Raw genomic sequence first — 57671 nt, forward strand, 5'->3', positions numbered from 1 at the left:
CGGCAGCGAATTTGTCAGCTGGCCGCACCTTCAGGCCGAGATCGGAACGCAGACCTGGTTTTGTGACCCCTCCTCACCCTGGCAGAAGGGGACCGTCGAAAACACCAATCGACGTGCGCGAAGATGGCTGCCGAGAAAGCGCGACATCACGGCGGTCTCAGATCATGAATTGAAAATGATCTGCGACCGCCTCAACGCGACACCCAGAAAATGCCTCGGTTGGAAGACACCCGCCGAAGTGTTCCGCGAAAAGATGATGGAGGAAATGGGCCAACGTCCCTACCCTCAAAAGGAATAGGAGTCGCAGTTCAGGTATCGCTCACACCGGGCACATTCTAAACCGGGTCGCGACAAATCCCCTTCCCTCTTTCATTCACCCTGAGTATTCCTGCGCGTTCAACGAAGCAGAGGACGCCGGAATTGACACAGACCGCTGATCGTATCGCCCGCAGCATCGCCGCCGATATCAACGCCCGCCCCGATCAGGTGACCGCCGCCGTGGGCCTGTTGGATGGTGGCGCGACGGTGCCTTTTGTCGCCCGTTACCGCAAAGAGGCGACGGGTGGGCTGGACGATACGCAGTTGCGCACGCTGGCGGATCGGCTGACCTATCTGCGCGAGTTGGAGGCCAGGCGCGAGGTGATCCTTGGATCGATCAAAGAACAGGGCAAGCTGACCGATGCGCTGGCCCGCGCCATTGCCGAGGCCGAAACCAAGTCCGCGCTCGAAGACATCTACCTGCCATTCAAGCCCAAGCGGCGCACCAAGGCGATGATCGCCCGCGAGAATGGGCTTGAGCCCCTGTTGCGCGCCATTCTCGACAACCGCAATGCCGCCCCCGAAGAGCTGGCCAGCGGCTACATCACCGAGGCCGTTCCATCGACCAAAGAGGCGCTTGAGGGCGCGCGCGACATCCTGACCGAAGACCTGAGCGAAAACGCCGACCTGTTGGGCCACCTGCGCGACTTCATGCGTGCCGAGGCGATCATCTCGGCCCGTGTCCAGCCGGAGAAGGAACAGGAGGGCGTCAAGTTCTCGGACTATTTCGATCACCGCGAGGCATGGGTCAGCATCCCCTCGCACCGCGCGCTGGCGATCCTTCGTGCGGCTAGGGAACAGATCGTCACCGTCGACATCGCCCCCGATCCCGACACCGGCGCGCCCCGCGCGATCACCATGGTCGAGGCGGCCATCGGCATCCCCGGCAACGCGCCGGGGGATGCGTGGCTGCGCGAGGTGGCGGGCTGGACATGGCGCGTCAAGCTGAGCCTGACGATGTATGTCGATCTGATGGGCGAGTTGCGCAAACGCGCCCATGACGAGGCGATTGCCGTTTTTGGACGTAATCTCAAGGATTTGCTACTGGCCGCCCCCGCCGGGCCGCGCGCCACGCTGGGGCTTGATCCGGGCATTCGCACCGGCGTCAAGGCGGCGGTCGTGGATGCCACCGGCAAGCTGCTTGCAACGGCGACGCTTTATCCCTTCCAGCCCAAGAACGATCTGCGGGGCGCGGAGGCTGCCGTGCTCGAACTGATCCGCCAACATGGGATCGAACTGATCGCCATCGGCAATGGCACCGCCAGCCGCGAGACCGAACGGATGGTCGCCGATGCGCTGAAACGATGGCCACAAGGCACACCGCGCCCGTCCAGCGTGATCGTGTCCGAGGCGGGCGCATCCGTCTATTCCGCCTCCGAACTGGCCGCCGAGGAGTTTCCCGATCTCGACGTGTCATTGCGCGGTGCGGTGTCCATCGCGCGGCGGCTGCAAGACCCACTGGCCGAACTGGTGAAGATCACGCCGCAATCCATCGGTGTCGGCCAGTATCAGCATGACGTGGACCAGCGGCGGCTGGCGCAGACGCTTGAAGCGGTGGTCGAAGATGCGGTGAACGCCGTGGGCGTCGATTTGAACATGGCGTCGGCGCCTCTGCTGGCGCGTGTGGCCGGGCTTGGTCCGTCGCTGGCGCAGGCCATCGTCGCACATCGCGATGCAGAGGGCGTATTCCCGTCCCGCAAGGCGCTGCTCAAGGTGTCCGGGCTGGGGCCGAAAGCCTTTGAACAATGCGCCGGGTTCCTGCGCCTGCGCGACAGTGACGAGCCGCTCGATGCCACCTCGGTCCACCCCGAGGCGTATGATGTCGCGCGCCGCGTCGTGCAGGCCTGCGGGCGCGACATCCGCGCCATCATGGGCGCGCCCGAGGCCCTGAAGGGGCTGCGCGCCGAAGATTTCGTGGATGACAGGTTCGGCCTGCCCACGGTGCGCGATATCCTTGCCGAGCTGGAAAAGCCGGGCCGTGACCCACGCCCCGATTTCGTGACCGCCCGCCTTGCCGACGGGATCGACGACATCAAAGACCTGCGCCCTGGCATGTCGCTGGAAGGCACGGTCACCAATGTCGCCGCGTTTGGGGCGTTCGTGGATATCGGCGTGCATCAGGACGGGCTGGTGCATGTCAGCCAACTGGCCGACCGTTTCGTCAAGGACCCGCATGAGGTGGTCAGGACCGGCGATGTCGTCAAGGTCCGCGTGACCGAGGTGGACGTGGCACGCAAACGCATCGGCCTGAGCATGCGCAAGGACAACGGCGGATCGAAGCCCCCGGCGGACAAGAAACCCCCGCGCAATGCAAATCCGGGCCGTGGCCCGAAGGGGCAGAACCGGCAAAGGAGCGGGCAAGGGTCAAACGGCCAAAGTGCCCTTGGCGCGGCACTGCAGGATGCCATGCGCAACAGGAAATGAGCGCAGGGGCACGGCCCCATTCCGGCGGTCGCACCGTTGTACCTTTTCGGCGCTGATGTTCAGCGCATTTCCCAACCCTCGCCGGTCCAACGGAACTCCATATCGCCCGGTATTTCAAACTGCCGGGCGACCGACGAAAGCTGAGCATTGAAAGCATGCGGCATCATGTTGGTCGCGTCGTTTTTTGCGTCAAGCTTGCATACACGCTCGAACTCGCCGGTCTCCTGACATGGGCCAAAACTGTAGAGGACATACCGCATGCGCAGAGGGCCGTTGTAGATGAAGGTCTCATCCGAATGGTAGATCGAGGGAGGTAGCTTGCGCTGTCCGAAGATGGCCGGGATCAATATGTCCGAGTCCTGTTTCAGTCGGCGGTGAAGGGCCTTTCGCGCTGATGGACCTGTCCAGTTCCCTGAAGTTTGCCCGCATCAACGCTGCATTGGCTTTTTCAGCCACCCACCGTCCACATCCGGGGGCATGGGTCACTCGTAATGACGTTCCTGCCCGCCGCTGATATGGATCACGGTCCCTTGCCGGGAGGTCAGTTCGGATAGCCTGTCATCTGGCAGGCCCGTCAGCAGGCCGCGCATGACGATCAGCGCCACCTTGTGCGACACGATCACGGCCGGGCCGGTCAGGTCGGCCAGAAACGCAGCGATCCGCGCCTGAACCGCCGACAGCCCCTCGTTGCCCGGTGCATTGAAATATAGGTCGAGATCCGTTTCGCAGCGCGCCACGACTTCGGGATCACGAGCGGCGCGTTCGGCAGGGGTCAGCCCTTCCCACGCGCCGCATCCGATTTCGATCAGGCGGTCGTCGATGGTGCAATCCCGCCCCTCGAGCGCAAGTGCAGCGGTTTCACGGGTTCTGGTCAGGGGACTGCAAAACAGGCCGATATCGTCCAGCCCGATCTCCAGCCGTTTGAGGATACCGGCCTGTGTTTTTGCCTGCTCGCGGCCCAGATCGGTCAGGTCGGAATTCATCTGACCCTGAATGCGACCCGCCTTGTTCCAGACGGTTTCGCCATGCCGTAAGAGATAGACGTCGGGACTTGGGTTCATTTTGACTGCCTGTATTTGTTTCAGAGAATTACCGCGCTCGAGGTATTGGCGACCAGATGCACCTGCGCCCCCGGATCGAACCAGTCGCGCCCGGCGCTGTGGCTTTGATCGACGACAATCTCGGTGCCCGCGACCTTGACCAGATACCGGATCTGACTGCCGAGAAATTCGCGGTGCAGCACCTCGCCTTTCAGGGCGTCCGGTTCCGGGGCCTGTGTCATCGAGATGTTCTGCGGGCGCAAGACCACGTTGCTGCCGTCCAGATTGCCCGAGGCCGGGATCGTGAGCACCTCGCCGGTTTTCGTGTGGAACCGCGCGGCGTCGCCATCGATCTCGACCCGGCCCTCAAAGATATTGGCGGTGCCCAGAAAGTTCGCGACGAACAGATTGGCGGGCCGGTCGTACAGTTCCTGCGGGGTGCCGACCTGCTGAATCACACCGCCATCCAGAACCGCCATCCTGTCGGATGTGGTGTTCGCCTCTTCCTGATCGTGGGTCACGAAAATGGTCGTCAGGCCCAGCTTGCGCTGAAGGTGCAGCAGTTCGCGCCGCATCTGCACCCGCAACGACGCATCGAGATTGGACAGCGGTTCGTCCAGCAACAAAACCTCGGGCTCGACGACGACCGTGCGCGCCAGGGCGATGCGCTGTTGCTGTCCGCCCGATAGCTGGTTGGGCATCCGGTCGGCCAGATGCGCCAGACCCACCAGATCCAGCGCCGCATCCACGCGCCCCCTGATCTGGCTTGCGGGCACCCGGCGTTCCCTGAGACCGAACCCGACATTGTCGCGCACGCTCATATGCGGCCAGAGGGCGTAAGACTGAAACACCATGCCGACATTGCGCTTCCACGGGTCAAGCCCAACGACATCGCGATCCCCGATCAGGATACGCCCCTGTGGCGTCGGGCCGAACCCGGCAATCGCGCGCAGCAATGTGGATTTGCCCGATCCGGACGGACCGAGAAAGGCGAAAAACTCTCCGGGGCGAATATCGAGGTTCACGCCGCGCAAGACCTGTGTCTCGCCGAATGACAGGTGCAGGTCTTCGATCTTGATGCCGGTCTGGTCCATTCTTCCGTCTCCGCCTTTCAGTGCATATCGGCCGAAGCCTTGGCCTTTTTGTCGCGTTCGATAATGATCTGGGAGGCCAGCGTGCCAGCCGCCACCAGCAGCACCGCCACCACGCCAAGCGCGGCCCCTGCCCCGCGTCCCGATGGGGTCTGCATGAACAGGTAGATGCCATAGGCCAGCGGCGCATCCTGATTGGAACTGACCAGCATGATGGTGGCCGACAATTCGACAGCCGCGGTGGCGAAACTGGTCACGAACCCCGCCAGCAGTCCACCCTTCATCAGCGGCACGACGATCTTGTAGATGGTGCGCTTTTTCGTGGCCCCCAGGCTTTCGGCGGCTTCTTCCAGCGCAAGGCTGACCTGTTGCAGTGCCGCCATGCAGGCGCGCAGGGCATAGGGCAAGCGACGGATCATCAATGCAAGGGCGATGACCACCCACCAGCTCGCCAGCGGCTCGCCCACGAAAGGCACATCGACGCTGTGGAAGGTCCGCAGATACCCGATCCCCAGCACCACGCCGGGCACGGCCAGTGCCGCCGTCGCCAGGTAATCCAGCCCCTTGCGGCCAAAGATATTGGTGCGCAGCACGATATAGGCAATCGCCGTTCCAAGGATTACGTCTGCGGTGGCGGCGATCCCGGCATAGAGCAGGGTATTGAAGATGAAGGTTTTCGAGCCTTCCCACATCGTCACGTAGTTCTGCAGGGTGTAGCCGTCAGGCAGCGGCGCGAAAGACCATATCGTACCGAAGGACAAGAGCGTCAGGCCGATATGCGGTGTCAGGACCAGCAGCAGGATGAAGATCACGACGCCATAGGCCAGCATCTTTTCCGCCGGTTTCAGGTTGCGCTTGGCCATGCCGCCACCGCCCTTCTGGACGGTGGCGTAATCCTTGCCGCGCATGAACAGGAACGACGCCCAAAGTGACAGAACCGAGAAGACCACCAGAATGACGGAAATCACGTATCCCATGGGATCGCTGATCCCGATGGACGAAATCCGCAGATAGGCCTGCGGGGCCAGCATGTTGTTGACGTTCAGAAGCAGGGGCGTTCCCAGATCGTCGAACACCTTGATGAAAACCAGCGCCGCCCCGGCGATATAGCCAGGCATCGCCAGCGGAAAGACGATCCGCCGGAACAGCCGCATCCCGTGCGAACCGAGGTTCTGCGCGGCCTCTTCCATCGAGCGGTCGATATTACGCAGCGATGCCGACAGGTTGATCAGGATGAACGGGAAATAATGGATCGACTGCACGAGGATCACGCCGTTCAGGCCCTCCATGAACGGAATGTCGAACCCGAGGTAATCGCGCAGAAGCAGGTTTACCGTGCCGTTGCGCCCGAAGATCAACTGCATCGCGACCGCGCCGACAAAGGGCGGCATGATCAGCGGAATGAACCCCAGGCTCTGGATCAAAACGGAACCGGCAAAATGAAACCGTGTGGTGATGTAGGCCAGCGGCAGGGCAATCGCGGTGGCCACCACCACCGACATGGCCGACACATAGAACGAATTCCAGAAACTTTCACGGAACAGGGACGTGCGGAAAAAATCCAGAAAGTTCTGCAAGGTCGCCGCGCCGGTTGCCGGATCCTGAAAGGCGACGATCATCACCTGCGCGACCGGCACCAGAAGCAACCCGATCAGCAGCAGCGCGATAAACAGCGCCACCATATGCAGGCCCGACAGGTTCGGCACTAGCCATTTGGGCAAACGATCGGCAATTCCGGCGGTCGCGCCGGGTGTAGACCTGTTCATGCTTGGCATTTTTCCCACCTTCCCCGAAACCCCTCGCCGTGCTGAACGGCGAGGGTGAGACCGGCCCGAACCGGGCCGGCAGAGCGATTACATGGCTGCCGCCTGGTCGGCCAGTTCACGGGCGCGGCGGTAGTTTTCGACCACCATCGCGTCCCATTCCTGTTCGACCTCGGCCTGACGGCCCTCGACCGTGTCGGTCGCCTTGCGGCGCTTCTTGGTGAAGATCGCGGCAAAATCGGGATCGAGGCTGGTGGCTTCGTCAATCGGGTTGGCCTCGATCAGGCTGCGGGCTTCGGCGATCAGGGCCTTGGCCTCGGCATTGTCGCCGTCCGCGTGTTTCATCTCGGCCTGCTGAATCGCGTTCACGGCGCTGCGCAGGTCATCGAGACGATAGGTGATCATCACGTCGAACATCGAGTTGACCAGATTGTAGCGTGCGCCGGATTTCTCGACGTCGAATTTCACGCTGGCGCCGATGGTCGAATCCTCGAACGGGTTGGGGAACCCTTCGGGCGCGTTGGCATAGGTCGCCGGGTTGATCGGCAGCCGCATGATCGCGGGATCCAGAAGCACGGATTGCCCTTCGGGGGTCAGCAGGAACTCGACAAAGGCGATGGCCCCTTGTTGATTGGGCGCATTCTTCACCACGGCGATATTGGCCGGAACCAGGGCGGTGATCGTCGGATAGGCGAAATCGACGGGGAAGCCCGACGCCTTTGACGAGAACCCGAAGAAATCAATCACGATCCCCAAACCGAAACTGCCGGTGTTCACCCCGTCGGGCACCCCGAAGCTGCGTTCGGTCACTGTCGAGAAATTCCCGGCGATCCATTTCCATTTGGCCCAGCCGTCATCCCAACCATCGCCCTGCAAGACGGTTTCGACGGTCAGGTGCGTCGTGCCAGACCGCGATGGCGCGGACATGCCGACATGGCCGTGATACTTGGGATCGGCCAGTTGCTCCCACTCACGGGCGGGCTCCAGGTCGTGCGCCTTGAGATAGCGTTCGTTCCACATGATGCCATATCCCGCACCCGCGAAGCCGAAGTAATACCCATCGGGATCGTTCAGCGGATAGGCCCCGATCTTGTCGGGAATGCCTTCGGATGCGATCTGCACCTGATCCAGCATACCGTCGCTTTTCAGAACCTCGAACGCATCCGGCGCCGACGCCCAGAAGATATCGGCGGTGTTATCGCTTGCGATTTCCTGAATGTATTTCACCCCGGCCGAGGTTTTCTTGTTCAGAACCTCAAGGTCGTATTCGGGATGTGCCGCCTCGAAGGCCGCTTCGATCGGGCCTGTCATCGAGTCGGGGAACGAAGTGATGACCGTGATCGACCCTTCGGCCACAGCCGAGCCACCCGCCAGTGCAGTCGCGGCCAGTGACGAGAAGAACAAATGCTTCAATTTCATGGAACCCTCCCAGATATCCTTGCGCTCCTCCAGCGCCCGGAAACTGTGTTGGCAAGCGGACAAGCGATCAAATTTCTTGCAAGAATCGGGATTTGAGGGTGGTTTTAGGTCGATTTTGACCCGCCTCTTGGGTCAAAACTGACCTATTCGGACAGGCCTACCGCCTTGAGCCGCAGATAAAGCCGCTTGCGCGGGATCGACAGCATTGCAGCCGCATCGCCCTTGTGCCCGCCCGCTTCCACCAGTGTGCGCTCCAGCAGGCTGCGCTCGAAATCGCGCATGGCGTCGTCATAGGACATTGTCAGCCCCGCATCGCGGGCCGTGGCCTTGAGGTCGACCGAAAGACCGATCACCAAACGGTCGGCCACATTGCGCAGTTCACGGACATTGCCGGGCCAGTCATGCGCCCGGAAGCGCTCGATCAGCGCCGTATCGACATGCGGCAGGCTTTTCCCCAATCGCGCCGCCCCGGTGCGAAGGAAATTCTCGAGCAGGATGAAAATATCCCTGTCGCGGCTGCGAAGCGGCGGCAGGCAGATCGTCGCGACATTTATCAGATAGTAAAGTTCCCTGGTCAGGACACTGCTTGCCATATGCGCATCGGGATCGCCGATCATCGACACGATCACACGCGGGCGTTGGCCTTGGCGCAGAAACTCCGCCAGATGGCTTTGCAGAAAGGCATCCATCTGATGCAGAGACCGCATGAACAGCGTGTCTTGCGGATCGGTCTGGCGCTCCAGTTCGGCCCGCAGGCTGTCTATGGTGGCAGTCGCGCAGTTGATGGTGTGAAACTCGCCCGTCAGTTCGGAAAACTCGTGGATCGTGCGCGCGCCAAGTTCCTTGCCGGTGCCCGCCTCGCCGTGAAGCGTGACTGTCACGGGCAACGGCGTCACGTTCAGCAACTCATTGCGGCAGGCCTTCATGGCCTTCGACGTGCCAATCAGACGCGAGCGCATATCGCTGTAGCGCGCCACCCGGCGGCGCAGGCGATTGTTTTCCACGGCGAGCTTGCGAACCTTCAACCCCCGGCGCAGCAGGCTGAGCAGGTAATCGGGCTGCACCGGCTTTTCCAGAAAATCATACGCCCCCGCCTTGGTGGCGGCGATGGCCGTGCGCAGATCGCCATGACCCGTCAACATGACGAACGGAACCCCCGGCGCAGATTTGCGGGCCGCCTCGAGAACCGCGAGCCCGTCCATGTTCTGCATTCTGAAATCGCACAGAATGATGCCGTTCCATTCCGGGTCGAGCTGCGCCAGCATCGCATCGCCCTGTTCGAACGCGGCGGTCGGAAAGCCTTCGGCCTCCAGAAACTCGCATGTGGCTTCGCGGAAATCCTTGTCGTCGTCCACAAGATAAATCAGCTTTTCATCCGTCATGGCTCATGTCCCTTTCGGCAAGATGACCGTGGCGCGCGTGCCGCCCTGTGCCCGGTGCGCCAGGCGCAGGCCGCCGCCCATTCCGGTGATGATGTTATAGGAAATGGACAGCCCCAGACCCAGACCTTCGCCGGGGGGTTTGGTTGTCACGAACGGATCGAAGGCGCGTTCGGGCTCCAGATCGCCCAGACCCACTCCGGTATCCAGCACCGAGAAGGCCACATTGCCCGGCGCTGCGGGCTCGGCCCGAAAGACGATACAGGCGGGGCCTGACGTGGCCGCAATCGCGTCAATCGCATTCGAGACCAGATTGACCACAACCTGTTCGATCAGAATGAAATCGCCGGTGGCGGTCATGTCGTTCAGGGTATCGTCGATTTCGACCGTGATCCCGTGATCGTCCAGCCGTGAGCGCAGCAATTCGCAGGCCGCGTCGATCACCTGCGAGAGACGGATCGTGTCGCGCCTGTATTCCGAGGCACGCGCAAAACGCCGCAAATGGCTGATGATGCGCTCCATCCGGGCAACCAGATCGTCGATCTTTGCCGTCTGGTCCTGTGCCGTCGCCACATCCGCGCGCTCAAGTGCCTTCCCCGTCATGTGCAAACGCTGCCGAATTGCCCCAAGCGGCTGATTCAACTCATGCGACAACCCCGCCGACAGGTTGCCAAGCGCGGCCATCTTGCCCGTCTGAACAAGCTCGGACTGGGTTTGCTGAAGCTGTTCGATCGCACGGTCCCGCTCTTGCACAGAATCGCGAAAGGCCGCGACCGCACCGGCTAGCTGCGAGATTTCATCGTTGCGCGCCGGAAGATCCACAAGGCGGGGCTGCCGCCCTTCGGCGATTGCGCGCATCGCGGCGGTAAGGTGATCCAGCGGGCGAATGATAGCGGGACGGATATACGCGAAAAGGATGATCAGCGCGGCCAATGCCGCGAATATCGTCATCCCCACCAAAAGACGAACCGTGCGCGAAGCGCTGGTTTCGAACGCCTCGCTCGTACTGAGGATTTCGGCGCGGCGATCCGCAGACAGATCCTGAACAAGCGATTGAAGCGCGGACAGGCCCGAAAGGCTGGCCTCAAGCTGCTGACTGAGAATTCTGCGCTCCTCCAGCCAGTTGCGGCGGACCGAAACGATACTGCCCTGGCCGACGGTGATCTGGTTCAAGGCCTCGATCGACTGCCGCAAGGTGACATACTCCGCCTTGAGCGGCAGCCCCTGAAGCTGTCCGTTGAGGCGGCTCAGCGCATCCGACAAAAGACCGGCGAATTGTTCGAGTTGTTCGTTCTGCATGCTCGCCGAACCTTCCACCGCCAGAGTGCTTGCGATCGAAGCTTCGGTGCCGATATCCACGAACGTGCGGTAAAGCGCCTGTTCGGCCATCAGGACCTCGGCCTGCCTGCGGCGTTCCGCAGGGTCGTTTTCCTGCGTCAGACCACGGATCAATGCCGCGATGTTGAAAGAAAAGTCTGCGACCAGCGGTGTGGTTTCGTCCTGAATATCCACGTTGATCCAGCGCAGCCTATCGACCTGCCCGCGCAAGGTAGTCTCGAACCGGCGGGCGCGATCCAGTGACCGGATCACCCCGGCCAGTTGCCTTTGCAGGTCCAGCGATTGCGCCTGCATCTCGGGTGTGCTGAAGGAGTAGCGCAGCATCTGGTTCAACTGATCCACCGAGACCCGCAGATCGTTTTCGAACGTATTGGGCGTATCGGCGTTTGAATAGAGGATCCGATTGCTCAGCACCGCCAGGTCCGAAGCCTGCGCGGCCAGATCGGTGGTTTGCATCAATCGGGGCGTATGTTCGGTGCTGAAGGTGTGAACCAGAGCCTGGGCATTGCCCAGCCAATACAGTGCGATCCCGATCACCGCCCATGTCAACAGAACCGCCGTGACGATCATCAGGAAAAGCCGTGTCCAGATCTTCGGCAGCAGCCGGTCGAACAGGCGCTTCATGGAAGATACCTTTGCTGGAGGTCCAAAAGCGCACGTTCCGCATCCTCAAGCTGCGCAATGACCCGCGCCCGCCAATCCTCTGCCAGCGAGCGCATATGCGGGTCCATCCGGATCAGCGAGGTGTTGCGCAACCCCGCATCGGCCCCTGTCGCCAGCGTGGCCTCGTCTTCGGTGGCGACGACGGTGGTCAGCAGTTCGTGAACCCGATCAAGGGACGCCGTCGGTGCATATGGTTTCAGGTCATGGTGCATACGCCAGAGCGTACGGCGGCGATCCAGTTGTTCGGTGATCATCAGGTCGAAAAGAGTATTCACCGCCCAGTAGCGATCCGCCGAAGTTTCGGCATCGTATTCGAACCATGTCAGTTTCAACGCATCCACGATTTCCGTGGGCAGCCTGTCTTTCACATCGGCGCGGATATCCGGGTTATAGGGCACGCGCGAAATTCCGGGTGAAAGCAGGGTCAGTTGCCCTTCCCGCGACAGTACGGCGCTCAAAAAGGCACAGGCCGCATCCGGATCGCGGCCATTGCGCAAAATCCCGATCTGCGCAGGCGCGACCACTAGGGGCCGCCCATACTGAAACCTCAGAAAGGCGCTGTTGGCCTGCGACAGAAAGTCGATCGTCAGACCGATATCGAACCTGTCGTTCACAAGCCCGTCGGGCACCCCGAAACTGCGCGCCGTGAGTGTGGACAGGTTGGCCGACATGCCCAGAATGAAGGCCCAGCCGTCTTGCCAGCCCCTGACCTGCAAGAGCTGCTCGATCAGCATATGGGTCGATCCCGACCGCGCCGGGCGCGCCATCGCCAGACGATTGCGGTATAACGGGCGCGTCAGGTCATTCCATTCGGCCGGCATGAACAGGTCCGAATCCGTACGCCGCGCCCATCCGACCGAGGACAGCGCGAATGCGGCCACCGGCGGCGGCCCGTCCGGCCCGCACACATCGTCATCGGCAAAGGCATCGCTGCGCGACAGTATTTCAAACGCCTCTGGCGAAGACGCCCAGAACACATCGAAGCCGCGTTCGTTGCCGCGCAATATCTCGTCGATCCCGGCAATGGTGTTCTTGTTGAGCACCTGCGCGACGCCATTCTCTGTCCGGGATGTGAAAAGATCGACATAGGGCTCCGACACGCTGGGCGGCAGGGATGTCAGAACCCGCAAATCGGCCGCGCTGACCGTGCCGGACAGGCAGGCCCACAGGCTTATCAATATGACCGCCGGATACCGCATGGGTGCAGGATACCGGGCCAGCGCATTTTGAAAAGCACTGACATTCTCACCCGTCCTCATAGGTGAAACACCTCGCTTTGCGCCGGAGGGCAGACGGGCTATCATCCCGATGAGCCTGTATGCGTCAAAGGGCTGGCATTTGTGGGTCGGGCAATTTGCGACCGCACAAGACAAGGAGACGTATCTTGAAACCCATTTATCCGATGACAATTCTTGCCTGTCTGGCCGCACCCGTTCACGCCGAAACCTGGAACTGTACGGTCCCGTATGACGAAGTGAATGGCGGGGGAACCGTCACCATCGAAGACGGCCGCCTGATCTTTGTGTCCAATTGGCCGCACCGGGACCCCGAAACCGTTCAATGTGTCAGGAGCCGCGTGAAAAGCGAATGCATGAGCGCGAGTCTTGCGGTGATCGACAATGGCGGGGCTTCTGTTTTCGTGAAACTCTATTCGGTCTCATGGGCGGAGGACGGCACTCCGGCGGCGGTCGCCGTCAGGGAGCCGTCGGCCATCTTTGCGGCACAAGAGGACGGATATGAAACGCAAAGGGTGTTTCCCGCATTGGGGTATACGTTTCCGTTGACGGATTGTGCATCGAACTGACTGCCCGGTGAATTGCCGGATCAACCACCAGATATGCCAAATCCGGGTTACTTAGCATTTTCAGTACCCGCTCAGGTCCGCCAGCAATCCATTGGCAAGATCGGTCATCGCATAGGCGGCGGCGAAATCGAACTGGTTGATCGACACGAAAACCGCTGTGCCGTGTTCCGGCGCGAAGGCGATATACGACATCTGCCCTTGCAGAGCGCCAGCCTTTTGCAGGATGAACGGATGTTCGGCGGTGGCGTTCATCGCAACCCAGCCCAGGCCCATCGCATCCATCCGCCCGGATTCGTCCATCGACAGGACGGTTTCCATCCCGTCCCGCTGCACATAGACCGCATGATCGAGAAAACGTACTTCGGCACCTTCGGGAGCGCTGTCCAAATGCCACTGCATCCATTTCAGCAGATCATTGGCCGTACTGCGCAGCCCGCCCGATCCGGTGATGACCTTTCCGGTGGGCACATCGGGAAGCGGCTCACCAGTCGGCGCATGGCCCGACATCAGGCGGCCTTTCATCGCAGGGGTCACGTCGAACTCGGTATCATCCATTCCAACCTGTCCGGTGATCCTTTCGGCCAACAGATCGGCATAGGATGCCCCACCAGCATTCGACAGCGCTGCCGACAATAGATCGAAGCCGACATTGGAATAGGCGATGCTGGTGCCGGCCGCGAACTGCAACGGGTTGTCTTCCAGCCAATCGGCAAAGGCATCATAGGTGATCGTGGCAAAGGGATCCTCGGGCGGGCTGTCCTTGCGGGGCACTTCGCGGGGCAATCCCCCGGCATGGGTCACCAGGTCGATCAAACGGATGGGCGGATGCCCACCCGCCGCCTGCCCCAGCCGACCGGGCAGGAGCGGCGCGACGGGATCGGTAAACCCGACCTCACCCCGCGTCACGGCATGGGCCAGCATTTCCCCGGCGAACACCTTGGTGATCGAGCCAAGGCGCAGAACGGTGTCACCATCCGGCGCGATGCCGTTGCCGCGTTCGGTTTCCCCAAAGCCCGCAACAGCAACCTCTCCGCCGCGCACCGCCCCAAGGATCAGCCCCGGCACATCGGTTTGCAAATGCAGGATGGCGCCGTTGAAGGATACCGCCTCGTCCAGGAGCGCATCGGCCCGCGCCGGGGCCGCGAATGCCAGACATACAAGGCATCCCGCCACCATCTGTCTTGTCCGGTTGGTGAAACTTCCAAAATTCATTCCGCTATCCTTGCAAAACATGCCACCGACTTCCCGAGTTTATCGGGCGATGGTGACCAATAATTCCTGTAGATTGTCAATCCACCCATCACAAATCGGCCCGCCATCTGGAGCCTAGAACAATCGCGCCAAGTATCTGCAAATCAAGAAATTATTCAAACAGTCAAATTCGATCAATTTGACGAACAAGCCCGGATCGTTGACTGGCAAAGTTTCGGTGCTAGGCTTTCCCCCATGGTTTCGCATGAGAATCATTTTCGGTTTCTTCTTCTGAACCGCCCGTTGCCCCGGGCGGTCCGCGCGCTTTAGCGTACGGCGACCACTCGGGGATTTCTCAAGTTACTGACTGAGAATGTGGGGGACACCCCGGGGGAAACCATGACTGTATCAAAAGAATTCACATACCACGCAACCGACACCAACGCGTCGCAGTTTCTCGGACATTGCCGAAGCTCCGAATATTCGCTTACCGTTGCCGACCGCATCGGGATCGAGCGCTTTCTGCGTTTCGCGGCGAACAGTCACGTGGTGTACTCGCCGATCCTGATCGGACTACTGCAGCATAAGCTGCGCAATTCCCGCCCGGCACCTGACCCGGCGCCTGCCTCTCTGGCCACCAGCGGGCGGGAAGTCACCCACATGATCAGCGGAGCCGGAGCCGTCAAAGGTGTGCTGAGCTTCGGGCTGGTCTGTCGCGCCGGAGAGCTGCCGGTTCATACTCTTCTGGGCGCGACATTGCTTGGCATGAAGCCCCTTCAGAAAAGCGCCCTTCTGAACGAGGACGGTGACATCGGGACAGTGGTTGTTCTGAATGTCACAACGCCGCACGCGCCCGAGCATACATAGATCCGGCGAACAGCCGGTTCATACACCCGATACCCTTTACCCAATACGGCGTCCGCAAAATGCGGCGCTGTCCTGATGGAGAACCCTTCATGACCCCAGTTGTCGCACCCCGGAAAGTCACCAAACGGCGGCCACGCGTCGTCCTGTCCGAAAGTGGGCTTGAACATCTCGAAGCGCTTGTCGAAGCCGCCTATAGCCGCAATCCGGATCTCGCCGATCTGTTGGTTGACGAACTAGGACGCGCGCGCGTCGTCCCTGAGAGGAAACTTCCGTCGAACGTGATCGCGTTGGGAAGAACCGTCATCTACCGCGACGAAAGCACAGGACAGGAAAAAACGGTCGTTCCCGTGCTGCCCGAAGAGGCCGATATCGGGCGGGGTATGATCTCGGTCATGACACCGATCGGAATAGCGTTGATCGGCTTGTCGGAAGGGGCCTCTTTTCACTGGGAGACGCGCGACGGTGAACGCAGGCTTCTGACCGTCCTGAGAGTCATATTGCCCGGAACCGAAGGCGCTTTAGAATGACGAAAGGAAACCCGGATATCCGGCGGCTTATGCGTGATGGATAAGACAATTGGTCGAACTCGATGAAATCCTGGCCTCGATCCACGATCGTATCGTGGACGAGGCCGATTGGGGAATACCGGCGCAGTACATTCCCGAACTCGCCGCTATCCCGGCGGATCAGTTCGCAATCAGCGTTTGCCTGGCGGATGGCTCCACCCATTCCGCCGGTTCGGCCAATATCCCCTTTTCGATCCAGAGTATTTCAAAGGTGTTCGCATTGATCGCAACGCTTGGACGGATCGGCGAACAGCTCTGGACACGTGTGGGGCGGGAACCGACGGGAACGGCTTTCGACTCCATCGGCATTCTCGAATCCGACGCCGGGCGACCGCGCAATCCGTTCATCAACGCTGGCGCAATCGTAACCACGGACGCCCTTCTTTCCGGTCGTCAACCACGAGAGGCGCTGGCGGAAACGCTGGGGTTGATACGCGCCATGGCCGAGTCGGATGACATTTACATCAATGACCGCGTCGCCCGGTCCGAAGAACGAACCGGCGCAAGAAACAAGGCCCTCGCCCATTACCTGTCATCTCACGGAAATCTGGAGCACGAACCTGCAAAGCTTCTGGGAACGTATTTTCATCAATGCGCAATCGAGATGACGACCGAACAGCTTGCGAAAGCCGGGCGCGCGTTGGCACGGTTGCCCGACGCGCCGAGAACAGTTTCCAAGGAACACGCAAAACGGGTGAATGCCCTGATGATGAGTTGCGGTCATTACGACGCCTCCGGCGAATTCGCTTACCGGGTGGGACTGCCCGGCAAAAGCGGTGTCGGAGGCGGGATTCTGATCGTCGCCCCGCACAAGGCATCCATCGGGATCTGGTCGCCCGGATTGGACGGTTACGGCAATTCCAAAGCCGGTACGCGTGCCGCGGTGATGCTGAGCCGCGCGACGGAATGGTCGGTTTTCTGATCGCGTTCTGAGATGCGGAACGGCCCGGCACCCGTTGGGCCAGACGAGGGGTGCGACATCTTTCTCGGATCGAAACAGCAATTCGAAAGTGTATTTGCAAGCGTCTGGCACGGCTTTTGCGTGGCAAATATCGCCAAGGTACAGGAGAGTTGTTTTGACCAAAGTCCAGAAAACCAACCGCAGCGCCTTGCCGGTTGACGACCTACCGCGTGTCACTTCGGGAACCGGTTTCGGTTTCCTGTCTGGCGTGCGTGTCGTCGATCTGACAACATCTGTCGCCGGTCCCTACGCAACCATGTTGCTGGCCGAATTCGGTGCCGAAGTCATCAAGGTGGAACGTTCTTCGGGGGATGATGCCCGCCATTGGGGGCCGCCGTTCCTGGACGGTCAGGCACTTTGGTTCACGGCGGTCAACCGTAACAAGAAAAGTGTCGTTCTGGACCTGAAATCAGATGACGGGCGGAACGACCTGGAAAAACTGGTGGCCAGTGCCGATGTCTTTGTCACGAACCAGCCGCTCGACGTTCAGCGCAAGCTTGGGCTCGACTATGAATCGGTCAAGGCGATGCGCGATGACATCGTCTTTGTGTCGATCACCGGTTTCGGTCTCAACGGCGCGCGGTCGGGCATGACCTGTTACGACCTCATCGCCGAAGGGTATTCCGGCATCATGGACATCACCGGCACGGCTGATGCTCCACCACAAAAGATCGGGGCCCCGGCGGCGGATATGCTGGCCGGTCAGGATGCCGCCATGGCGACGCTGGCAGTCCTTTGCGACCGGATGCGCACCGGCAAGGGGCGGTTGATCGACATCAGCCTCGTCGAAAGCATGACGCGATTCCTGAGTTGCCGTATTTCGTCCTACCTTGGCTCTGGCGAAATTCCCGAACGGTCGGGCGGCACCGATAGCGTCATCGCGATCTATCAGGCGTTCGAAACAGCCGACCTGCCAATCACGCTGGGACTGGGGTCTGACGCCATCTGGCGCCGCTTCTGGGAAACCGTCGGCGATGTGGAATTCGGGCAGCGCGAAGAATTCGCTTCCAACGCTGCACGCCGGGACCACCGGGCCGAAATCGTCGCCCATATCCAAAGCTTCCTGAAAGCCGCGCGGCGCGAAACCTGGCTTGAGCGGTTTGCCCGCGCGCGCATCCCCGCCGGCCCCATCAACCGCGTTGATGAAGTTGCAAATGACGCGGATTTACAGGAACGCGGCATGTTCTATGCGCTTGAGGGCGAAAACGGTGCGGTTCAGCCGCAGATCGGACTGGGCATTCAGGTCGACGGTGCCTACAGCGTCGCGCGGTCGCTTCCGCCCCGCCTTGGCGAGCATACCGATGCCATCATGCGTGAATTGCACGGGCAGGAAAAACCAGCCGTAACAGAGATCGATTGATCAAGACATCGAGGAATTCGAACATGTCCGGATTGGATACATCAGCCACCATCGCTGTCGTCGGAGCAGGCACCATGGGCGCCGGGATCGCCCAACTCGCCGCATCGGCAGGTCATCGGGTTTTGCTTTTCGACGCCGGAGAGGGCGCCGCACAGAACGGCAAGGCGAAGATCGGTCAGACGTTGGAACGGCTGGTGAAAAAGGGCAAGATGACGGCCGAGGATACTGACGCGCTTATGGCGCGTATTGTTCCGGTCAAGGCGCTGGCCGATCTGTCCGGGGCGGCACTGGTGATCGAGGCCATCATCGAGGATCTCGATATCAAGCGCGGCCTGTTTGCCGATCTCGAAGCCATCGTCGGCACCGAAACGATCCTTGCCACGAACACCTCATCGCTTTCGGTGACGGCAATTGCCCGCGATCTGTTGCATCCCGAGCGTATGCTAGGGATGCATTTCTTCAACCCTGCCCCGGTCATGAAACTGGTCGAGGTCGTGTCGGGTGTCGCGACCTCGCGCAAGGTGGCCGAAACCACCTTTGCCACCGCCGAAACCTGGGGCAAGATCGCGGTTCATACGAAATCGACGCCCGGTTTCATCGTCAACCGCGTCGCGCGGGCCTATTACGCCGAACCGCTCCGGCTTCTGGAGGAACAGGTGGCCGATGTGGCAACGCTGGATGCGCTGCTGACCGAAGGCAGCGGTTTCCGCATGGGGCCTTTCGCGCTGATGGACCTGATCGGCAACGATGTGAACTATGCCGTCAGTGTAAGCGTCTTTAACGCCTATTTTCAGGAGCCGCGCTTTCGCCCGTCGATCCTGCAACTCGAACTGGTCAATTCGGGGCGGTTGGGACGCAAGAGCGGTCGTGGCTTCTATGAGTACGGCGAAGGCCAGGCGCCCGCCGCGCCGCCCGCAGCCGATATGACGGGGACGGATGCACCACTGATTGAGGCGCTGGACCTACAGGGCGAAACCGAAACACAAGGCGCAACCGTGGCGTTGACCGATGGCCGCACAGCAGGCGCACGGGCACAGGACTCTGGCCGCCCGGTTCTGGTTTTCGATCTCATGGCGTCTTCCGGCAGTGCGAAACGGGTCGCCTATGCCTGTTCCCCCGATCTGCCCGAGACAACAGCACGTTCATTCGAAGCGACGATGCGACAGCAGGGTATCGTTGCCACGAAAATTCCAGATTGGCCGGGCCTTGTCACGATGCGGACTGTAGCCATGCTGGCGAACGAAGCCTTCGAGGCGGTGATGCAAGGCGTCGCCACCGAAGCCGAGATAGATGCCGCGATGCGCTATGGCGTGAACTATCCCAAAGGTCCGATGGCATGGGCCCGCGAGATCGGATTGCCGCATGTGCTGAGTGTGCTCGACAATCTGAAACAGGTAACCGGCGATCCGCGCTACAGGGCCTCGTTCCTGTTGCGCCGCAGCGCGAACGCTGTCTAGCCCCTGCTCCGCGCCCTACGATCAACCGCATCGACGAACCATGAAATGTTCGGCACGATGATGAAAAGCCGCGTCAGGTGAAACGCGGTGATCATCGCGATATCCACGCCCATCACCTTGGCTGTCAGCGCCATTTCGGTTACGCCACCGGGCGCCATGGCAAGAAGCATGAGGTCAAGCGGCAAACCCAGCATATGCGACATCGCCACGCCCGTGACCGAACAGGTCGCGACGAAAAGTATGGAACAGGCCACGGCAGACGTGACATAGCGGCCCGCCGAAGTGAACAAAGAGCGACGGAACGTCGATCCGAGCCACGTCCCCAGCAGGATCTGCGCTATCATGAGAATGACGGGCGGGAAAGGCTCTAACGGGACACCGGCCACGTTCAGGACCGCGACCAGGGCCAGCGGACCCATGAAATAGGGATTGGCGATACGGAGAAACCTGAACAGAACGACACCGACCCACGCCACCAGCGCCAAAATCGCGATGGACACAGGATCGAACGCGCCTTGTGACACACCCTGCGCCCTGTCCGACACACCCTCGAGGAAATACAACGTCATCGGAATCGCGATCACGACGGTCGATATGCGAATGATCTGGGCAAGAATGATTGGGGCCGGATCGAACCCGTGCCGTTCAGCGGTCACCGACGCTTCGACCGGGCTGGTCGGCAGAACAGCGATCAGCGCATTGGCCAAAGGGATCGTGGCCAGACGTGAGAGGATCAGGGCGACAAACACCGCGATGCAGCAGATCAGCAAGGCCATACCAACCAGAAGCGGAACATTCAGGATCAGCGAGTGGAACGCCGCGGGGGTGAAGAACAGCGCCACCTGGCTGGCTACGGTCGCTTGCCCATAAGGGCGTGTCCCCACGGGAACCACCACATTCGACAGGCCGGTCAGCGTCAGGATGCCGGTCAGGACCATCGGGCCGATCATCCAGGGCAGGGGCAAGCCGATGGACTCGAACAGATACCCGGCTGCTGCACCGATTGCGTAGAGTGTAAACAGCAGCGTGAAGGACCGTATCCGTCTTATCATTCAGTATAATCTCCTTCTAAAACCGGCTTCGTGCCCAGACATGGCACCGCCCCCACGCAGCCAGGCTTGCGCACCCCGGCATTGTTCATCGCAATGATTTGACAGGCCTTCACGTACCCGCAAGTTTCAGGCCAAAACCAATTCTGGCGATGGCTTTTTCTACTCGTCGCTAATGGACTTGGCATGTGGTTTGCGCCGTAAGACCCCGAACGGCGTAACCCGCAAGGATGCGTCATGAAAGAATCCGATCCAAGCTGGAGGAACAACCATGTCTCTGAGAAATCGCGCCGTAGTCGTCGGGGTCGGCGAAAGCGATATTGGAAAGATGCCGCATATGTCCGGGCTGGGCCTGAATGCGCAGGCCGCAAGACGGGCCATTGCGGATGCGGGCCTTGACCATTCCCAGATCGACGGGCTGTTGACGGCCTATTCCTTTACCGAACCGTATTTCATGCTGGGGTCCGTTTTGGCCGAGTACCTGGGGATCAGGCCCACCTATTGCGCCTCGATCGCTGTGGGCGGCGGATCGCCGGCGGCGATGCTGCACCACGCGGCACAGGCTGTAGCGACAGGTGCGGCCAATTATGTGCTTGTCTGTGCAGGTGAAAACCGTGCCACCGGCCAAAACCGCGATGCGACCGTCAGCGCCCTGACCGCCGTTGGCCACCCTTATTTCGAAGCCCCCTATGGCATCGGGATTCCGTCGCTCTATGCCATCGTTGCCCAGGCCTACATGCACAAATACGGCACCACGCGCGAAGACATGGCCGCAGTGGCCGTGAACACCCGCAACCATGCACTTCTGCATCCGAACGCGCATATGAAAACGCCGATCACGGTCGATGACGTTCTGTCGTCCAAACCCATTTCGGACCCGCTTCACATGCTTGATTGCTGCCTGATCTCGGACGCGGGCGGCGCCTTTATCGTCACGACGCCGGAACGGGCCGCCGATTTGCCCGGCAAGCCGGCCTGGCTGGCCGGGATTGGTGAGTGTCATACTCACGAACACCTGACGTCGGCCCCCAGCCTCAGCGACTTCGGTGCCGAAGAATCCAGCCGCCGTGCCTACGACATGGCGGGCCTCGGCCCGACGGATATGGACCTTGCGATGCTTTACGATTGCTTCAGCATTGTCCCGATCATCGAAATCGAGGAAACCGGCCTGGTGCCGCGCGGCGAAGGCGGGGCGTTTTTCGCGGAAGGTCATGCCGCTGTGGGCGGGACGCTGCCCGTCAACACACATGGCGGGATGTTGAGCCATGCCCATGCCGGGGCAGTCGGCGGGCTGATGAGTATCGTCGAGGCCGTTCGGCAATTGCGTGGCGAGGCGGACGGTCGGCAGGTGGCAGGTGCCAATGCAGCCTTCGTTCATGGCGAAGGCGGCCTGCTTTCGTCTCATATCTCGATGGTCTTCACTTCCGAAGCCCGCTGACAAGACGCGCCCGGATTGGTGTGCCTGCTATGGTTCAAGGCCCCGGACTTCTGTTCCGGGGCCTATTTTTTGGTTGTCGCCGTCTTGCCGACAGCCATCCTTTCACCCTGGCACACGCTCTACAGGGGCCACGTAAAAAGGGCCGCCACGATGTGACGGCCCTTTTCAAACCACTGGCACCAGGCCTTTCAGCCCTCAAAGGTGCCCGGATAACTGGTTACTGAACAAACGATCCCTCGACAGCGGCCGGGTCGATCGGATTGTCCGTTTCGAAGGCGTTGGTGAATTCGACGACCCGCATGATCGCGTCACGGGTGATTGTCGCGCTTTCCGGCGTACCTGCCGCGAACTGTGACCAGATATCATCGAAAAGGTCTTTGTCCACGTCCGCATAATACTGCGCATACACACTGTCTCGTGCGTCGTTTGTCGTTTCCGGGTTACGGATCTGCGCCAGCCCGTTCTCGAACCCCTGCATGACTTTTTGCGCAAGCTCGGGGTTGTCGTCGATCCAGTCGCCACGCGCCGTGGCTACGATATAAAGAAAGCCGTCCAGCGCCTCGACCTCACCCGCCCCGGTGTTGAAGGCGAAAACCGCACCCCGTTCACGCACCGCGATCTGCGGGGTGGGCGCTGACAGGGAAATGCCGTCGATACGGCCTTCTTCGATAGCCGCCTGGTAAACGCCGATATCCTTGCCCAGATAAACGATGGTCAGATCCGAATCCGGGTCGAGACCGGCCTCTCCGGCGAAATAGCGAATGATATGGTCACCGCCACCGGGCCCGGAGGTCGCGATCCTTGCACCCCGCATGGCCTCCAGCATGTCTTCATAGCTACTGTCGGCATTGACACCCTTACTTTCCGCCCATTCCTTGGAATAGACGATGCTGGAACTGTATTGCGTGACCAGCCCGGACACCATACGCAGGTCGAGGCCTTCCTTGCGCGCGAACAGCACGCTCGCCGTCGACCCGACGGCGATATCCGCACTGCGACCGACAAGCGCGGCAACGGTCTTGGAGCCAGAGCCGGTGCGGATGATCTCGGGTGTCACGCCCGCATCCTCAAAAGCACCACTGGTCACCGCTGCAAACAACGGGAGGAAAGCGAAGCTCTCCGTAGAATGTGCGATCCGCACGGTTTCCTGTGCAGAGGCAAAGGATGCGCTCAGGGCGACTCCTGCAACCGCAATCATTTTGGCAATCTTGTGCAACATGTTTTCCTCCTCCGTTGCGTTGACAGGGCCGACCAATTCTGAGGTTGGTTGGTCCCCGGCTCGTACCCGGGACCGCGCAATTCATATGCCAAGTTCAGAATCCGACGCGAAAAACGCACGCCGAACGGTCTGAACCCTTGCCGGTTCCGGTTGTCGCTGCAACCGGAACCTCTCTCGAACAGTCATGGATCGCGGCCCGTTTCGACATCACAGTTTCTCGGTGAGTTCCGGGACGGCCTCGAAGAGGTCGGCGACGAGGCCGTAATCGGCGACCTGGAAGATGGGGGCCTCTTCGTCCTTGTTGATGGCGACGATGATCTTGGAGTCCTTCATCCCCGCGAGGTGCTGGATCGCGCCCGAGATGCCGATGGCGACATAGAGATCGGGGGCGACGACCTTGCCGGTCTGGCCCACCTGCCAGTCGTTCGGGGCAAAGCCCGAATCGACCGCCGCGCGCGACGCCCCGACGGCGGCACCCAGCTTGTCGGCCAGCTTCTCGATCAGCGCGAAGTCCTCCTGCGAGCCCACGCCGCGCCCGCCCGACACCACGACACCCGCCGAGGTCAGCTCGGGGCGGTCGCTTTCGGCGACCTTGTCGGCCACCCATTCCGACAGCGCCGGATCGGCGGCGGCGGCGATGTTTTCGACAGATGCCGAATTGCCGGTGCCTGCCGCCTCGAACGTCGATGTCCGGAAGCTGATAACCTTCTTTTCATCTTTCGACTTTACCGTCTGAATCGCGTTGCCGGCATAGATCGGGCGTTCGAACGTGTCGGCATCCACAACGGCGGTCACATCCGTGATCACCATCGCATCCAGAAGCGCGGCCACCCGCGGCAGGATGTTCTTGGCGTCCGTGGTCGCGGGCGCGACGATATGGCTGTAGTCGCCCGCAAGGCCGACGATCAGCGCGGAGACCGGCTCGGCCAGGCGGTGACCGTAAAGCGCATCCTCGGCGCACAGCACCTTGGCCACGCCGTCGATCGTGGCGGCCTCGGACGCGGCACCGGCGCAGGTCGCGCCCGCGCACAGAACCGTCACGTCGCCCAGTTTACCGGCGGCGGACACGGCCTTGGCGGTGGCATCCATCGCCAGCGCCCCATCGTTGATTTCGGCAATCAGGAGTACAGCCATCACACAGCCCCCGCTTCCTTGAGTTTCGACACCAGCTCGTCGACCGAGCCCACGATCTCGCCGGCCTTGCGCGCCTCGGGTTCCGAGGTGCTGACAATTTCCAGCCGCGGCGTCACGTCGACGCCGTAGTCGGCCGCGGTTTTCTCGTCCAGCGGCTTCTTCTTGGCCTTCATGATGTTGGGCAGCGACGCATAGCGCGGCTCGTTCAGGCGCAGATCGGTCGAGATGATCGTCGGCAGCTTGACCTTGATCGTCTGCAACCCGCCATCCACTTCGCGGGTGACGACGGCGGCATCGCCGTCAATGTCGATCTCGTTGGCATACATCGCTTGCGACCAGCCCAGCAGCGCCGACAGCATCTGCCCGGTGGCGTTCATGTCGTTGTCGATCGCCTGCTTGCCCGTAAGGACGAGGCCCGGCTGTTCCTCTTCGATGACCTTGGCCAGGATCTTGGCCACGGCCAGCGGCTCGATATCGGTGTGAACGTCATCCGCCGCCTCGACCAGGATCGCCCGGTCCGCGCCCATCGCCAGCGCCGTGCGAAGCGTTTCCTGCGCCTGTTTGACGCCGATCGAGACCGCCACGACCTCCTCGGCCTTCCCGGCCTCCTTCAGGCGGATCGCCTCTTCGACCGCGATCTCGTCGAACGGGTTCATCGACATCTTCACATTCGCAAGATCGACACCGCTCCCGTCCGCCTTCACGCGAACCTTCACGTTGTAGTCAATCACGCGCTTGACAGGCACTAACACCTTCATTGGCATGGTCTCTCTCGATTGTTTCATCCGAACCGAGCTCGGAAATGCAACGGCATATATCCGTCTGATCACCCCGAAACCGCGCAAATCCCGTGCCAGACAAAGTGGCTGTACCGGCCCTGCCGCCGAAGCGGCGCTTGCGTCAAAGCCGGTTTACCATCTCCATTCACCAAAAAGACGGCTATTCGCACAAAGCAAACGTCCTGTCCGAGACTGGCACCGACTTTGCGTGGAATAAGCAATGATACACCTTGGAGAATTAGAAAAGGACGGGCAGATGGGAGCACTTTCAAACGTCAGGGTCATCGAGCTTGCCGGCATGGGGCCAGTACCTTTCTGCGGCATGTTGCTGGGCGACATGGGCGCCGATGTGTTGCGCATCGACCGGCTTGCCCCGACCGGAGACGGGATTGTCATGGCTGCCTCTGCCGATCTGAGGGGGCGCAACAAACGGTCGGCCCGGATCGACCTCAAGCATCCGCAGGGCCGGGAGGCGCTGATGTCCCTCGTGAAATCCGCCGACATCCTGCTGGAAGGATACCGGCCCGGCGTCACCGAGCGAATGGGAATCGGTCCCGAGCCTTGCCTCGAGGCGAATCCGGCACTGGTCTATGGCCGAGCGACGGGCTGGGGCCGCGAGGGTCCGATGGCGATGACCGCAGGCCATGACATCAATTATCTGGCGCTGACCGGGGCATTGGCGATGATCGGGCCGCCGGGCGGTGCGCCGGTTCCGCCACTGAACCTGGTCGGGGATCTCGGCGGCGGTGCGCTCTATCTTGCCTTCGGAGTGCTTTGCGCCCTCAACTCGGCGCAGGCGACAGGCAAGGGACAGGTCGTCGATTCAGCCATGATCGACGGGATCGCCAGCCTTCTGACCGTGTCGCATGGCCGTCGCCAATTCGGGCAATACGTAGCCGGACGCGGGCAGAACATCCTTGATGGTGGTGCGCCGTTCTATACCACCTATGCGACGAAGGACGGCAAGTTCGTGGCCGTCGGAGCAATCGAGGCAAGATTTTACAAGGCCCTGATCGAGACATTGGGTTTCGATGCGGAAGACCTGCCACAACGGGACGACCGCCAGGACTGGCCCCGGCTGCGAGAGATTTTCGCCGACAGGTTTCGCGAAAAGACCCGCGCGGAGTGGGAAAGCATCTTTGACGGAATCGACGCCTGCGTGTCCCCCGTCTTGGAACTGGAAGAAGCCGGACATCATCCGCATAATGTCGAACGCGCGATGTTGGTGGCGCGTGAAGGGGTCGAGAACCCGGCCCCGGCCCCACGGCTGTCGGAGACGCCGGGCACCTTGTCGCGCCCGCCGGTCGAGGCCGGTCAGCACACCGCCGAGGCATTGGCCGATTGGGGCCTTGACGCCGATTTGATCTCGGAAGGGCTCGAGCAGGGTTTCTTGTCCGGGACATCCTGATCCTTTTCTGGACCAGTTGGATATTGCGGAACAGGCGCCATGGACCCCCTTGGCGCCTGTTTTACATGGCTTGCCGAACGGTTGGCCCAATATGCAGCAACATCAAGACGTTGCACTTCGATACCTATCGCAATTCTTGTGCTAAAGCGTCTAAGGGTAATTTTTACTAACCATTAAGACGATTTATATTACTTTACTTTACCGTCTCCGAAGTGCGATCCAATTCTCCAGGAAGGAAGTTCCGGCCAATTAACCAGAACGCATCGTCATTGATCCCAGGGGAAGCGACGCCCGGGAAACGATGCCCTGTTGCCGGACGTTGGGAGGACTTGCCAAATGTCGTCACACCAGACGGAACTACCGCTTGCCGGTGTCAAGGTTGTGGAATTGTCTCATCTCGTCGCCGCCCCGCATGCCGCGATGCTGATGGCCGATGAAGGCGCGGAGGTGATCAAGGTCGAGCCGCCGCAAGGGGAACTGTCGCGTTCTCGCGAACCCACGCGCAAGCTGGGACCGCATCGGGTGTCCGGCCATTTCGGGGCCTGCAACCGCGGCAAACGCAGCATTGCGCTGGACCTCAAGAACGGCTCCGGGCGCGAAGTGATGCGCAAATTGTTGGCTGAGGCCAACATTTTCATCACGAATGTACGTGCTGACGCCCTGGGGCGGCTGGGGCTTCACCCCGATAGCCTGCATGAGGAATTTCCACATCTGATCGTCGTGATCATCAGCGGCTTCGGATACAAAAATGCGGGCGAATACGAAGGCCGCGCCGGGCTTGCCATGGTCGGTGAAGCGCTTTCGGGGTCGACGGGCCTCGCGCGGGACCATCAGGGGCATCCGGTCTGGTGCGGCTTCGCACTGGGTGATGTGGCCGCTGGCATGACAGCACATTCTGCGGCACTTCTGGCGCTCAGGCTCCAGGACAAGACCGGCAAGGGCCGCGTCCTGGATATCACGCTGGCGGAAAGCATGCTGCCGATGGTCGGCTCGCCCATCGTCCGGACTCAGGTGGCCGACGAAAGCGTGAAGGAAGCGGCAGGTCCAAACAATTATAACGGCGTTCCCTACGGCACGTTCAAGGCCAAGGACGGTTTCGTCAATCTCGGCGTCAACAATGACAAATTGTGGCGGCAGTTCTGCGTCGCAATCGGCCAGCCGGAACTGGGCACCGATCCGCGCTATGCGCTTTACCTCGACCGTGCGGCGCGGACCGCCGAGGTGGTGGCACTGACCGAAGCTTTCACCTCGCAACACACAAGGGACGAACTCACCCGGATATTCGAAGAAGCAGACGTTCCCATCGCCAGCATTCTCAGCATCCCCGAGACCATGGCCAACGATTACTACGCCATTCGGGGCGCTTTCGAGATGGCCGATGACGGGCTGGGAGGCGAGTTGCAATTGCCGATCGACCCGACGCGTCTCACCGATCCAAACGCCCGGAAAGCCCTGCCGCGACTCGATCAACACCGGCAGGAAATTCTCGAACAATACGGCTTCAACGCGGCGGATCGCGCGCGTCTGGCCGATGCTGGTGCCTTTGGGCAGCAGCCGGCCGAAGTCGACTGACAATCCAAGCTCAAAACGGAGAATACCAAAATGATGGACGCACTTGATCCGCCCCTTGAAGGAACACTGAAAGACGTTCTCGAGGCCACCAAAAACGTAACCCGCCAGTTTCCCGAAGAATACTATCGTGAGCTGGACCGCACGGACGGTTACCCTCACGAGTTCATCAAGGTCGCCATGGAAGCCGGGCTCGGTGCCGTGATGGTCCCCGAAGAATACGGCGGCATGGGCCTGGGCGCCCGCGAAGCTTCGGTCGTCGTGGAGGAGATTCACCGCTCGGGTGGGACAGGCTCGATGATCCACGGGCAGCTTTTCATGATGGGTATTCTGGCTCGTCACGGGTCGGAAGACCAGAAGAAGGGCATCCTGCCCAAGGTCGCCGATGGCAGCGTGCGGTTGCAGTCGTTTTCGGTCACCGAACCCAATGCCGGTACCGACACCTCGAAAATCCAGACCCGTGCCCGTCGTGGCGGCAAGGGCTGGATCATCAAAGGTCAGAAGGTCTGGACCTCGCGGATGGACCACACCGACTATTTCATCGTGTTCGCCCGGACCAGCGAAGCTCCCGAAGGCAAGCCATTCCGCGGTCTGTCCTGCTTCCTCGTGGACAAGCGCGAAGTGGACCCCAAGCAGCTGACCACCCGAAAGATCCCGGCAATGTTCAACCACCACACCTATGAGGTCTGGTACGATAACATGGAAATCCCCGAGGACTCGCTGATCGGCGAGGAAGGCAAGGGATTCTACTACCTGCTGGACGGCCTGAACGCCGAGCGCGTCATGATTGCCGCCGAATGTGTCGGTGACGGCAAGTGGTTCATCGAAAAGGCCGTGAACTACTCCAAGGAGCGCGAAATCTTCGGGCGTCCGATTGGCCAGAACCAGGGCGTCCAGTTCCCGATTGCCCGTGGATATGCCAACCTGATGGCCGCCGACGCCCTGCGCTGGAAAGCTGCCGAACAGTTCGACACAGGCGCGGACGCCAGCGCCACCGGTGCCAACGCCAACATGGCTAAGATGCTGGCCTCCGAAGCGGCATGGGACCTTGGCTTCCATTGCCAGCAAACACATGGCGGCTTCGGTCTGGCGGTGGAATACGACATCGAGCGAAAGGTGCGGGAAAACCGCGTTTTCCAGATCGCACCGATCTCGACCAACATGGTTCTCAACTATATCGGTCAGCATGTTCTCGGCATGCCCCGGTCTTATTGAGGTCCGCCATGGAAACCGGACTCTATTACGAGGAATACACCGAGGACTGGTCCTACGAAAGCAAGGGACTGGAGATCACCGACGAGATGATCGGCGACTTCGTGGAGCTGTGCCGCTTTACCTCGCCGACCTTCACGGACCGATCCTATGCAGACAAGAACTATTCCGGGCGCATGTCGCCCGGACTCCTCGTCCTTTCGCTTGCCGAAGGGCTGGTACTAGATACCGGGCTGACCAGACGCCGTGGTATTTTCCTGATGGAACTTCAGCCGAAATTCCTGAAACCCGCCTTCGCGGGCGACACGATCATCAATCGCGTCACGCTCAAGCACAAGCGACTGACCAGCAAGCCGGATCGCGGGGTTGTCGTCACCAGCCATGACGTTGTGAACCAGAAGGGCGAAACTGTCATCACCTATCTCTCGACGCGCATGATCCGCACGCGAAATTTCGTCGAGGCGGGCTGAGACGATGTGCCGGAACGCGCCGATATCACGCAAAACCGCCGGGGTCGGGCAGGGTATCTCTGTCGGTCTGGAGCGGGTGTGACCCTGACAGGACACATATCACCGGCCCTGGCCAAACTGCGGACTTGTCCGCAGGGTATCCCGTCAGTTCTCCATCTTCTTGTAGAGGCGGGAGCGCGAGACGCCCAGAAACTCGGCCGCCTTCTTCTTGTTGCCCTTGAAACGCGACAGCGCATCTTCGACAAGACGCCGCTCCAGATCATCAAGCGCATCCTTCAGTTTCCCACCCGGCACGTTATCGGCAAAGGCGGAGTCCGTATCGGAGTCTTCCTGCCCCGGTTCCGCCGCATGCGCTTCGAAATCCGTGACGGTCAGGCGGCCCTCGTCCGCGAAGACAAAGGCCCGCTCCAGCACATGACGCAGCTGGCGGATATTTCCGGGCCAGGACCGTTCCATGAGGTATTCGTTGACGTTGTAATCGACCTCGGGCATCGGACGGTTGAGCTGCTCCGCCACTTCACGCAGGAAATGGTTGGCCAGCAGGGGAATATCCTCGAGCCGTTCTTCCAGCGACGGCAGCGTGAGCACGATCGGACTGATCCGGTAATACAGATCCATCCGAAACTTGCCCTGATCTATGAAGGACTGCAGATCGCGGTTGGTCGCGCTGCACAGCCGGAAATCCACATGGGTGGGCTTGTCGCCGCCGACGCGCTCGACCATGCGGTCCTGCAATACCCGCAACAGCTTGGACTGCACCTCCAAAGGCATGTCCCCGATCTCGTCGAGAAAGATCGTGCCCTTGTTGGCCAGTTCGAACTTGCCGGGCTTGCCCTTCTTGGCCGCACCGGTAAAGGAGCCGGATTCGTATCCGAAAAGCTCGCTTTCAACCAGCGACTCGGGCAGAGCCGCCGCGTTGACAGTCACCAGGCGCGCATCCGAGCGCGGGCTGAGCATGTGCAGAGCACGGGCGACCAGTTCCTTGCCGGTGCCGCTTTCACCCTGAATGAGAACCGGGATATCCAGCGGCGCGATCTTGCGGATTTGTTCGCGCAGGGACTGGATTGCCGGGCTTTTGCCGATGATCGCATCAAGGAATTCCTCTCCTTTCGAGGAGACCTGGGTTTCCTTCTTGAACGCTTCGACCTGCGCTTCGAGCGCGTTGATGCGGCGTGCCATGGCCTGAACCTGCTGCGGCCCCTTGAACATAACCCGTCCGATTGCGCCCACAACCTTGTCGTCGCGGCGGATCGGATGGCGCGAGACAACGCGCTCGCTGCTGCCCATACGCTGAATCTGGCCAACCTCGGCGACGCCGGTCTTGACCACGTGATGCAGCCTCGTGTTCTCGATCACTTCACGAACCCTCCGGCCAATCCCCTCGCCGGGGCGCAGCCCGAAGAATTTCTCATGAACAGGCGAGATATAGGTCAGATGCGCCTTGTCGTTGACGACCGCCATGGCGTCATAGGGATCGGTCAGGACATGGTCGATGATGTCATAGGCGAAATCGACACTCATCACGAAATTCAGAACGTTCTCGCCCGGCGGAACCGACAGCAGGATAAGATGACCGTCAGCCACGTCAGCGATGTGACCGACATAGCTTTCCTCTGCCAGAAGAACGGGAAACATCCGCTTTTCCCTGGCCTGTTCGATCCATTCGAGGTCGCTGACCATGGCCTTGATCCGCGGATCGCTGCCGATCCCGAGCGCCGCCAGAATGCGCCCGTCCTCACCGATCAAAATGGCACCGGTATGAGATTTGAAGGACGAAGATTGCGTCATGACGGTCTCTTTCATAAAGATTGTGTCTTTGTTTCCGACATTCGCCGGAATGTCCACCACTGTGTGAGCGCAATAAGGACGAAATCACAGCGCTCTGTCTCAAATTTCAGACACAGGCGCGGCAACGTCAACCGCACCATCAGCACCCGACCGACATCACCTGCATCCGGAACTTTTCAGCGTCTGGCCCCGATGAGGCCGGACTGCGGGGCTTTGCAGCCCTCGGAGAACGCCCGCAAGGCCCCACGAGCGACAAAAACAGGAGGGGAGGCCTGTTATGTTAATTCAACGAAATATCGGACTTCAGCAGCGGCAGAGCCAACAAATCTCGGCGCAAGCGATCCAGTCACTGAGCATCCTTCAGTACAGTCATTCGGAACTGGCGTCCTATCTCGAAGATCAGGCCGATCGAAATCCGTTGATCGAGGTCACTTTGCCAAGCCTGCCCACGGACACACCCAATGCTCCGGGCGACAATCCCTGCGAGATGCATCGCTCAAATGCAAAAATCGCGTCCACCACTCCCCAACTGCCGGTACAGCGGCAGGGCCGTCAGCATAGCCCGCGCCGCACCGAAGACTGGGTTGACCTTGTCGAGGCAACCTGCAGTGCAAGCGTCACCCTGCGCGAGCATCTACTTCAACAGGTTGCCCTGAGTTTCCGGGACCTGACGGAGCGTGCAATCGCGGCGGACGTGGTCGAACATATCGACGAAGACGGATACCTGCGAATGAACCTTGCGGTTCTGTCCGACATCATCGGAGCCGATGAAAGCCAGGTCGAAAACGTTCTCAATATCGTGCAAGGGTTCGATCCGGCGGGTGTAGGCGCTCGTGATCTGGCGGAATGCCTCCGCCTGCAACTCGATGAGCGGGGCATGATGACTTGGGCGATGGACAAGTTGCTCGACAATCTCGACATGCTGGCGCGGTTCGAGATTACCAAACTTTCAAGAACCATCGGCACCAGCCCGGAAGACGTGGTCGGCATGGCCAGGGACATCCGTTCGCTCGATCCGAAACCGGGCCGTCAGTTTGATACCGAGCCAACGCTTCCCGCCCTGCCGGACGTCGTCGTAGATCGCGATACCGATGGAAGCATACATGTCGAACTCAACACCGATCTGTTGCCCCGCGTGCTTGTCGATCGGCAATATTATGCAGAAATCTCGGGGAAGGCCCGCAATGCCGAAGACAAACGGTTTGTCGTGGACTGTATGAGCAACGCGAACTGGCTTGTCAGGAATCTCGACCAACGTGCTCAGACTGTCCTCAAAGTTGCGACCGAGATCGCGAAACGCCAGGAACAGTTTCTGCAACACGGCCCCGAACACCTGCGGCCGCTCGGGCTCAAGGATGTCGCAGACGCGGTTGGCGTCCATCAATCGACGGTCTGCCGCGCCATCGCACACAGGCATATGTTGACAGCGCATGGAATGTTCGAACTCAAATATTTCTTTTCGAACTCCATCAACGCTACGGCAGGCAGCGAAGAGCAATCTGCCGAAACCGTGCGTCAGAAAATTCGCCAGTTGATCGAGACAGAGACACCCAAGACGGTGATGTCAGACGACACCATCGTTTCGGCCCTGCGCGACGAGGGTATCGAGATTGCCCGGCGCACGGTCGCGAAATACCGCGACATGCTGCGCATCCCGTCTTCGGCACAGCGCCGCAGGGAAATGCGGGCCGGGCTGAAACTTTGTTGAGGCCAACGGCAAGCAATTGAACAATTGGCATGAGATTTGCGCCTTCGAGTACCGGATTACGCGCGCTTTCGCATGGCGCCGACTTTGCAGGAGAACCACAAATGAGCGATCAATTCCGCTACGCCAACGGCGACTCTCTTGAATACTGGCAAGCAGCAAAGGAAGGGCGGCTGGTGTTCCAGAAATGCCGTGACTGTGGCCATGTCCAGTTTCCGCCGCGCCACCATTGCGAAAGCTGCTGGAAGGCCGAGCTCGACTGGACGCAAAGCGCCGGTCGCGGCGAGGTCGAAAGTTTCACCATCGTTCGCCGGGCGCCCCTGCCGGATTTTCGCGACAAGGTGCCCTACGTCGTGGCCGCCATTGCCGTCGAAGAAGGCCCGCGGATGCTGACGAACCTTGTGGGCGACAACGCCCTCGATGTTGCGGTCGGCGACAAGGTGAAGGTCACCTTCCAACCCGACGAGGACGGCGAGATCCTGCCGCAGTTCGAACTGGTCTGATGCGCCATCGGTCACGGCCATGATCCACACGACCCGCGCCGCGACCGCCCCGAGACACAAAACAAACACGAGGAAACCGTTATGAACGCACCTGTCCGAGGCAAATACTGGGAAGATTTCGAAGTTGGTGAGGTGATCCATACGCCCAAGCGCACCGTCACCTCGACCGACATCGTGAATTTCGCCTGCCTGACCGGCGATTTCAATGAGGTTCACACCAACTGGGAATACTGCAAGGAAACCCAGTTCGGCGAGCCCATCGCCCACGGTCCGCTGGTCTATTCCATCGTCGGCGGGTTGCAATACGCTGCGGGGATTAATGACGGCACATTGATTGCGCTGCTGGAAATCAACGGCTGGCGGATGCTTAAACCCGTTTTCCACGGCGACACAATCCATGCGGAACTGACGGTGACGGCCAAGAACGAAACCAGCAAACCCGACAAGGGCGTGGTCGAAATGAAGCGGGAGTTCAAGAACCAGAAGGGCGAAACCGTACAGCAAATGGAAGTCAAAATGCTGTATAAACGCCGACAAGCCTGAGGAACCCCCATGAGCACCACCTTGCAACCGAAGACACCGGCCCCCGAAGCCCATCAGGACATCGCCGAGGATTTCGCGCGGGTCACTGTCGGCACGCGTTTCGACGATATCGACGAAGCGTCCCGCGACCGCGCCAAACAAAGCATCATGGATACGCTCGGCGTCATGATCGCGGCCAGTTCGCTGACACCCAAGGTCAGGGCCATTACCGATCTGACCCTCGAAATGGGCGGTCGGGAAGAGGCCTCGATCCTCGGGTTCGGCGGCAAGGTTCCGGCGCTCAACGCGGCCTTCGTGAATGGCGCCATGGCGCATTGTCTGGATTTCGACGATCACGCACCCGAGGGGCACCATCCCAGCAGTTCGATCGTACCGGCGACCTTTGCGCTGGCAGAGCGTCGCGGCACCCTGTCCGGCAAAGAGATGATCGCCGCCACCGCCATCGGCCACGACATGTTCCTGCGCATCCGCCGGAACGTGACATGGAAACAGGACTGGCACCTGACAACCATCGTAGGGGTCTTTTCCGCAGCAGCCGCTGCGGCGCGGGTGATGGGGCTGAACCATGCGCAGACGGTCAGCGCCCTTGGCATCGCCGGCAATCAGGCGTCAGGGACGATGGAACTGGCCTATGGCACCGGAAGCGAGCTGCGTGGCATGTATGCGGGGTTCGTATCCAAGCAGGCCACTCTTGCCGCGTTGATGGCCGAACGGGATATCGTCGGGCCAGGCAGCATGCTGGAAGGGCCCGCGGGATTTTTCCAGACCTATCTGGACGGGGTTTATGACCGCGACGGTATGCTTGCCGGGCTGGGGCAGGATTTCACCGGCCACGCCGTCCAGTTCAAGGCATGGCCCTCTTGCGGGCTGACCCATTCCTATATCCATGCGACGGCCCGGCTGATGGCCGAGCGGAACCTGACGCCGAATGATATCGAAAAGATCGTCGTGCATGTTGGCGATTTTCAGGAACGGCTGTGCACCCCTATCGAAGACCGGCGCGCACCCAAGGTGCCCGTCGACGCCAAGTTCAGCATTCCCTACTGCGTCGCGGTGGCGGCGGTTCGCGGCACGGTCGGGCTGGCCGATTTCACCGAAGAAGCCCTGACCAACCCCGAGGTGCTGGCCGTTGCGGAAAAGATCACCGCCGAGTCAGACCCCTCTGGCAACTGGGCGGCCCGCCTGCCCTTCGGGCGGATCACCGTCACCACGAATGACGGCCAAACCTTCGAGCAGATCGGGGATAACGTGCCCGGCGAATCCGAGGCACCGATGGACTGGACCTATATCGAGCAGAAGTTCCGCGAGGCGGTATCCTTCTCGATCAACCCGGTTCCGGCAGATCGCGTTGACCGCGCCGTCACCCTGATCCGCGATCTCGAAAACGCCGAAGACGCAACCGAAATCATGCGCCTGCTTACCTGAAATCCGCAAAGGATCGTCTTATGGATCAGACCACACGCGACCTTGCTGAACGTGTCGCAGCCATCCGTTTCGACACCCTGTCGGAAACCGTCATACACGAGACCAAGCGCCGCCTGCTCGACAGCGTCGCTTGTGCCGCCGGTGCCTTCGACTATCCGCTTTCCGCGAAGATGCGTGAATTCGCAGACCGGCAGCGTGCGACGGCCCCGGCGCGTGTTTGGTTCACCGGCGCACCCAGCACCACCGATCTGGCAGGTTTGGCGAATGGCACGATGGTGCGCTATCTCGACCTCAGCGATACGATCCTCAGCAAGGCAGCAGGTCATCCCAGCGATATGATCCCCGCCCTTGTCGCCCTGGCCGAGGCGACGGGAGCGAGCGGTAAAACACTGATTGCCGCCATTGTGGCCGCATATGAGGTCTTTGGCGGGCTCTGTGATGCGGTGGCCTTTCAGAAATCCGCCGTCGATCAGTCCACCGGTGCCGCCCTGGGCGCGGCGGCAGGGGCAAGCCGCATTCTGAACCTCGATGCCGAACCAACGGGCCATGCCCTGGCGCTGGCGTTGACTGCGAATGTCAGTCTTTACAATGTGCGACAGGGCGCGCTGTCGGATTGGAAGGCACTGGCAGGTCCGAACGGGGCGCGCAACGGTGCCTTTGCCGCGGAACTGGCCGCCACCGGCCTGACCGGGCCGAGCGGGGTTTTCGACGGACCGACCGGGTTCAAGGACATCGTCGGCGCTTTCGACTTCGCACAAGCAGGCGATGCGCCGCAGCGGTTGCTCAATACACATCTGAAGGCCTATCCGGTCTGCTATCATGGTCAGTCCGCTGTCGACGCGGCCATGTCACTGGCCGGCAAGGCAGCCCCCGAAGACATCCGGGCGGTCACGGTCGAAACCTATGACACGGCCTTTCGCATGATGGGAAACGATCCAAGCCGATGGGCGCCCCCCAACCGCGAAACCGCAGATCACAGCATTCCCTTCGTGGTCGGCACTGTCCTGAGCACCGGCAATCTTCGGGCCGACGATTATCGTGCCGAACGCCTTTCGGACAGTGGCCTGCTCGCCTTTCTCAAGAAGATCGAGGTAAAACCGTCCGAGGCATTCTCGGCGCAATATCCCAAGGAAGCCAGATCGAAGATCACGGTCGAGACAATGGACGGGGCGATGATCCATGCCGAAACCATCCAGCCCACCGGACATTCCGAGAACCCGATGAGCGACGACGCCCTGATGCGCAAGCTGAACACGCTCTGGCCTGCAAGCCTGGGCGACAATGCCGCACAGGTGGCCGACACGATCTGGCGGCTCGAGGACCTTCAGCACGTCGGAGAACTGGTCGACGCGCTCTGCGTCAATGCCTGAACGCAAAGCAGCCGGTCACGCCACCAACCGCCACGCATCGTCTTCATCAGTAACGACACGACCGTCGGACAGCAGCTTTTCCATATGCGCCATAAGGTTCTGTCCGGCGGCCCAGATGGATTTTTCGTGGGTCTGGTGCGGATAAATCCGCTGAACCAGCCCGACGAGATCCTTGGGGCCGCTTGCCAATGCCTCCAGAATGGCGTTTTCGCGCCGGATGCGCAGATCGAGCAATGCCGCGCAATAGGTCCTCGGGCCCTGCATGACCGGCCCATGCGCCGGAAGCAGAACCTGATCGTCCCGCGCTATCGTTTCCCGAAGGCTTTGCATGTAATCCGCCATATTGCCTTGGGTGGGTGACACGATGCTGCTGGACCATGTCATGATGTGATCCCCGCTGAAGAAAATCCCGTCGGACGGTCGCAGGAAACAGAAATGGTCCCGTGTATGGCCGGGCGAGGCCACAGCTACAAGATCGCCGATGCGGCCTCCATTCTCTAGCAAGATATCGGCATTGACGACAGACCCCACAGGCGGCAGGGGCGAGGCATGGATCGGCGCATCCGAGGCCGCCCGCAACGCATTGGCCGCCCCGACATGATCGCCATGCCCATGACTGACCAGAATCGCACTGATGCGCCCACCGGTTGCTGCCATGATGGCATCGACATGCGCTGGCAGGTCCGGGCCCGGATCAATGACAATCGTTCCACCTTCGGCTTCGACCAGATAGGTGTTCGTTCCGTGATAGGTCATGATGCCCGGATTATCGGCGACGATACGCTGCACGCCTTCGGCGCAGACCTGAGCCAGCCCGTATTCAGGAACGGGTTCGGCCATAAACGGGATCGTCCGGCTTGTTTTTCGCGCATGTCTCAAGATGAAGCCTGCTTCTGTTCCTGCCTCGTGATGTCAGCGATCCGCCGACAATTCCCTGACGGTGGCCACGAAGTTCTGCAAAAGCGGATCTTGCGATCCGCGTTGCCAGATCAGCCTGAACTGGCTGTGATAATTGATGTTTCTCAGCGGCATGACATGGATATCGTCGGGATAGATGAGGCTGGGCGAGACCACCACCAGCCCCACGCCCATCCCTACCGAAATCAGGTTGATCTGCGTGTTTATGTTGGAAACCTGCTGCACGATCCGCGGGCGAAACGGAAAATAGGCATTGGCCATCGAAGGCCCGACGACAATGAACCCCTCGCGCTCGAAATCCGCGAGATCAAGCCCGTCGTTTCTCGCCAAAGGGTGGTCTCGTGGCAGGGCGATACCGATCCCGCCTTCTTCGAGCACCATGGAATTGAGTTCCCCGATCGCATCCGAATGCGGGATCGGCATGGTGCTGTCCGGTGAATCCTGCGCCACATAAACGAAACCGGCGTCGATCTTGCCGGATCGCACCTCTTCCATCTGCGTGGTGCTGGGAGTTTCCGTCAACGTCAGGTCCGTATCGGGATAACGCACCCCCATCTGCTTGATCGCCTCACGGAAAAGCGGATGGCGCAGACCGAGCGACCCGTATCCGATGGTCAGCAGGCCCAGCTTGCCCTCGCCCACCCGCTTCGTCATCTGCACCGCCTTTGAGACATCCTCCATAATGGTCCGCCCATGTTTCAGAAAGGTCTCGCCCGCCGTGGTCAGCGCGACTTTCTGCGCTACGCGTTCAAACAGCTTGACGCCAAGCTCGGTTTCGAGATCGGCGATGGTCTGCGATACGGCGGGCCGCGTCACCGACAGCACGTCGGCCGCCCGACCGAAATGCAACTGCTCTGCGGCGGCCACGAAATACCTGATATGGCGCAGTTCCATGCGCGGCTCCTCTTATCCAGGAGGGACGCCACCATGCTGCGCCCGGACGAACCATTGTTGGGCCGATCCGCCCTGCACAGCCGCTTGTGACGCGACTCTGAGCACCATCTTGCCTTCTGCGCGCATCGCCCGCAATTCGATCATCGCATCGGCGAATGCGCCAGACGACGGAACCGCCGCGTGTGCGCCAGCACGCCAAATATGCGAGCTGGAAGGCAAGTTTGGCGTTACGCCGCGCCCTCGCGTTGTTTGGCCACATAAGCCCGCCGCGCCGGGTGATAAGCGATGTTCCCAGTCGCCGCCTGAATGGCCGCTGACACATCGTAATGCCGCGCGAGCCCGCCACGGGTCACGCGCTCGATCGGGCCGTCGGGATACCCCAGCCCCATGCAGCAGGTCTTGTCCATGTCCTCGGCGGTGGCAAGCCCTTCGTCAAGGAAGCGCAGCGCGTCATTGTATTTGGGACGAACCAGCCGATCCACGATCCGGCCCGGCTGATCGGCGCAGACGACCACGTCAAAGCCCGCCACTTCGAATACCGCTCGCGCTGCGGCCAGCGCCTCGGGCGTGGTATTGGGCTGTCGCACCAGTTCTATCAGGTTCGAGGGCGCATCGTTGCCGTTCCGATAGCGGGCGAAACCCATCGCGTTCGAGCCTTCACGGCCCATGTCCTCGCCCGTATGAACGCCAAGGCATTCGGTGTCGAGTTCAACCAGAACAGCCGTTTTCGAGGTGTCTTCGACATATCCGCCACCCAGATGGATCGTGACATCGCCATTCGCGATCCCTCCGTCCATACCTTCAGGGAATGAGCGGCTCTCGTTCGTGCTCACCACGGTGAAACCGGGCGCCTCGCTGGCCTTTTCCAAGGTCAGGCCGGTCAACAACCCCTGCCCCGATTTGTTGCCGAGCTTGCCCGCCGCAACCATACGGCGGCACAGCGGCGGAACGGAGGCGCGCTTGTCCAGCGTGATCGGATAGAACGCCTCGCCCAAACGCACCTGCGTATCGAGCCCGATCAGGTCAAGCAGCGTGCAGGGGCCCATTTTATAGCCCAGTCCCGACTTGATCGCGAGGTCGATATCCTCGGGCGTGCAAAGCCCGGCCTCGATCGCGCGGATCACATCGTTGTTGAACGGCACCAGAAGCGCGTTGAGGATAAAGCCCGGTTTGTCCTGAGTTTCCACAGGGATCTGTTTGCAAGCCTCTGTCCAGGCCCAGGCGGTCTGGAACGTCTCGTCCGAGGTGTTGATGCCACGCGACATCTCGATCAGCTTCATCACCTGCGCAGGCAGGCAGAAATGCATACCCACGACACGATCGTCCCGGCCCGAGCCGCCGGCAATCTCGGTGATCGACAGCGTCGAGGTGTTGGAGGCAAAAATCGTCTCGTCCTTGCAGATGCCGTTCAACTTGCCGAACAACTCCTTCTTGACGTCGAGATCCTCGAAAATCGCTTCGATGATCAGGTCGCACTCGGCCAGATCGTTCAGATCGGTGGTGTCGGTCATCCGGGCCAGCGTGGCATCGGCATCGTCCTGACTCATCCGGCCTTTCTCGACCGATTTGCCAAAGAACTTTTCAGCGCTCCCGCGCTGGCGCTTCAGCGCCTCGTCCGACATGTCGAAACACAAGGTCTCGTATCCGCCACGCGCCGCGACGATTGCTATGCCGGCACCCATTGTGCCCCCTGCCCCGCAGATGGCGACTTTTCTGATATGCGTCATTTTTGAATAAAACTCCGTCCGATAAGTTGGCGGTGAACCTGGTTGGTCCCTTCCCAGATCTGGGTGATCTTGGCATCGCGCATCAGCCGTTCCGCACGGTAGTCACGGCAATAGCCATAGCCACCGTGGAACTGCACGCATTCGGTGGTCATCTTCATCGCCAGATCAGAGGCGCGCAGCTTGGCGAGAGAGGCCTCCATGCCGAAATCGGACTCGCCGCTATCGACCAAATCGGCCACGTAATCGAGCCATTTCTCGACCATCAACAACTCGCCCGCGAGGTCGGCCAGCGTGAACTGGTTGCCCTGGAATTCAAGAACCTTCTTGCCGCCCTGCACGCGTTCGTTGCCATAGGCCACCATGTCCTTGAAGGCCGCGCGCGCAATCCCGAGCGCATGGGCGGCGACCGACGGGCGCGACCGGTTGAGCGACCCGAGCAGGATTTTCAGCCCATCGCCTGGTTCGCAAAGCAGATTGGCCCGCGGCACGCGCACATTGTCAAAGGCCAGCGCGCAGGTGGACGAACCGTTATGCCCCATCTTCTTTTCTTTCGAGATGACGCTGAACCCTTCTGCACCCTTTTCGAGGATCAGGGCTGAAATCGCTTTCTTCGGGTCTTCGATCTCCGACCACTTGCCGAACACCAGATAACGGTCGGCCACGTCGCCGTTGGAAATGAAAATCTTGTTGCCCTTCAGAACGATATCGTCCCCGTCCGGCGTGAAGGATGTTTTCATGCCGGTGGCATCCGATCCGGCGGTGGGTTCGGTGATTGCAAGCGCACCCAGCCCGCCCTCGGCAATACATGGAAGCAGCCGCGCACGCTGTTCGTCGTTGCCGTATTCGATCAGCGGCTTCATGCCGTGGTAATTCGTGGCATAGATGATCCCGGTCGAGGCGCAGGCCTCGGAGATGATCGACACGATCTCGAGATAAAGCCGGAAGCGCATCGGCATCCCGCCATATTCTTCGGGAACGAAAACCGCGTTCAGACCGAGCGAATTGATCGCCTCGACATTCTTCCAGGGGAATTCGCCAGTGGCGTCGATATGTTCGGCATTCGGCGCAATGACTTCGTCGGTCATCCGCTGCACCTGATCGAGGATCGCTTGTTCGTCGTCGTCCCATTTGCGCGACTGGAGGACGCGTTCATACATATTCATCAGTGATTCATCCCTTGTCCACCGTCGATGTAGATGGTTTCGCCGGTCAGAAAGCCGATCTGTTCGCTGAATATGGCGGCTACCAGCCGGGCAACGTCTTCGGGCTGACCCGGCGCACCGGTCGGAATGCGCTGCGCCATCCATGCCTTGACCTTCTCGCGGGCGAGGAAATCACGATTGAGGTCGGTTTCGATATAGCCCGGTGCCACGTTCATGACGCGAATGCCATCGCCCGCCCATTCCACCGCCATGCAGCGCGTCATCGCGGCAACCGCCGCCTTGGAGGCGCAATAGGCAAGATTGTCGGGCACGCCCAGCTTGTCGAAGAACGAGCCGATATTGACGATGGTCCCGCCCCCATTTGTGCACAGATGCGGATAAATCTCGCGGGCCGCCACCATGACGGCAGTGGTATTGAGCGCGATGGTCTTGTCGAAACTCTCAACCGTCAGCCCGGAAATCGGGCCACCGATATGCACACCCGCATTGTTCACCAGCCCGGTGACTGGCCCGCGCGCGGCGATCTCGGCGAAGGCCGCTTTGACCGCGCCTTCATCGGTCATGTCACAAGCGATCTGATGGCCCACCGGGCCGCTGCCCGAGCGCGACAAACACACGACAGAGTAGCCACGATTTTCCAACTCGGCGGCGATGGACGCGCCGATCCCCTTGGACGCGCCGGTTACGACGATTTGCGCTTTAGCCATCCTTGAACTCCGGTTTGCGTTTCCCTTCGAAGGCGGCCATGCCCTCTTCGGCATCCTCGGTGCGATAGGCGAGCGTCGAAAGATCGGCCTCGACACGCAACCCCTCTGCCAGCGGCAGGTCGGTGGCCCTCTGCACGGCGCTGCGGGCGAAGCCCAAGGCCGGAAGGCTGTACCGCGTGAAACGTCCGGCAAAGTCCAGCCCGGCCTCCATCAGATCGCCCTCGACCACCGCGTTGACCAGACCGATGCGCTCGGCTTCGTCGGCCTTGACGTTGCGCCCGGTCATGATGATCTCAAGCGCCCTGCCCTCACCGACGAGACGCGGCAGGCGTTGCGTACCGCCATAGCCGGGGATCAGCCCCAGTTTGATTTCCGGCAAACCAAAAATCGCATTGGCCGAGGCCAGCCGGAAGGTACAGGCCATCGCCAGTTCGGCACCGCCGCCAAAGGCATAGCCGTTCACAAGCGCCACGGACGGCACCGGCAGCGTATCCAGTTTGGCAAAGACCGACTGACCCAGTTCGGCACCGCGCAACTGGTCCATCAGCGGGCGGTTGCGCAATTCCTTGATATCGGCCCCGGCACAGAACGATTTCTCGCCCGCGCCGGTGATCAGCAGGGCGCGCACGCCCTGCATGGCCGCCACCTCGTCAAAGGCGGCCCCGATGTCGCGGATAATGTCGAAACTCAGCGCATTCAGCGCCTCGGGACGGTTCAGGCGCAACACGGCGCAATCGCCGGTCCGTTCCAGTTCTACGGTCATCACGTCTTCTCCTTGTAGCGAATGGCCTCGGGGCACAGCTCCTCGCGCTGCACCATCTGGGTCAGCTCCCGCTTGAGCACCTTGCCACTGGCGGTCAGGGGCAAATCCTCGACCGCAATGAACCATTCGGGCATGTCGAATTTGGACAACCCCTCTCGCGCCAGATGCGCCAGGGTTTCTTCGGCGGTCAGATCACCAATCACCGCAAGGCACACTTTCTCGCCCAGCCGGTCATCGGCAATGCCGAAGGCCGCCGCCTTTTCGACGCGCGGATGCGTCAGCACACAGGCTTCGATCTGCGAGGGATAGATATTATGACCACCGCGAATGATCAGATCCTTGATCCGGCCCTCGACCCGCAGATTGCCGTGCCGGTCGAACGACCCCAGATCGCCGGACAAGAGATAACCGTGCTGATTGAACGTTCTCTCGGTCGCCATCTGATTGGCGTAATAGCCCAGCATCATTGCGGCGCCACGCCCGCCGATTTCACCGGACTGCCCGCGCGGCAATTCCCGGTCAGGGTTTTCGGGGTCCCATATCCGGGTATCGTACGCCGGACCGCCCCGGCCGCATGTCTGCATCAACACTTCGATGGAATCGCCCGGATGGGTGTACTGGTGCGACGAACATTCGGTCATTCCATAGACATTCTGCGGGGCAATCCCTTGATCCAGGAAACCACGCGCTACGACCTCGGGTATCGGTGCCCCGGCCATATAGAAAGTCTGAACCTGCCCGATGCGCCCTGCCCCCGTCTTTTTCTGCGCGGCAAGGATATCCATGGCATGTGTCGGAACGCCCAGCACATAGGTTGCCCCACTCTCGACGATCCACTCGAAACGATCCATGCCTGCGGGCGCATCACCGGTAACGAACTGCCCGCCGCAGACCAGCCACTGCGCCGCCGCCACCCAGGCGATATGATGCGACAGCGGGCTGAGCGTCAGGATCACGGCCTGTTCGTCCAGCGCCCAGTCATTGACAAGATCGCGGGCATTCGCCAGCAGCGTGTTGCAGGAATGCATGACGCATTTGGGCTTGCCCGTGGTGCCCGAGGTAAAGGCCAGATAGGCCACGCTGTCGGGGTTCGAATGCGAGGCGTAGTCAACCCGTGTGATGTGCTTGGGCAGATCGTCGGCCTTGTAGACCTTTTTCAGAAACGGCAACTCCGCCAGCATCGCGTCGAAATCCTGACTGTCGCGATCCGCGCCCCAGCCCGGTTCGGTCAACAACGCCTTGCTTTGCAATTCGGTCAGCAGATCCACGATCTCGGCGCAGGTATAGGTGCGGTGCAGCGACGGGTTGCAGGCAATGCCTTCACGCGAACAGGCCAGAAAGGCGATGATCGCTTCGGCCTTGTCCGACAACCAGATTGACATGCGGTCACCGGCCACAAGTCCGCGATCGGCCATGTTGTCGGCCAGCGCGTCGACCCGCGCCTTGAGGCTGCGCCAGTCAAGCATCTGCCTGCCATCCCGCAGCGCTGGCGCATCGGGGCGCTGTGCGGCGTGATCTGCCACCAGACTATAAAACGTATCCGTCTGCCAGTGACCCGCCTGATAATAGGCTTGGGCCGAAGCGGGATCGTGCAACGTCAGAATCGGTCTCATCGCATTCCCCTCAGCCACCGATCTTCGACGGGTCCGGCTTGCGGCGTTCGCCGAAGCTCGCGTTCAGTTCCTTCTGCTCCTCAGTACCAAGGTACTGGCTGAGCAAAAGATCGTGGGTAACGCGCGACAGCCCGCCCACGCCACCGTGACGGGCATTGAATGCCCCCTTGACCGAGGCCAGCGCGAACGCGCCGCGCTCGGCGATCTCCAGAGCGTATTCCTTTGTCTTTTCTTTCAGCTGGTCATCAGGCACGACACGATTGATCAGCCCGATGCGCTGTGCTTCGTCCGCCTTGATCTTGGGATTGGTAAACCAGATGTCCTTGGCCCGCTTCTTGCCCACGAGATCCTCGAGATACCATGTGCCATACCCGGCATCGAACGACCCCATCATCGGGCCGACCTGACGGAACACCGCGCTTTCCTTGGCAATCGTGACATCGCAAACCATCTGCAAGACGTTACCGCCGCCCACGGCGAAACCGTTCACGCTGGCGATCACCGGCTTCTGGAGCTTGTCGATGGCTTCATACATTTCCAGCGTCGGCAAAACCCCGGCATAAAGCTTGGAGTCTTCCATCCCGTCCTTGCGGCCACCGATGCAGAAAAACCGATCACCCGCACCTGTCAGAACAACAACGCGCGTCCGGGTTTCACGCCGGATACCCTCGATGCAATCGCGGATCTCGTGGCACATGGTCTCGGTGAACATGTTGCCGTCATCAGGGCGGTTCAGCGTGATGATCCCGATCGGACCGTCTTCTTCGTAGGTGATTTCCTTGAAACTCATTTGCGTCTCCTCCGCCGGATCAGGTCCGAAACCGTCCGGTCCTGTTGATATCTGGTGCCACAACATGGGATCGCGCGCCCTTGGCGCCCCTCCTGGATGCGGCATCATGCGGAGGGCGGATCCCGTTCTCGTCTGGAAAGCTACGCAATTTGCGTGCCAATTTACATCTCAGCGCCAACACTATGGGGCATGTCGCGACATCACGCGACATGCCCCACAAGCGCAACCGGGATAACCGGCCTAGATCGAGATCTCGCGCCCCTCCTGGGCTTTTTCCCACGGCATCGCCACCCGCGCCAGAAAACTGACCGCCATGTTCAACAGGACCGACATGGTGATGATCGCGACCAGCGCCGCAAAGACACCCGCCGTGTTGAACTGGCTCGATGCGTGGGACAACAGGTAACCAAGGCCGCGATTGGCCGCGATCATCTCGCCGACGATTGCGCCGATCATCGCGTAAGGCACCGACAGGCGCAAACCGGTAAAGACCCAGACGATGGCGGAGGGCAACACCACCTTGCGCATCACGTCTCGCTCGTTCGCGCCCATGAGGCGCATGATGTTGACCAACTCGGGGCTTACGCTACGCACCCCTGTGTAAGTGTTCAGGAACACAAGGAAAAACACGATGGTCGCAGTCAACAGGATCTTCATCTCGATCCCGATCCCGAACCAGATGATGAACAACGGCGCCAGGGCGATCTTGGGAATACTGTAGAACGCCATGATGAAGGGGTTCAGCAGTTCGGCCAGCTTTTCCGCCCTCCCCAGCACCAGGCCGATCGACATGCCCACGAACGCGCCCAGCAGAAAGCCCGCGACCGCTTCAAACGCGGTAATTCCCGCATGGAACAGAATCCGGCCATCGAGCAGCCAGTTCCAGAACGTGACCGCGATGTCCGACGGAGAACTGACGAGGTATTTTTGAATCAACCGTCCCGAGGCAAACTCCCAAAACAGCAGGAAAACGGCCAGAATACCCAGCCTTGCAAGTATCATCTTCATAACTCAGTTCTCCCCTTCTTCGTTCGCCGGCGCCATTTCATCCCAAAGACGGGCAGTCAGTTCGGCGTATTTCTGGTTGTGTCTGATGCTGAACAGGTCGCGTTCCGCCGGCAGCGGGATATCCAGAACCTCGCTAATCGTGCCGGGACGGCCCGAAAAGACGACACAACGGTCCGCCAGCGCGACAGCCTCATCCAGATCGTGTGTCACGAACAGGACAGTCTTGTTCAGTTGAGCGACAATCCGGCGGATTTCCATCTGCATTCGCAGACGCAACTGCGCATCCAGCGCCGCGAACGGTTCGTCGAACAGCAAAGTCTCGGGATCGTAGGCCAGCAACCGCGCCAGGGCACAGCGCTTGCGCATACCGCCCGACAACTGGTTGGGATAGTTTTCTCCAAAGCCCGCCAACCCGACAAGCTCCAGAAGCTCATCGACCCTGTCCTTGATTTCACCACGCGACATCTTGGCGATTTCCAGTGGAACGGCGATGTTCTTGGCCACCGTCCGCCAGTGCAGCAGGTGATCGCTTTGGGTCATGTAGCCGACCCTGTGATTGTACGGCTCTACCGGCGTACCGCGATAGGTTACCGACCCTTCCGTCGGGGGAAACAGGCCCGCGGTCATGTTCAGCAACGTAGACTTCCCGCATCCCGAGGGACCGACGAGCGTCAGGAATTCGCCCTCATGGACCGACAGTGAAATGTCACGGACGGCCTGCAACTTGCCAAAGGACTTGGAAACGCCCTCGAATACGACCAATGGCTCGTCAGGCACCGCCCTCGGGCTTTGCCGTTGATCGACAGTTTGACCAACTGTTTCTTGTTGCATCTTCTAAATCTCCTCCAATGTCGACCTCTCTGACGAGAAGTAACGGTTCATCTCAGGACGAAACCGCAATTGCTGTGCCAAGATCGGAACCCGAGGATCTTCGCCGCCGGTGTCATCTGAACAAGTCCTTTGATTGTCGCATCTAAAATCCTTGGGCTTCTGTCCCCTGCACGACCAGCAAAAACAAAGCTCGGACACCGGACTCAAGAAGTATGGAGAATAGCGTGTTCAAACGGGATCGTGCCGCTGAACGTCCCTGTTTTCAAATTCAGTATCACTCAATACAGGATCATTCGCCCCAAAAAGAAAACCCGCCGCGCGGGAGGGGCGCGGCGGGCCATGATGAGCCGAAATACCGTTCTTGTCAGTCTTCGATCCGCTCCACGACTTCCATTGCGTAAGCATTGGTCAGGGCTTCATAGAAATCACCCTGCGAGGGCGGAATGACGATCCAGTTCTCGGGAACATCGACTTCACCCGAGGTTGCGCTGACCTTGAGCGCATAACTGCCCGTGGCCGACGAGGAATCGCCCGTTTCGGTATTGGCCGCGCCTTTGGCGGGGAACGTGGTGATGGTGCCCTCGAGCTGGTTGAACTCACCCGTATCCGGCAGGGTGGTTTCACCATTGATCGCGACCTTGTTGATCGCGACCACGATGCGCGGCTCCCCGGACTGGTCGTCAATCGTAAGTTCCGAGGCAATCGCCTCGCCGATATCTTCCGACAGGGTCGGCCAGAACTCGAGCGCATTGCTGTTCTCAAAGGCGCTCAGGTCCGTTTTGACCTCGACATCGGACAGGGTTTTTTCTTCGGCGGCGAGCGGGGCAGCGACGGCGGTAAGGGCCAAACCTGCGCAAAATGTGGTGCTCAAAAGACGTTTCATGACGGTCTCCTTTTTTGTACTTCACGGAAGCGCCGATTGGGCATAGTGCCCGGCCCTTCCGCCTGTGAGGCACCAACGCCCGCTGCCGCCTTTGGTTCCCGAAAGGCACAGACAAAACAGGTGAGAAGGCAGATTATTTGTTTTTTATCAATATAATAGAATGTACTCGGCCCAGCCGCTTAGCGGGTATTCCTGCATCAGCAGATGGTGATATGGCCGTTTGTCCAACACGCGTTCGGGAACCGGAGGACGATAACGGGGTTGGTCTGACATGGAGATCGAAACAAAGACGAAGACCCCTCCGCAAAGCGGGACAAGAGCGGTCGTCGACAAGATCGAAACCACCCTGAGTGCGGACCGGACGCGCCTTGGCGATGTGGTGGATGCAATCGGGCATGCGGGGTACACACCGCTCCTGATGCTTCCGGCGCTGGCGTTGGTGTCACCCCTGAGCGGCGTCCCCGGATTCACGTCGGTGTGCGGGATACTGATTGCCGCAGTGTCGGCACAGATGATGCTGCGCCGCCCGACACTATGGCTGCCGGGCTGGATGCGGCGCACAAGCCTGAGCAGCACACGGGTGCAAAGGATCATACACTGGTTTCGCCTGCCTGCCCGCTGGCTTGACTGTATCACGCGGCAACGTCTGACCGGGCTGGTCACACCCCCCTTTTCAATCCTGCCGCAAGGATTGTGTTTCACGCTCGGGCTGATCATTCCGCTGCTGGAACTTGTGCCTTTCACGTCATCCATACTGGGAGCGGTGATCGTGATCCTGGCTGCCGGCATGTTTGCGGGTGACGGTCTGCTGGCTCTCGCCGGTATGCTTGTCGCGGCGGCTGCAGTGGGCGGGATCGTCGCCTTGGCCTGATGTCAGCCGGCCCCGGCAAGCGGGGCCAGCATGGCGTGTTGTTATTCCTCGGCGTCTTCCGCCGCTTCGCTGACGGCCTCACCTGCGTTCTCGATGTCCTGCCCTGCACCCTTGACGGTTTCACACGCGGTTACTGCGGCCAAGGCGATCAGCGACAGAAGGGAAATGCGTTTGCGTATCATCTGAACCTCTCCAATGTTGGTTATGTTCTGTTAACGCAGCGCCCCTGCCAAGGTTCCCCCTTCCCACCCCGAAAATGCGGTCAGGTCGTAACCTCGTCAGAAATCGTTTCTTCCTCGTCGTCCCGATCATGCCAGACACGGGGAAAGGTGACATGAAGTTCATAGCGGTCGGGCAAATCGTTCACCTCGAGCGTGCCGTTCAATTGCATGACGAAGGATTCGATCAATCGCGAACCAAGCCCGGAACCGTCAAGCAAACCATCCTGCACATCGCCAGTGGTGCCGCTTTCGACAGGCGCGCGCGAATTCACCACACTCAGGCACACCGCGTCGCCTTCGATCTTTTTCAGCGCAATGTTGATCCAGGCCTCGCCACCCTTGATGACACCGCTGTATTTCACCGCGTTCATGCCCGCCTCGGCCGCCAGAAGCGACAGCGGCACAGACTGATCGGGGTCGATCTCGATCGCGTCGAACTCGGTCGCCACCTTGATCTGATGGCCGCTTTCGTCCAGCGTCCCGACAATCACCAATTGCTGGATGATCTCGCTCAACAATTTGTCGGCGCGCAGCATCGACAATTTACGCGCCAGATAAAGATAGCGGTGGATCGTCGAAAGCGCCATCACCCTGTCCTGCACACGGCGCAGCAGGCGCTTGGCCTCGTTGCTTCCGGTAGCGCGGATCTGCATGTTCATGATGCTGGCAATCAGTTGCAGGTTGTTCTTTACGCGGTGATGAACCTCGCGCAGGAGTACGGTTTTTTCCTGCAGGTCCTCTTCGCGGCGGCGGTCCTGTTCGGTGAGATTGCGAGTCATGGCGCGGAACGCCTCGGCCACGACTTCCAGTTCCTCGGGCGCGTTATCGAGCCGGGCCTGATCCAGATCGGCCCGCCCTGCCGAATACAGCCGCATCCACGACCGCAGGCGGCGCACATGACGGATCACCAGGCGGTGAACCCCGACATAGGCCACACCAATGGCGATCACCCACATGATGATCGGAAAATACAGCGCAAAGGCCTCTTCATAGCCGGGCAGGACAAGGCTGCGGCTGCGCGGGGCCCAGCTTCCGAGGGCGAAGACCCGGCCATCGACGATGGGCACCACGGCAAAATCGCGCTCCAGCCCTTCGCGGTTGCTGTCGCGAAATGTGTGACGTGCGCGCAGGGCCAGTGTTTCAAGGCCGACATTACGAGGCAGAACCGAACGGCGATCATCCGTGAAATCCTGGGTGGCGATGATTTCGCCTCGCGACTGGAACAGCACCAGATCCACGTCCGGGGCACGGCCCGACAACGATGTATTGAGCGCGCTGATCGGTACGGCGATCAGAACCTTTCCCAAAAAAGTGCCATTGTCGAAAACCGGCACCATGACATTGACCGAGGCCGCCCCACCCAGAAAAGCAAGCGGTTGCATCTGGATTTCGGTCTGGGCGCTGTCCAGTTCGGCGCGGATCACGTCCAGATCGCCCAGATCGCGCTGTTCCCCGCGCGACGAGCAGACCAGTTGCAGGTCACGATTCACAAACCCCGCAAACATATAAAGAGGCGACTCTTCGACAATACGCCCCATCACCGCCTCACAAGCGCGGATATCCGAGCGAAAGGCAGCGACGGTAATGGCCAGCGCCTCGGCCGAGCTGACGGCAGAGCCAATCACCTCGCGGCTGGCGGCCACCGCCTGTTGCGTCTGTTCGAGAAGTGCGGTTTCGGAAAGCGCACGGCGCTCTTCCAGTACCTTGAGCGTCTGGTAGACGGATATCAGGCCCAGTGGCAGGATCGCGATGCTGAGCACCAGCACCAGTTGAACGGCTAGGCCTGGTTTAAGCGCACGGCGCGGGGTCTCGCTCATGCAGCCGGATTTCCCTGCACCACCGCAAGCGTTGCGGCATCCGTCATGTCAAGGCTGTCATCCTCATCCAGATGCATGAGTTCGGCCAGCCGCTTGCGGGCGCGGTTGGTGCGGCTTTTGATGGTGCCGACAGCACAGCCGCACATCTCGGCGGCGTCCTCGTAGGAAAAGCCCTCGGCGCCGACAAGGATCAACACTTCGCGCTGTTCATCGGTCAGTTGCGCAAAAGCCTCTCGAAAATCGTTCATCACGAGATGACCGTCATGCGCAGGCTTTTCCGAGATCGCACCAGCCATTTCCCCATCGGGATCCTCGACCTCGCGCCGACGCTTGCGGTAGAGCGAATAGTAAGTGTTGCGCAAAATGGTGAACAACCAGGCCCGCAGGTTGGTGCCCGTTTGAAAGTGATCGAATTTCCCCCAGGCCTTGACGATCGTGTCCTGCACCAGATCGTCGGCCGCAGCGGAATTGCGCGTCAGACTCATGGCAAAGGCCCGCATGGCGGGAAGATGCTCGATCAGCTCTTCTCGGGGGTCGGCGCTATCGGTCACTGGTCGTCATCCTCCGGTGACGTATCGCTGTCTGGTGCACAGGGCTTTTGTTCCTGCTGGCGCAATTGCTCCAGCAATTTCGTAAACCGCTCGGGGACCGGTTCGCGCGCGGCATCATCGTAGACGCGCCTTAGATTGTCGTCGATCTGCTGCTTCAATTTCGAGTTCCTGCTGTGTCGCACCATGCTATTCTGTTCCAACGGTTCAGCCCGGACTGATGCATTTTTTGCACCTCAACCTTGGAACCTAACACGTCGAACGGCGTTTAGTTCCCTACAAAGGAAATTTTTTCGAGGACGGACATGACAGAAACATCCAGCGCGCGCGACCTGTCAGCGGAAATCGCGGAACATCTGCCCTATCTGCGGCGCTATGCGCGCGCTTTGACCGGCAGTCAGCAAAGCGGCGATCATTATGCCGCAGCCACGCTCGAAGCCTTGCTCGAGGATCAGGGTGTCTTTCAGAGCGGCCTCACGCCAAAGGTGGCTCTGTTCAAGGCGTTCAACCGGATCTGGGTGTCATCGGGATCGCCGGTGCAGGAAACCGGCGGCACCGGTTCACCCGAGGCACGGGCGCAGATGCATCTTGCCGGGCTCACCCATAACACCCGCGAAGCGCTGCTTTTGCACAGCATCGAAGGATTCCCCATCGACGATATCGCCGGCATCGTCGGCGTTTCGCCTGCCGAGGCCCAGGAACTTATCGCCATCGCCCGCAAGGAAATGGCGCAATCCATCCGTGGACGCATTATGGTGATCGAAGATGAAGCCATCATCGCCATGGACATTCGTGCAATTGTCGAGGGCATGGATCACGAAGTCACCGGCGTGGCGCGCACCCGCGATGAGGCGGTAAATCTGGCGCGGCGCATCCCACCGGACATGATCCTGGCCGATATTCAACTGGCCGACAAATCCTCGGGGATCGACGCGGTGAACCATATTCTCAAGGAGATGGGCGACCTGCCAGTGGTGTTCATCACGGCGTTCCCCGAACGATTGTTGACCGGCGAGCGGCCCGAACCCGCGTTTCTGATCACCAAGCCCTATACCGAGGAACAGGTGCAATCGGCGGTCAGCCAAGCGATGTTCTTCACCAGTACGGAGACATTACAAAGCTGAGGTGATTTCCCCCCGGAGATCCCTTATCTAAACACTGAAAAGCCCTGCACGTTGCCATACGTGCAGGGCTTTATTTCTGTCGTCTTGACGCCTTGTGCGACCGTACCGATCAGGGCGACCGGCCCCGCAGGGCCCGTGCGGCCAACGCGATGACAAAAAGGATAAGGAATATCACGAAAAGGATTTGCGCAATCCCGGCCGAAGCCGACGCGATACCACCAAATCCGAACACCCCGGCGACAAGTGCAACGATGAAAAAGAGCAGTGCCCAGTAAAGCATTTGTTTTCTCCTTCCGCTTTTAAACACTCCGTTTGCGATGGGTATGAAACGGCCAGACCCTCCGTCAGGTTCCATAAAATCCTCAATAAATGGACCGTCCCCGCCGCTGTGGCGGATTTACCACTTCCGGGTGGAACCTCTCGGGGTTCCGCGCGTTGACCGAAAAGCGCAACCGAAGGAAAGGACATCGCCATGGCACAAGCCAAGAGCAACTCACCGCAGAACGACATCGAACAACTCTCCGAACAGATTTCGACGCTTCGGGCCGACATCGCGACGATTTCCGAAACGCTCTACGATTTGGGTCGTTCATCGGGGGATGCGGCGATTGACGGTGCGCGGCGCAAGGCCGCCGATCTGCGTGACGAGGGCGAGCGCCAGTTGCGCGCGGCCCGGCACCACGCCGAGGACATGGGCCAACAAGCCACCGACGCGGTGCGCGCACAGCCTGCCGCCGCGGTCGGGATCGCCGTGGGCGTGGGATTCCTGCTGGGTTTCATGACCGGGCGGAAATAACCCATGCCGGGCATGTTGCACGAGGTCGAAGACCGGGCGCGCCGGGCGGCGCGTTCGGCGACATTTACCATGATGGGCATCGTTTTCGGAACGACGGGGCTGGCACTGTTGTCGGTGGCGCTGTGGCTCATGATCGCTGTCCTTCAGGGCGCGATCGTCGCATGCGCGGCCATCGGCGCGCTCTACCTGATACTGGGGGCTTGTTTCATGGTCCTGGGGCGGCATCCGGGCGCGACACACCCGCCCGAGCCTGCGCAACCGAAAGACCCTCTCGTCCAGATCGCCGAGGGTTTTGCCACCGGCATGCGCGCGGGTCGCGCCGCCCGCGATCCAGACCGCTGAACATAAACCAGCGACCGGGGAACATTTGAGCGACTTACCGCGTTTGCGTTACATGCAAAGGTCATCTTTACCCCCCGATCCCGTGCTGCGTGGTGCAGCGATCATGGTTATCGTCACGCTCGGCTTTGCCGTACTCTGGACGGCAACGGATATTCTTGCGCCGATGGTTCTGGGCCTTGTCACCGGGGTCATTCTGGCGCCAGTCACCGACATGCTTGAACGTACGGGCCTGCCGCATGGCATCGTGGCGGCACTGGTGGTGGTCTTTGGCGGGCTGATCATTGCCATGTTGATTTTCCTGGCCGAACCCGTCGTATGGCGCGTCGCCGAAGAACTGCCGCGCATCAAATGGGAATTGCGTACGCTGATTCAGGAATTCCGCGGGCTGTTCCAAAGCCTGAACGAGATGAACCAGGAGGTCAAAGAAGCGCTCGGCTCCAAGCCCGAAGCCGAGGGCGAAAACGCCGATCCCGCCCTTCCCAGCGTCACCGCCGCATTGTTCCTGGCGCCGCTGGTCATCAGCCAGATACTGATTTTCGTCGGCGTCCTGTTTTTCTTCCTGCTCACGCGCAAAAGGATTTACGCGTGGTTGTCGAACTGGATCGGCAGTTCTGCCGACACCGTGATCATCCAGCAGCGCTTTACCAGTGCCGAACGTCTGGTATCGCGCTATTTCCTGACGATCTCGGTGATCAATGCCGGGCTGGGCGCGGCCTTGGGCGGCGCCATGGCGCTGATCGGTCTGCCCGGCGCTTTCGTCTGGGGCGTGGTCGCCGCGCTGGCGAATTTCATACTCTACATGGGGCCGATGATGGTCACGGCAGGGCTGCTCATCGCGGGACTGGTCACGTTCAACGGGCTGATGGTGCTGCTGCCTCCGGCGATCTTTCTGGGCCTGAACATGCTCGAAGCGCAATTCGTCACCCCGACATTTCTGGGCAAGCGCATCGCGGTCAACCCGCTGCTGATCTTCATTTCACTGGTCATATGGCTCTGGCTGTGGGGGCCGATCGGCGGAATTATCGCCATCCCCGTTCTGGTCATCGCGATGGTGATGCTCGACATTTTCGAGGATGATGAAGACGAGGCCTGAAACCTCCAGGCCAACTCGGCCCGGCAGAATCTTCGCAAAATCAGAATATCGGCAAACCCTTCAACCACCCGAACCATGGCGCGCATGGGTCCGGGCAGATTCATTTTGCGGATCGGATACATGCGCCTGAAAAAAGCCCCCGCCATTTTTCAGGCGGGGGCAGGCACCCGAGGGACAGGTGGGGTGCAAACGAACCCGTATGCACTTGGGGAATGCGCGGGTTCGGGACGGGGCAGCGTAGGCAAGTAACGCTGGCGTCACCGGCTCAACGCCAACATGCAGGGATTGTTCCATCCGGATCGCATTTTTTTCACCGCGCCCCGTGATCGCGTGTCGATCAGGCCCTAGCCGCGCGCGGACCGGCGATCAGCCAGATAATGAAGCCCAGCAACGGTAACAGCAGAATGACAAGCACCCACAGTACCTTGCGGCCGATCGAAGCGCCCGAACCGACCACCGAAATGATGGCCCAAATATCGAGCACAAGAAGAATAAGTCCACCAAGTCCACTGATTTCCAACATTATTATTTCCCCTCCATTTCCGGGTTTTAATCGGGCCCCGCATGGTACCGCACCATAGCGACTCCATGCCCGGACCCGCGCGGGATCAACGCCAGGGACACCATAAAGGTTCCGCAAATTTTTCCGTTATTTTTTTGCTTGTTGCAGAAACCTTCCCGGCCTCTGAGGGTTGGTAGAACACGACGTCGCAACACTGCGGCGCTGATCGACCAGACATCAAGGAGACTGATCATGAAACGCATTCTTGCTACGACGGCAATTGTCGCGCTGGCCGCGTCTCCGGTTCTTGCTCAAACGCAGAGCACCGAAGAAGACCCGGCAAACCAACCCGCCATGGAAGCACCTGCAAACGGGACCGATACCGGCACGATGGAAGCCCCCGAAACCGGTGTCGACACCACGACCGAGGCTCCTACGACCGATACCGGCGACACCACGGTGCAAGCCCCGGAAACCGAGGATCCGATGGGTGGCGGCGGTGACCTGGGCGCAGACGAGCGTCAGGCCCTGACTGCCGAGGAACTGGAAGGCCTGGCCGTCCACGACCCGTCGGGTGAGGACGTCGGCGACATTTCCGAGCTTGTCGTCGGAGACAGCGGCGAAATCACCGATGTGGTGATCGACGTCGGCGGCTTCCTCGGCATCGGTGCAAAACCGGTTGCCGTGGCCTTCGAGGAAGTATCGCTGAGCCGCGATGGCGAAACCGGCACGCTGCATGCCTCGACGAACTACTCCGCTGCCGATTTCGAGGCAATGGAGACCTGGGAGGGCTAACCCTTCCGACGAATGAAACGAACTGGCCGGGCTCTCAGGAGCCCGGCTTTTTCATATCGTTCCCACAGCATTTGAAATGCCGGACTTTACAGCCGTCTACCTGTTTAGTTCTTGCCAGCTATCCCGTTTCTACCCTGATATACCCGACGCACTCACCGCTACAGACCGCGCTGTGATCGACGGGACGCAGACATTCCGCCCGCTTTCGGTTTTCTCCACCGCGACTGGCAAACCGTAGACAGCACTCAGTGTCTCATCGGTCAGGGCATGTTCGGCTTGCCCTTCGGCGTGGAACTGGCCGTCCTTCATCAGCATCACCCGCGCGTTGAGCGCAAAGGCCTGATCGGGGTCGTGGGTAGACAGGATCACGCTTCGCTCTTCTGTCGCGGCGGCCCCCGCGATGGCGACGATCTGGGCCAGCACCTGCGCCTGATTGCCGAAGTCGAGGCTGGCGGTGGGTTCGTCCATGACGATCAGCGGCGTCTGCTGCGCCAAGGCGCGTGCAATCAGGACAAGCTGTCGTTGCCCCCCGGACAGGCGGGAGTAGTCGCGCTCCGCCAGACCAGCGATTCCAAGCCGTTCCATCGCGCCATAAGCAGCAGCGCGGTCGGCCTTGCCGGGCTGGCCGAACACACCCAGCCGTGCCGTACGCCCCATCAGCACGACATCGAGCGCCTCGAACGGGAAAGGCGGTGCATGGGCCTGCGGAACATAGGCGATACGCCGCGCAATCGCGGCCCGGCGCAGGGCCGCAAGTGGCTGACCGGCAAGAGCGGTCCCTCAAGCCCGGCATGGTCGTCGATCAGGTCGCGAAGGTCTTCATCTGTGGGCGCTGGCGCGGATGGGTGCATTGGCTGGCCTCGTGAGTGTGTCGGCCAGAAACAACCATCTCTTGTATTACGAAATCAATATCGTTATTCCGTCAGTCGATAGAGAATATCTATCAGTTGACAGCTGACAACCGCCTGGCCTCACGCAAAAGCGCCCCCAGAACAGGCGTGTGCCGATCCCG

56 protein-coding genes and 1 pseudogene (1 of these 57 only partly in view) are annotated in these 57671 nt (G+C 60.5%); 24 read left to right on the plus strand and 33 right to left on the minus strand.

The annotated features are described in order from the left end of the window. The coding region (locus KPG71_RS15800) for an IS30 family transposase (RefSeq protein ID WP_216339074.1) at positions 1 to 298 on the plus strand (298 nt) is incomplete at its 5' end. Positions 299 to 420: 122 nt separating this feature from the next. After that, entirely contained in the window at positions 421 to 2742 is a 2322-nt protein-coding gene (locus KPG71_RS15805; protein ID WP_216339076.1) for a Tex family protein, read from the plus strand. A 59-nt stretch (positions 2743 to 2801) separates the two neighbouring features. On the opposite strand, the gene KPG71_RS15810 is transcribed toward KPG71_RS15805, so the two are convergent. From KPG71_RS15810 to KPG71_RS15845, 8 genes are all read right to left on the minus strand, one after another. Continuing rightward, the gene (locus KPG71_RS15810) at positions 2802 to 3089 is read right to left on the minus strand and encodes a hypothetical protein (RefSeq protein ID WP_216339078.1); all 288 of its coding nucleotides are present in this window, start codon (positions 3087 to 3089) and stop codon (positions 2802 to 2804) included. Between the two features lie 135 nt (positions 3090 to 3224). Further along, entirely contained in the window at positions 3225 to 3803 is a 579-nt protein-coding gene (locus tag KPG71_RS15815) for a histidine phosphatase family protein (RefSeq protein ID WP_216339080.1), read from the minus strand. A 20-nt stretch (positions 3804 to 3823) separates the two neighbouring features. Then, positions 3824 to 4876 carry an ABC transporter ATP-binding protein gene (locus KPG71_RS15820; RefSeq protein WP_216339082.1) on the minus strand — a complete coding sequence of 351 codons (1053 nt, stop codon included), beginning with the start codon at positions 4874 to 4876 and terminating at the stop codon, positions 3824 to 3826. A gap of 17 nt (positions 4877 to 4893) precedes the next feature. Next, on the minus strand, positions 4894 to 6639 hold the full coding sequence (locus tag KPG71_RS15825) for an iron ABC transporter permease (protein ID WP_216339084.1): 1746 nt from the start codon (positions 6637 to 6639) through the stop codon (positions 4894 to 4896). Positions 6640 to 6726: 87 nt separating this feature from the next. Next, positions 6727 to 8055 carry an ABC transporter substrate-binding protein gene (locus tag KPG71_RS15830; protein WP_216339086.1) on the minus strand — a complete coding sequence of 443 codons (1329 nt, stop codon included), beginning with the start codon at positions 8053 to 8055 and terminating at the stop codon, positions 6727 to 6729. A 143-nt stretch (positions 8056 to 8198) separates the two neighbouring features. After that, entirely contained in the window at positions 8199 to 9437 is a 1239-nt protein-coding gene (locus tag KPG71_RS15835) for a sigma-54 dependent transcriptional regulator (RefSeq protein WP_216339088.1), read from the minus strand. Positions 9438 to 9440: 3 nt separating this feature from the next. Continuing rightward, positions 9441 to 11396: an ATP-binding protein gene (locus KPG71_RS15840; protein WP_216339090.1), complete on the minus strand. Its 1956-nt coding sequence runs from the start codon at positions 11394 to 11396 to the stop codon at positions 9441 to 9443. Next, on the minus strand, positions 11393 to 12634 hold the full coding sequence (locus tag KPG71_RS15845; RefSeq protein ID WP_216339092.1) for an ABC transporter substrate-binding protein: 1242 nt from the start codon (positions 12632 to 12634) through the stop codon (positions 11393 to 11395). Before KPG71_RS15845 ends, KPG71_RS15840 begins: the two co-directional genes overlap by 4 nt. A 185-nt stretch (positions 12635 to 12819) precedes the next feature. Between KPG71_RS15845 and KPG71_RS15850 the strand changes: the two genes are divergently transcribed. Further along, the gene (locus tag KPG71_RS15850; protein ID WP_216339094.1) at positions 12820 to 13239 is read left to right on the plus strand and encodes a hypothetical protein; all 420 of its coding nucleotides are present in this window, start codon (positions 12820 to 12822) and stop codon (positions 13237 to 13239) included. A 60-nt stretch (positions 13240 to 13299) separates the two neighbouring features. On the opposite strand, the gene ampH is transcribed toward KPG71_RS15850, so the two are convergent. Beyond that, positions 13300 to 14451: a D-alanyl-D-alanine-carboxypeptidase/endopeptidase AmpH gene (gene ampH, locus KPG71_RS15855; protein WP_216339096.1), complete on the minus strand. Its 1152-nt coding sequence runs from the start codon at positions 14449 to 14451 to the stop codon at positions 13300 to 13302. Between the two features lie 378 nt (positions 14452 to 14829). On the opposite strand from ampH, the gene KPG71_RS15860 reads away from it, so the two are divergent. From KPG71_RS15860 to KPG71_RS15880, 5 genes are all read left to right on the plus strand, one after another. Continuing rightward, positions 14830 to 15297 carry a hypothetical protein gene (locus KPG71_RS15860; RefSeq protein ID WP_216339098.1) on the plus strand — a complete coding sequence of 156 codons (468 nt, stop codon included), beginning with the start codon at positions 14830 to 14832 and terminating at the stop codon, positions 15295 to 15297. Between the two features lie 89 nt (positions 15298 to 15386). After that, entirely contained in the window at positions 15387 to 15824 is a 438-nt protein-coding gene (gene rnk, locus KPG71_RS15865; protein ID WP_216339100.1) for a nucleoside diphosphate kinase regulator, read from the plus strand. Positions 15825 to 15873: 49 nt separating this feature from the next. Continuing rightward, a complete protein-coding gene (locus KPG71_RS15870) occupies positions 15874 to 16785 on the plus strand; it encodes a glutaminase (protein WP_216339102.1) in 912 nt (303 codons plus the stop codon). A 154-nt stretch (positions 16786 to 16939) separates the two neighbouring features. Further along, positions 16940 to 18184 (plus strand): CaiB/BaiF CoA-transferase family protein, encoded by a 1245-nt coding sequence (locus tag KPG71_RS15875; RefSeq protein WP_216339104.1) that lies wholly within the window; start codon positions 16940 to 16942, stop codon positions 18182 to 18184. Positions 18185 to 18207: 23 nt separating this feature from the next. Further along, entirely contained in the window at positions 18208 to 19641 is a 1434-nt protein-coding gene (locus KPG71_RS15880; RefSeq protein ID WP_216339106.1) for a 3-hydroxyacyl-CoA dehydrogenase, read from the plus strand. On the opposite strand, the gene KPG71_RS15885 is transcribed toward KPG71_RS15880, so the two are convergent. After that, complete coding sequence (locus KPG71_RS15885; RefSeq protein ID WP_216339110.1) at positions 19638 to 20693, minus strand: AbrB family transcriptional regulator; 1056 nt, start codon at positions 20691 to 20693, stop codon at positions 19638 to 19640. The genes KPG71_RS15880 and KPG71_RS15885 overlap by 4 nt on opposite strands. Positions 20694 to 20961: 268 nt before the next feature. Between KPG71_RS15885 and KPG71_RS15890 the strand changes: the two genes are divergently transcribed. Next, entirely contained in the window at positions 20962 to 22128 is a 1167-nt protein-coding gene (locus tag KPG71_RS15890) for a thiolase family protein (RefSeq protein WP_216339111.1), read from the plus strand. A gap of 217 nt (positions 22129 to 22345) precedes the next feature. On the opposite strand, the gene KPG71_RS15895 is transcribed toward KPG71_RS15890, so the two are convergent. The 3 genes from KPG71_RS15895 to KPG71_RS15905 form a co-directional block, all read right to left on the minus strand. Further along, positions 22346 to 23347 (minus strand): ABC transporter substrate-binding protein, encoded by a 1002-nt coding sequence (locus KPG71_RS15895; protein ID WP_216339113.1) that lies wholly within the window; start codon positions 23345 to 23347, stop codon positions 22346 to 22348. 207 nt (positions 23348 to 23554) lie between these two features. Further along, the gene (locus tag KPG71_RS15900) at positions 23555 to 24481 is read right to left on the minus strand and encodes an electron transfer flavoprotein subunit alpha/FixB family protein (RefSeq protein ID WP_216339115.1); all 927 of its coding nucleotides are present in this window, start codon (positions 24479 to 24481) and stop codon (positions 23555 to 23557) included. Beyond that, the gene (locus tag KPG71_RS15905; RefSeq protein ID WP_216339313.1) at positions 24481 to 25239 is read right to left on the minus strand and encodes an electron transfer flavoprotein subunit beta/FixA family protein; all 759 of its coding nucleotides are present in this window, start codon (positions 25237 to 25239) and stop codon (positions 24481 to 24483) included. Before KPG71_RS15905 ends, KPG71_RS15900 begins: the two co-directional genes overlap by 1 nt. Before the next feature lie 277 nt (positions 25240 to 25516). Here KPG71_RS15905 and KPG71_RS15910 point away from each other — a divergent pair, with 277 nt between their 5' ends. From KPG71_RS15910 to KPG71_RS15925, 4 genes are all read left to right on the plus strand, one after another. Then, complete coding sequence (locus tag KPG71_RS15910) at positions 25517 to 26668, plus strand: CaiB/BaiF CoA-transferase family protein (RefSeq protein ID WP_216339117.1); 1152 nt, start codon at positions 25517 to 25519, stop codon at positions 26666 to 26668. A 336-nt stretch (positions 26669 to 27004) separates the two neighbouring features. Beyond that, positions 27005 to 28240, plus strand: coding sequence for a CaiB/BaiF CoA-transferase family protein (locus KPG71_RS15915; RefSeq protein WP_216339120.1), 1236 nt, complete (start codon positions 27005 to 27007; stop codon positions 28238 to 28240). Between the two features lie 30 nt (positions 28241 to 28270). Then, entirely contained in the window at positions 28271 to 29452 is a 1182-nt protein-coding gene (locus tag KPG71_RS15920; RefSeq protein WP_073035833.1) for an acyl-CoA dehydrogenase family protein, read from the plus strand. An 8-nt stretch (positions 29453 to 29460) separates the two neighbouring features. Beyond that, positions 29461 to 29919, plus strand: coding sequence for a hypothetical protein (locus KPG71_RS15925; protein WP_216339122.1), 459 nt, complete (start codon positions 29461 to 29463; stop codon positions 29917 to 29919). 144 nt (positions 29920 to 30063) lie between these two features. Here KPG71_RS15925 and KPG71_RS15930 read toward each other — a convergent pair whose 3' ends face one another. Further along, on the minus strand, positions 30064 to 31722 hold the full coding sequence (locus KPG71_RS15930; RefSeq protein WP_216339124.1) for a sigma-54-dependent Fis family transcriptional regulator: 1659 nt from the start codon (positions 31720 to 31722) through the stop codon (positions 30064 to 30066). 262 nt (positions 31723 to 31984) lie between these two features. Between KPG71_RS15930 and rpoN the strand changes: the two genes are divergently transcribed. From rpoN to KPG71_RS15955, 5 genes are all read left to right on the plus strand, one after another. Continuing rightward, positions 31985 to 33415 (plus strand): RNA polymerase factor sigma-54, encoded by a 1431-nt coding sequence (rpoN, locus tag KPG71_RS15935; protein WP_216339126.1) that lies wholly within the window; start codon positions 31985 to 31987, stop codon positions 33413 to 33415. A 101-nt stretch (positions 33416 to 33516) separates the two neighbouring features. Next, positions 33517 to 33915, plus strand: coding sequence for a Zn-ribbon domain-containing OB-fold protein (locus tag KPG71_RS15940; protein WP_216339127.1), 399 nt, complete (start codon positions 33517 to 33519; stop codon positions 33913 to 33915). A gap of 81 nt (positions 33916 to 33996) precedes the next feature. Continuing rightward, a complete protein-coding gene (locus KPG71_RS15945) occupies positions 33997 to 34458 on the plus strand; it encodes a MaoC/PaaZ C-terminal domain-containing protein (protein WP_073035842.1) in 462 nt (153 codons plus the stop codon). Between the two features lie 9 nt (positions 34459 to 34467). Then, positions 34468 to 35883, plus strand: coding sequence for an MmgE/PrpD family protein (locus KPG71_RS15950; RefSeq protein ID WP_216339129.1), 1416 nt, complete (start codon positions 34468 to 34470; stop codon positions 35881 to 35883). A gap of 20 nt (positions 35884 to 35903) precedes the next feature. Further along, entirely contained in the window at positions 35904 to 37253 is a 1350-nt protein-coding gene (locus tag KPG71_RS15955; RefSeq protein WP_216339130.1) for an MmgE/PrpD family protein, read from the plus strand. 15 nt (positions 37254 to 37268) lie between these two features. Here the strand turns inward: KPG71_RS15955 and KPG71_RS15960 are convergent, their stop codons facing one another. From KPG71_RS15960 to KPG71_RS16010, 11 genes are all read right to left on the minus strand, one after another. Next, positions 37269 to 38093 (minus strand): MBL fold metallo-hydrolase, encoded by an 825-nt coding sequence (locus tag KPG71_RS15960; protein ID WP_216339132.1) that lies wholly within the window; start codon positions 38091 to 38093, stop codon positions 37269 to 37271. 72 nt (positions 38094 to 38165) lie between these two features. Continuing rightward, positions 38166 to 39065 carry a LysR substrate-binding domain-containing protein gene (locus KPG71_RS15965; RefSeq protein ID WP_216339134.1) on the minus strand — a complete coding sequence of 300 codons (900 nt, stop codon included), beginning with the start codon at positions 39063 to 39065 and terminating at the stop codon, positions 38166 to 38168. Between the two features lie 227 nt (positions 39066 to 39292). Further along, the gene (locus tag KPG71_RS15970; RefSeq protein ID WP_301182912.1) at positions 39293 to 40792 is read right to left on the minus strand and encodes a 3-hydroxyacyl-CoA dehydrogenase NAD-binding domain-containing protein; all 1500 of its coding nucleotides are present in this window, start codon (positions 40790 to 40792) and stop codon (positions 39293 to 39295) included. Further along, complete coding sequence (locus KPG71_RS15975) at positions 40789 to 41955, minus strand: acyl-CoA dehydrogenase family protein (protein ID WP_216339138.1); 1167 nt, start codon at positions 41953 to 41955, stop codon at positions 40789 to 40791. Before KPG71_RS15975 ends, KPG71_RS15970 begins: the two co-directional genes overlap by 4 nt. Beyond that, positions 41955 to 42662: an SDR family NAD(P)-dependent oxidoreductase gene (locus tag KPG71_RS15980; RefSeq protein ID WP_216339140.1), complete on the minus strand. Its 708-nt coding sequence runs from the start codon at positions 42660 to 42662 to the stop codon at positions 41955 to 41957. Before KPG71_RS15980 ends, KPG71_RS15975 begins: the two co-directional genes overlap by 1 nt. Continuing rightward, entirely contained in the window at positions 42655 to 43425 is a 771-nt protein-coding gene (locus KPG71_RS15985; protein WP_216339142.1) for an enoyl-CoA hydratase/isomerase family protein, read from the minus strand. Before KPG71_RS15985 ends, KPG71_RS15980 begins: the two co-directional genes overlap by 8 nt. Then, a complete protein-coding gene (locus KPG71_RS15990) occupies positions 43425 to 45038 on the minus strand; it encodes a class I adenylate-forming enzyme family protein (protein WP_216339144.1) in 1614 nt (537 codons plus the stop codon). Before KPG71_RS15990 ends, KPG71_RS15985 begins: the two co-directional genes overlap by 1 nt. 10 nt (positions 45039 to 45048) lie before the next feature. After that, complete coding sequence (locus KPG71_RS15995; RefSeq protein ID WP_216339147.1) at positions 45049 to 45828, minus strand: enoyl-CoA hydratase-related protein; 780 nt, start codon at positions 45826 to 45828, stop codon at positions 45049 to 45051. Positions 45829 to 46068: 240 nt separating this feature from the next. Next, entirely contained in the window at positions 46069 to 46836 is a 768-nt protein-coding gene (locus KPG71_RS16000; RefSeq protein WP_216339149.1) for an ABC transporter permease, read from the minus strand. 3 nt (positions 46837 to 46839) lie between these two features. Further along, positions 46840 to 47667 (minus strand): ABC transporter ATP-binding protein, encoded by an 828-nt coding sequence (locus KPG71_RS16005; RefSeq protein ID WP_216339151.1) that lies wholly within the window; start codon positions 47665 to 47667, stop codon positions 46840 to 46842. 364 nt (positions 47668 to 48031) lie between these two features. After that, the gene (locus KPG71_RS16010; RefSeq protein WP_216339152.1) at positions 48032 to 48550 is read right to left on the minus strand and encodes a hypothetical protein; all 519 of its coding nucleotides are present in this window, start codon (positions 48548 to 48550) and stop codon (positions 48032 to 48034) included. A gap of 271 nt (positions 48551 to 48821) precedes the next feature. Between KPG71_RS16010 and KPG71_RS16015 the strand changes: the two genes are divergently transcribed. Beyond that, on the plus strand, positions 48822 to 49421 hold the full coding sequence (locus tag KPG71_RS16015) for an exopolysaccharide biosynthesis protein (RefSeq protein ID WP_216339154.1): 600 nt from the start codon (positions 48822 to 48824) through the stop codon (positions 49419 to 49421). 41 nt (positions 49422 to 49462) lie between these two features. Here the strand turns inward: KPG71_RS16015 and KPG71_RS16020 are convergent, their stop codons facing one another. The 4 genes from KPG71_RS16020 to KPG71_RS16035 form a co-directional block, all read right to left on the minus strand. Beyond that, positions 49463 to 49603 (minus strand): entericidin A/B family lipoprotein, encoded by a 141-nt coding sequence (locus KPG71_RS16020; RefSeq protein WP_216339156.1) that lies wholly within the window; start codon positions 49601 to 49603, stop codon positions 49463 to 49465. An 80-nt stretch (positions 49604 to 49683) separates the two neighbouring features. Then, positions 49684 to 51459 carry a sensor histidine kinase gene (locus KPG71_RS16025; RefSeq protein WP_216339159.1) on the minus strand — a complete coding sequence of 592 codons (1776 nt, stop codon included), beginning with the start codon at positions 51457 to 51459 and terminating at the stop codon, positions 49684 to 49686. Further along, a complete protein-coding gene (locus tag KPG71_RS16030; RefSeq protein ID WP_288939411.1) occupies positions 51456 to 52010 on the minus strand; it encodes an RNA polymerase sigma factor in 555 nt (184 codons plus the stop codon). Before KPG71_RS16030 ends, KPG71_RS16025 begins: the two co-directional genes overlap by 4 nt. Then, complete coding sequence (locus KPG71_RS16035) at positions 52007 to 52168, minus strand: NepR family anti-sigma factor (protein ID WP_253196314.1); 162 nt, start codon at positions 52166 to 52168, stop codon at positions 52007 to 52009. The genes KPG71_RS16030 and KPG71_RS16035 overlap by 4 nt, the downstream gene beginning before the upstream one ends. A 144-nt stretch (positions 52169 to 52312) precedes the next feature. On the opposite strand from KPG71_RS16035, the gene KPG71_RS16040 reads away from it, so the two are divergent. Next, entirely contained in the window at positions 52313 to 53131 is an 819-nt protein-coding gene (locus KPG71_RS16040) for a response regulator (RefSeq protein ID WP_216339164.1), read from the plus strand. Positions 53132 to 53240: 109 nt separating this feature from the next. On the opposite strand, the gene KPG71_RS16045 is transcribed toward KPG71_RS16040, so the two are convergent. After that, positions 53241 to 53411: a DUF1328 domain-containing protein gene (locus KPG71_RS16045; RefSeq protein WP_216339166.1), complete on the minus strand. Its 171-nt coding sequence runs from the start codon at positions 53409 to 53411 to the stop codon at positions 53241 to 53243. A 192-nt stretch (positions 53412 to 53603) separates the two neighbouring features. On the opposite strand from KPG71_RS16045, the gene KPG71_RS16050 reads away from it, so the two are divergent. The 3 genes from KPG71_RS16050 (at position 53604) to KPG71_RS16060 (ending at position 55362) form a co-directional block, all read left to right on the plus strand. Continuing rightward, entirely contained in the window at positions 53604 to 53927 is a 324-nt protein-coding gene (locus KPG71_RS16050; RefSeq protein ID WP_216339168.1) for a YqjD family protein, read from the plus strand. Positions 53928 to 53930: 3 nt separating this feature from the next. Then, positions 53931 to 54269 carry a phage holin family protein gene (locus KPG71_RS16055; RefSeq protein WP_216339170.1) on the plus strand — a complete coding sequence of 113 codons (339 nt, stop codon included), beginning with the start codon at positions 53931 to 53933 and terminating at the stop codon, positions 54267 to 54269. Positions 54270 to 54351: 82 nt separating this feature from the next. Next, positions 54352 to 55362, plus strand: coding sequence for an AI-2E family transporter (locus KPG71_RS16060; RefSeq protein WP_367397372.1), 1011 nt, complete (start codon positions 54352 to 54354; stop codon positions 55360 to 55362). Positions 55363 to 55699: 337 nt separating this feature from the next. Here the strand turns inward: KPG71_RS16060 and KPG71_RS16065 are convergent, their stop codons facing one another. Continuing rightward, positions 55700 to 55885 carry a PLDc N-terminal domain-containing protein gene (locus tag KPG71_RS16065; protein ID WP_216339174.1) on the minus strand — a complete coding sequence of 62 codons (186 nt, stop codon included), beginning with the start codon at positions 55883 to 55885 and terminating at the stop codon, positions 55700 to 55702. A 231-nt stretch (positions 55886 to 56116) separates the two neighbouring features. Here KPG71_RS16065 and KPG71_RS16070 point away from each other — a divergent pair, with 231 nt between their 5' ends. Continuing rightward, positions 56117 to 56659 (plus strand): PRC-barrel domain-containing protein, encoded by a 543-nt coding sequence (locus KPG71_RS16070; protein ID WP_216339175.1) that lies wholly within the window; start codon positions 56117 to 56119, stop codon positions 56657 to 56659. Positions 56660 to 56788: 129 nt separating this feature from the next. On the opposite strand, the gene KPG71_RS16075 is transcribed toward KPG71_RS16070, so the two are convergent. Beyond that, positions 56789 to 57406, minus strand: a complete 618-nt coding sequence (locus tag KPG71_RS16075) for an ABC transporter ATP-binding protein (protein ID WP_216339317.1) — start codon at positions 57404 to 57406, stop codon at positions 56789 to 56791. 196 nt (positions 57407 to 57602) lie between these two features. Beyond that, a pseudogene (locus KPG71_RS16080) lies at positions 57603 to 57671 on the minus strand (LysR family transcriptional regulator); it runs 804 nt beyond the window's last position.

This window comes from Roseovarius sp. PS-C2, assembly GCF_018862045.1.
GTDB lineage: Bacteria > Pseudomonadota > Alphaproteobacteria > Rhodobacterales > Rhodobacteraceae > Roseovarius.

Coding starts and splice junctions, on each gene's coding strand:
- KPG71_RS15815 (WP_216339080.1), bottom strand. CDS start 3,803: ATGAACCCAAGTCCCGACGTCTATCTCTTACGGCATGGCGAAACCGTC.
- KPG71_RS15820 (WP_216339082.1), bottom strand. CDS start 4,876: ATGGACCAGACCGGCATCAAGATCGAAGACCTGCACCTGTCATTCGGC.
- KPG71_RS15825 (WP_216339084.1), bottom strand. CDS start 6,639: ATGAACAGGTCTACACCCGGCGCGACCGCCGGAATTGCCGATCGTTTG.
- KPG71_RS15830 (WP_216339086.1), bottom strand. CDS start 8,055: ATGAAATTGAAGCATTTGTTCTTCTCGTCACTGGCCGCGACTGCACTG.
- KPG71_RS15835 (WP_216339088.1), bottom strand. CDS start 9,437: ATGACGGATGAAAAGCTGATTTATCTTGTGGACGACGACAAGGATTTC.
- KPG71_RS15840 (WP_216339090.1), bottom strand. CDS start 11,396: ATGAAGCGCCTGTTCGACCGGCTGCTGCCGAAGATCTGGACACGGCTT.
- KPG71_RS15845 (WP_216339092.1), bottom strand. CDS start 12,634: ATGCGGTATCCGGCGGTCATATTGATAAGCCTGTGGGCCTGCCTGTCC.
- ampH (WP_216339096.1), bottom strand. CDS start 14,451: ATGAATTTTGGAAGTTTCACCAACCGGACAAGACAGATGGTGGCGGGA.
- KPG71_RS15860 (WP_216339098.1), top strand. CDS start 14,830: ATGACTGTATCAAAAGAATTCACATACCACGCAACCGACACCAACGCG.
- rnk (WP_216339100.1), top strand. CDS start 15,387: ATGACCCCAGTTGTCGCACCCCGGAAAGTCACCAAACGGCGGCCACGC.
- KPG71_RS15880 (WP_216339106.1), top strand. CDS start 18,208: ATGTCCGGATTGGATACATCAGCCACCATCGCTGTCGTCGGAGCAGGC.
- KPG71_RS15885 (WP_216339110.1), bottom strand. CDS start 20,693: ATGATAAGACGGATACGGTCCTTCACGCTGCTGTTTACACTCTACGCA.
- KPG71_RS15890 (WP_216339111.1), top strand. CDS start 20,962: ATGTCTCTGAGAAATCGCGCCGTAGTCGTCGGGGTCGGCGAAAGCGAT.
- KPG71_RS15895 (WP_216339113.1), bottom strand. CDS start 23,347: ATGTTGCACAAGATTGCCAAAATGATTGCGGTTGCAGGAGTCGCCCTG.
- KPG71_RS15900 (WP_216339115.1), bottom strand. CDS start 24,481: ATGGCTGTACTCCTGATTGCCGAAATCAACGATGGGGCGCTGGCGATG.
- KPG71_RS15905 (WP_216339313.1), bottom strand. CDS start 25,239: ATGAAGGTGTTAGTGCCTGTCAAGCGCGTGATTGACTACAACGTGAAG.
- KPG71_RS15910 (WP_216339117.1), top strand. CDS start 25,517: ATGGGAGCACTTTCAAACGTCAGGGTCATCGAGCTTGCCGGCATGGGG.
- KPG71_RS15915 (WP_216339120.1), top strand. CDS start 27,005: ATGTCGTCACACCAGACGGAACTACCGCTTGCCGGTGTCAAGGTTGTG.
- KPG71_RS15920 (WP_073035833.1), top strand. CDS start 28,271: ATGATGGACGCACTTGATCCGCCCCTTGAAGGAACACTGAAAGACGTT.
- KPG71_RS15925 (WP_216339122.1), top strand. CDS start 29,461: ATGGAAACCGGACTCTATTACGAGGAATACACCGAGGACTGGTCCTAC.
- KPG71_RS15930 (WP_216339124.1), bottom strand. CDS start 31,722: ATGAAAGAGACCGTCATGACGCAATCTTCGTCCTTCAAATCTCATACC.
- rpoN (WP_216339126.1), top strand. CDS start 31,985: ATGTTAATTCAACGAAATATCGGACTTCAGCAGCGGCAGAGCCAACAA.
- KPG71_RS15940 (WP_216339127.1), top strand. CDS start 33,517: ATGAGCGATCAATTCCGCTACGCCAACGGCGACTCTCTTGAATACTGG.
- KPG71_RS15945 (WP_073035842.1), top strand. CDS start 33,997: ATGAACGCACCTGTCCGAGGCAAATACTGGGAAGATTTCGAAGTTGGT.
- KPG71_RS15950 (WP_216339129.1), top strand. CDS start 34,468: ATGAGCACCACCTTGCAACCGAAGACACCGGCCCCCGAAGCCCATCAG.
- KPG71_RS15955 (WP_216339130.1), top strand. CDS start 35,904: ATGGATCAGACCACACGCGACCTTGCTGAACGTGTCGCAGCCATCCGT.
- KPG71_RS15960 (WP_216339132.1), bottom strand. CDS start 38,093: ATGGCCGAACCCGTTCCTGAATACGGGCTGGCTCAGGTCTGCGCCGAA.
- KPG71_RS15965 (WP_216339134.1), bottom strand. CDS start 39,065: ATGGAACTGCGCCATATCAGGTATTTCGTGGCCGCCGCAGAGCAGTTG.
- KPG71_RS15970 (WP_301182912.1), bottom strand. CDS start 40,792: ATGACGCATATCAGAAAAGTCGCCATCTGCGGGGCAGGGGGCACAATG.
- KPG71_RS15975 (WP_216339138.1), bottom strand. CDS start 41,955: ATGAATATGTATGAACGCGTCCTCCAGTCGCGCAAATGGGACGACGAC.
- KPG71_RS15980 (WP_216339140.1), bottom strand. CDS start 42,662: ATGGCTAAAGCGCAAATCGTCGTAACCGGCGCGTCCAAGGGGATCGGC.
- KPG71_RS15985 (WP_216339142.1), bottom strand. CDS start 43,425: ATGACCGTAGAACTGGAACGGACCGGCGATTGCGCCGTGTTGCGCCTG.
- KPG71_RS15990 (WP_216339144.1), bottom strand. CDS start 45,038: ATGAGACCGATTCTGACGTTGCACGATCCCGCTTCGGCCCAAGCCTAT.
- KPG71_RS15995 (WP_216339147.1), bottom strand. CDS start 45,828: ATGAGTTTCAAGGAAATCACCTACGAAGAAGACGGTCCGATCGGGATC.
- KPG71_RS16000 (WP_216339149.1), bottom strand. CDS start 46,836: ATGAAGATGATACTTGCAAGGCTGGGTATTCTGGCCGTTTTCCTGCTG.
- KPG71_RS16005 (WP_216339151.1), bottom strand. CDS start 47,667: ATGCAACAAGAAACAGTTGGTCAAACTGTCGATCAACGGCAAAGCCCG.
- KPG71_RS16010 (WP_216339152.1), bottom strand. CDS start 48,550: ATGAAACGTCTTTTGAGCACCACATTTTGCGCAGGTTTGGCCCTTACC.
- KPG71_RS16015 (WP_216339154.1), top strand. CDS start 48,822: ATGGAGATCGAAACAAAGACGAAGACCCCTCCGCAAAGCGGGACAAGA.
- KPG71_RS16020 (WP_216339156.1), bottom strand. CDS start 49,603: ATGATACGCAAACGCATTTCCCTTCTGTCGCTGATCGCCTTGGCCGCA.
- KPG71_RS16025 (WP_216339159.1), bottom strand. CDS start 51,459: ATGAGCGAGACCCCGCGCCGTGCGCTTAAACCAGGCCTAGCCGTTCAA.
- KPG71_RS16040 (WP_216339164.1), top strand. CDS start 52,313: ATGACAGAAACATCCAGCGCGCGCGACCTGTCAGCGGAAATCGCGGAA.
- KPG71_RS16045 (WP_216339166.1), bottom strand. CDS start 53,411: ATGCTTTACTGGGCACTGCTCTTTTTCATCGTTGCACTTGTCGCCGGG.
- KPG71_RS16050 (WP_216339168.1), top strand. CDS start 53,604: ATGGCACAAGCCAAGAGCAACTCACCGCAGAACGACATCGAACAACTC.
- KPG71_RS16055 (WP_216339170.1), top strand. CDS start 53,931: ATGCCGGGCATGTTGCACGAGGTCGAAGACCGGGCGCGCCGGGCGGCG.
- KPG71_RS16065 (WP_216339174.1), bottom strand. CDS start 55,885: ATGTTGGAAATCAGTGGACTTGGTGGACTTATTCTTCTTGTGCTCGAT.
- KPG71_RS16070 (WP_216339175.1), top strand. CDS start 56,117: ATGAAACGCATTCTTGCTACGACGGCAATTGTCGCGCTGGCCGCGTCT.